General features: G+C 67.1%; 63 protein-coding genes (1 of these 63 cut by a window edge). 13 read left to right on the top strand and 50 right to left on the bottom strand.

Features of this window, described 5'->3' with window-relative positions:
• Positions 1-933: the 3' portion of a 3-phenylpropionate MFS transporter gene (locus H261_RS03590; protein ID WP_008614399.1), read on the top strand. Its footprint begins 228 nt before the window's first position; the window shows 933 of its 1,161 coding nt (coding positions 229-1,161); the start codon falls outside the window, past its left edge; its stop codon occupies positions 931-933.
• 69 nt (positions 934-1,002) lie between these two features.
• Positions 1,003-1,323 (top strand): acyltransferase, encoded by a 321-nt coding sequence (locus tag H261_RS03585; RefSeq protein WP_235062857.1) that lies wholly within the window; start codon positions 1,003-1,005, stop codon positions 1,321-1,323.
• Here H261_RS03585 and chrA read toward each other — a convergent pair.
• Both chrA and H261_RS03575 read right to left on the bottom strand, forming a co-directional pair.
• Positions 1,306-2,664 carry a chromate efflux transporter gene (gene chrA / locus H261_RS03580; protein ID WP_008614397.1) on the bottom strand — a complete coding sequence of 453 codons (1,359 nt, stop codon included), beginning with the start codon at positions 2,662-2,664 and terminating at the stop codon, positions 1,306-1,308. The genes H261_RS03585 and chrA overlap by 18 nt on opposite strands.
• Positions 2,648-5,140: an EAL domain-containing protein gene (locus H261_RS03575; RefSeq protein ID WP_008614396.1), complete on the bottom strand. Its 2,493-nt coding sequence runs from the start codon at positions 5,138-5,140 to the stop codon at positions 2,648-2,650. Before H261_RS03575 ends, chrA begins: the two co-directional genes overlap by 17 nt.
• A gap of 231 nt (positions 5,141-5,371) precedes the next feature.
• Between H261_RS03575 and H261_RS03570 the strand changes: the two genes are divergently transcribed.
• Positions 5,372-5,998, top strand: coding sequence for a DUF2478 domain-containing protein (locus H261_RS03570; protein WP_008614394.1), 627 nt, complete (start codon positions 5,372-5,374; stop codon positions 5,996-5,998).
• On the opposite strand, the gene H261_RS03565 is transcribed toward H261_RS03570, so the two are convergent.
• The 3 genes from H261_RS03565 to H261_RS03555 all read right to left on the bottom strand — a co-directional run bounded on the left by H261_RS03565 (position 5,956) and on the right by H261_RS03555 (position 8,534).
• Positions 5,956-6,858, bottom strand: a complete 903-nt coding sequence (locus H261_RS03565; protein ID WP_008614393.1) for a helix-turn-helix transcriptional regulator — start codon at positions 6,856-6,858, stop codon at positions 5,956-5,958. The two genes, H261_RS03570 and H261_RS03565, sit on opposite strands and share 43 nt — an antisense overlap.
• Before the next feature lie 151 nt (positions 6,859-7,009).
• Complete coding sequence (locus tag H261_RS03560) at positions 7,010-7,483, bottom strand: helix-turn-helix domain-containing protein (RefSeq protein WP_040475648.1); 474 nt, start codon at positions 7,481-7,483, stop codon at positions 7,010-7,012.
• 118 nt (positions 7,484-7,601) lie between these two features.
• Positions 7,602-8,534: a LysR family transcriptional regulator gene (locus H261_RS03555; protein ID WP_008614391.1), complete on the bottom strand. Its 933-nt coding sequence runs from the start codon at positions 8,532-8,534 to the stop codon at positions 7,602-7,604.
• Between the two features lie 105 nt (positions 8,535-8,639).
• On the opposite strand from H261_RS03555, the gene H261_RS03550 reads away from it, so the two are divergent.
• The 4 genes from H261_RS03550 to H261_RS03535 all read left to right on the top strand — a co-directional run bounded on the left by H261_RS03550 (position 8,640) and on the right by H261_RS03535 (position 10,285).
• On the top strand, positions 8,640-9,248 hold the full coding sequence (locus tag H261_RS03550) for a GNAT family N-acetyltransferase (protein WP_008614390.1): 609 nt from the start codon (positions 8,640-8,642) through the stop codon (positions 9,246-9,248).
• Between the two features lie 7 nt (positions 9,249-9,255).
• On the top strand, positions 9,256-9,684 hold the full coding sequence (locus tag H261_RS03545) for a ribbon-helix-helix domain-containing protein (RefSeq protein WP_008614389.1): 429 nt from the start codon (positions 9,256-9,258) through the stop codon (positions 9,682-9,684).
• A gap of 25 nt (positions 9,685-9,709) precedes the next feature.
• Complete coding sequence (locus H261_RS03540) at positions 9,710-9,898, top strand: hypothetical protein (RefSeq protein WP_008614386.1); 189 nt, start codon at positions 9,710-9,712, stop codon at positions 9,896-9,898.
• A 75-nt stretch (positions 9,899-9,973) separates the two neighbouring features.
• Positions 9,974-10,285, top strand: coding sequence for a hypothetical protein (locus H261_RS03535; RefSeq protein ID WP_008614384.1), 312 nt, complete (start codon positions 9,974-9,976; stop codon positions 10,283-10,285).
• 4 nt (positions 10,286-10,289) lie between these two features.
• On the opposite strand, the gene H261_RS03530 is transcribed toward H261_RS03535, so the two are convergent.
• Together H261_RS03530 and H261_RS03525 are read right to left on the bottom strand one after the other, a co-directional pair.
• Positions 10,290-11,693: a homospermidine synthase gene (locus tag H261_RS03530; protein WP_008614382.1), complete on the bottom strand. Its 1,404-nt coding sequence runs from the start codon at positions 11,691-11,693 to the stop codon at positions 10,290-10,292.
• A gap of 355 nt (positions 11,694-12,048) precedes the next feature.
• Positions 12,049-12,936, bottom strand: a complete 888-nt coding sequence (locus H261_RS03525; RefSeq protein ID WP_008614380.1) for a LysR family transcriptional regulator — start codon at positions 12,934-12,936, stop codon at positions 12,049-12,051.
• Positions 12,937-13,119: 183 nt separating this feature from the next.
• Here H261_RS03525 and H261_RS03520 point away from each other — a divergent pair, with 183 nt between their 5' ends.
• Positions 13,120-14,286, top strand: coding sequence for a YbfB/YjiJ family MFS transporter (locus H261_RS03520; RefSeq protein WP_008614378.1), 1,167 nt, complete (start codon positions 13,120-13,122; stop codon positions 14,284-14,286).
• On the opposite strand, the gene H261_RS03515 is transcribed toward H261_RS03520, so the two are convergent.
• The 17 genes from H261_RS03515 to H261_RS03435 all read right to left on the bottom strand — a co-directional run bounded on the left by H261_RS03515 (position 14,255) and on the right by H261_RS03435 (position 28,953).
• Positions 14,255-14,503, bottom strand: coding sequence for a GIY-YIG nuclease family protein (locus H261_RS03515; protein ID WP_008614377.1), 249 nt, complete (start codon positions 14,501-14,503; stop codon positions 14,255-14,257). The genes H261_RS03520 and H261_RS03515 overlap by 32 nt on opposite strands.
• 1 nt (position 14,504) lies before the next feature.
• Entirely contained in the window at positions 14,505-15,131 is a 627-nt protein-coding gene (locus H261_RS03510) for a LysE family translocator (protein ID WP_008614375.1), read from the bottom strand.
• Between the two features lie 15 nt (positions 15,132-15,146).
• Complete coding sequence (locus H261_RS03505) at positions 15,147-16,790, bottom strand: AMP-binding protein (RefSeq protein WP_008614373.1); 1,644 nt, start codon at positions 16,788-16,790, stop codon at positions 15,147-15,149.
• A gap of 151 nt (positions 16,791-16,941) precedes the next feature.
• Positions 16,942-17,652 carry a DNA repair protein RecO gene (gene recO / locus H261_RS03500; RefSeq protein ID WP_008614371.1) on the bottom strand — a complete coding sequence of 237 codons (711 nt, stop codon included), beginning with the start codon at positions 17,650-17,652 and terminating at the stop codon, positions 16,942-16,944.
• Entirely contained in the window at positions 17,639-17,854 is a 216-nt protein-coding gene (locus H261_RS03495) for a hypothetical protein (RefSeq protein WP_008614369.1), read from the bottom strand. The genes recO and H261_RS03495 overlap by 14 nt, the downstream gene beginning before the upstream one ends.
• 10 nt (positions 17,855-17,864) lie before the next feature.
• On the bottom strand, positions 17,865-18,776 hold the full coding sequence (era, locus tag H261_RS03490) for a GTPase Era (protein ID WP_008614367.1): 912 nt from the start codon (positions 18,774-18,776) through the stop codon (positions 17,865-17,867).
• On the bottom strand, positions 18,773-19,462 hold the full coding sequence (gene rnc / locus H261_RS03485) for a ribonuclease III (RefSeq protein ID WP_008614365.1): 690 nt from the start codon (positions 19,460-19,462) through the stop codon (positions 18,773-18,775). Before rnc ends, era begins: the two co-directional genes overlap by 4 nt.
• A 3-nt stretch (positions 19,463-19,465) precedes the next feature.
• Positions 19,466-20,209, bottom strand: coding sequence for a signal peptidase I (gene lepB, locus H261_RS03480; RefSeq protein ID WP_040475647.1), 744 nt, complete (start codon positions 20,207-20,209; stop codon positions 19,466-19,468).
• A 93-nt stretch (positions 20,210-20,302) separates the two neighbouring features.
• Entirely contained in the window at positions 20,303-20,698 is a 396-nt protein-coding gene (gene acpS, locus H261_RS03475) for a holo-ACP synthase (protein WP_008614362.1), read from the bottom strand.
• A 162-nt stretch (positions 20,699-20,860) separates the two neighbouring features.
• Positions 20,861-21,502, bottom strand: a complete 642-nt coding sequence (locus H261_RS03470) for a NapC/NirT family cytochrome c (protein WP_040475646.1) — start codon at positions 21,500-21,502, stop codon at positions 20,861-20,863.
• Positions 21,503-21,522: 20 nt separating this feature from the next.
• Positions 21,523-21,978 (bottom strand): nitrate reductase cytochrome c-type subunit, encoded by a 456-nt coding sequence (locus H261_RS03465; protein WP_008614357.1) that lies wholly within the window; start codon positions 21,976-21,978, stop codon positions 21,523-21,525.
• A 37-nt stretch (positions 21,979-22,015) separates the two neighbouring features.
• Positions 22,016-22,948, bottom strand: coding sequence for a quinol dehydrogenase ferredoxin subunit NapH (napH, locus tag H261_RS03460; protein ID WP_008614355.1), 933 nt, complete (start codon positions 22,946-22,948; stop codon positions 22,016-22,018).
• A complete protein-coding gene (gene napG, locus H261_RS03455; protein ID WP_052004133.1) occupies positions 22,945-23,772 on the bottom strand; it encodes a ferredoxin-type protein NapG in 828 nt (275 codons plus the stop codon). Before napG ends, napH begins: the two co-directional genes overlap by 4 nt.
• A gap of 68 nt (positions 23,773-23,840) precedes the next feature.
• Positions 23,841-26,324: a nitrate reductase catalytic subunit NapA gene (gene napA / locus H261_RS03450; RefSeq protein ID WP_008614350.1), complete on the bottom strand. Its 2,484-nt coding sequence runs from the start codon at positions 26,322-26,324 to the stop codon at positions 23,841-23,843.
• Positions 26,321-26,635, bottom strand: coding sequence for a chaperone NapD (locus tag H261_RS03445; protein WP_008614348.1), 315 nt, complete (start codon positions 26,633-26,635; stop codon positions 26,321-26,323). Before H261_RS03445 ends, napA begins: the two co-directional genes overlap by 4 nt.
• 11 nt (positions 26,636-26,646) lie before the next feature.
• Positions 26,647-27,162, bottom strand: a complete 516-nt coding sequence (locus H261_RS03440; protein ID WP_040475645.1) for a ferredoxin-type protein NapF — start codon at positions 27,160-27,162, stop codon at positions 26,647-26,649.
• A gap of 144 nt (positions 27,163-27,306) precedes the next feature.
• The gene (locus H261_RS03435) at positions 27,307-28,953 is read right to left on the bottom strand and encodes a sensor domain-containing protein (RefSeq protein ID WP_008614345.1); all 1,647 of its coding nucleotides are present in this window, start codon (positions 28,951-28,953) and stop codon (positions 27,307-27,309) included.
• Positions 28,954-29,171: 218 nt separating this feature from the next.
• Between H261_RS03435 and nudC the strand changes: the two genes are divergently transcribed.
• Positions 29,172-30,095, top strand: a complete 924-nt coding sequence (nudC, locus tag H261_RS03430; protein WP_008614343.1) for an NAD(+) diphosphatase — start codon at positions 29,172-29,174, stop codon at positions 30,093-30,095.
• Between the two features lie 3 nt (positions 30,096-30,098).
• Here nudC and H261_RS03425 read toward each other — a convergent pair whose 3' ends face one another.
• From H261_RS03425 to H261_RS03405, 5 genes are all read right to left on the bottom strand, one after another.
• Positions 30,099-30,989 (bottom strand): phosphoribulokinase, encoded by an 891-nt coding sequence (locus H261_RS03425; protein WP_008614341.1) that lies wholly within the window; start codon positions 30,987-30,989, stop codon positions 30,099-30,101.
• Positions 30,990-31,003: 14 nt separating this feature from the next.
• Positions 31,004-32,383 carry a ribulose-bisphosphate carboxylase gene (locus H261_RS03420; RefSeq protein WP_008614340.1) on the bottom strand — a complete coding sequence of 460 codons (1,380 nt, stop codon included), beginning with the start codon at positions 32,381-32,383 and terminating at the stop codon, positions 31,004-31,006.
• A gap of 155 nt (positions 32,384-32,538) precedes the next feature.
• Positions 32,539-32,961, bottom strand: coding sequence for a deoxycytidylate deaminase (locus tag H261_RS03415; protein WP_052004135.1), 423 nt, complete (start codon positions 32,959-32,961; stop codon positions 32,539-32,541).
• Positions 32,962-32,966: 5 nt separating this feature from the next.
• On the bottom strand, positions 32,967-34,322 hold the full coding sequence (hemN, locus tag H261_RS03410; protein ID WP_008614329.1) for an oxygen-independent coproporphyrinogen III oxidase: 1,356 nt from the start codon (positions 34,320-34,322) through the stop codon (positions 32,967-32,969).
• 106 nt (positions 34,323-34,428) lie between these two features.
• Positions 34,429-35,205, bottom strand: a complete 777-nt coding sequence (locus tag H261_RS03405) for a hypothetical protein (protein WP_008614328.1) — start codon at positions 35,203-35,205, stop codon at positions 34,429-34,431.
• Between the two features lie 130 nt (positions 35,206-35,335).
• On the opposite strand from H261_RS03405, the gene H261_RS03400 reads away from it, so the two are divergent.
• Complete coding sequence (locus H261_RS03400) at positions 35,336-35,965, top strand: ribonuclease T2 (RefSeq protein WP_008614327.1); 630 nt, start codon at positions 35,336-35,338, stop codon at positions 35,963-35,965.
• Here the strand turns inward: H261_RS03400 and H261_RS03395 are convergent.
• The 4 genes from H261_RS03395 to H261_RS03380 all read right to left on the bottom strand — a co-directional run bounded on the left by H261_RS03395 (position 35,957) and on the right by H261_RS03380 (position 39,943).
• Entirely contained in the window at positions 35,957-36,652 is a 696-nt protein-coding gene (locus H261_RS03395) for an alpha/beta fold hydrolase (RefSeq protein ID WP_008614326.1), read from the bottom strand. The genes H261_RS03400 and H261_RS03395 overlap by 9 nt on opposite strands.
• 108 nt (positions 36,653-36,760) lie before the next feature.
• Positions 36,761-37,735: a sulfur carrier protein ThiS gene (thiS, locus tag H261_RS03390; RefSeq protein ID WP_008614325.1), complete on the bottom strand. Its 975-nt coding sequence runs from the start codon at positions 37,733-37,735 to the stop codon at positions 36,761-36,763.
• Between the two features lie 118 nt (positions 37,736-37,853).
• The gene (locus H261_RS03385) at positions 37,854-39,155 is read right to left on the bottom strand and encodes a sensor histidine kinase (protein ID WP_008614324.1); all 1,302 of its coding nucleotides are present in this window, start codon (positions 39,153-39,155) and stop codon (positions 37,854-37,856) included.
• Complete coding sequence (locus H261_RS03380; protein WP_235062856.1) at positions 39,155-39,943, bottom strand: PstS family phosphate ABC transporter substrate-binding protein; 789 nt, start codon at positions 39,941-39,943, stop codon at positions 39,155-39,157. The genes H261_RS03385 and H261_RS03380 overlap by 1 nt, the downstream gene beginning before the upstream one ends.
• A gap of 178 nt (positions 39,944-40,121) precedes the next feature.
• On the opposite strand from H261_RS03380, the gene aroQ reads away from it, so the two are divergent.
• The 3 genes from aroQ to accC are packed head-to-tail and all read left to right on the top strand — an operon-like array spanning position 40,122 to position 42,389.
• On the top strand, positions 40,122-40,589 hold the full coding sequence (gene aroQ / locus H261_RS03375; RefSeq protein WP_008614322.1) for a type II 3-dehydroquinate dehydratase: 468 nt from the start codon (positions 40,122-40,124) through the stop codon (positions 40,587-40,589).
• The gene (locus tag H261_RS03370; RefSeq protein ID WP_008614314.1) at positions 40,589-41,041 is read left to right on the top strand and encodes an acetyl-CoA carboxylase biotin carboxyl carrier protein; all 453 of its coding nucleotides are present in this window, start codon (positions 40,589-40,591) and stop codon (positions 41,039-41,041) included. Before aroQ ends, H261_RS03370 begins: the two co-directional genes overlap by 1 nt.
• 4 nt (positions 41,042-41,045) lie before the next feature.
• Positions 41,046-42,389 (top strand): acetyl-CoA carboxylase biotin carboxylase subunit, encoded by a 1,344-nt coding sequence (gene accC, locus H261_RS03365; RefSeq protein WP_008614313.1) that lies wholly within the window; start codon positions 41,046-41,048, stop codon positions 42,387-42,389.
• A gap of 49 nt (positions 42,390-42,438) precedes the next feature.
• On the opposite strand, the gene H261_RS03360 is transcribed toward accC, so the two are convergent.
• From H261_RS03360 to H261_RS25325, 17 genes are all read right to left on the bottom strand, one after another.
• Positions 42,439-43,458, bottom strand: a complete 1,020-nt coding sequence (locus H261_RS03360; RefSeq protein WP_008614312.1) for a tyrosine-type recombinase/integrase — start codon at positions 43,456-43,458, stop codon at positions 42,439-42,441.
• On the bottom strand, positions 43,443-43,676 hold the full coding sequence (locus tag H261_RS23750) for a MerR family transcriptional regulator (RefSeq protein WP_008614311.1): 234 nt from the start codon (positions 43,674-43,676) through the stop codon (positions 43,443-43,445). The genes H261_RS03360 and H261_RS23750 overlap by 16 nt, the downstream gene beginning before the upstream one ends.
• Complete coding sequence (locus H261_RS03355; RefSeq protein ID WP_008614310.1) at positions 43,673-43,894, bottom strand: hypothetical protein; 222 nt, start codon at positions 43,892-43,894, stop codon at positions 43,673-43,675. Before H261_RS03355 ends, H261_RS23750 begins: the two co-directional genes overlap by 4 nt.
• 247 nt (positions 43,895-44,141) lie before the next feature.
• Entirely contained in the window at positions 44,142-45,401 is a 1,260-nt protein-coding gene (locus H261_RS03345; RefSeq protein ID WP_008614304.1) for a phosphoadenosine phosphosulfate reductase domain-containing protein, read from the bottom strand.
• Between the two features lie 3 nt (positions 45,402-45,404).
• On the bottom strand, positions 45,405-46,562 hold the full coding sequence (locus tag H261_RS03340; protein ID WP_008614302.1) for a phage Gp37/Gp68 family protein: 1,158 nt from the start codon (positions 46,560-46,562) through the stop codon (positions 45,405-45,407).
• Positions 46,555-47,058, bottom strand: a complete 504-nt coding sequence (locus H261_RS03335; protein ID WP_008614300.1) for an ASCH domain-containing protein — start codon at positions 47,056-47,058, stop codon at positions 46,555-46,557. The genes H261_RS03340 and H261_RS03335 overlap by 8 nt, the downstream gene beginning before the upstream one ends.
• Positions 47,059-47,066: 8 nt before the next feature.
• On the bottom strand, positions 47,067-47,222 hold the full coding sequence (locus tag H261_RS25330) for a hypothetical protein (protein WP_161625001.1): 156 nt from the start codon (positions 47,220-47,222) through the stop codon (positions 47,067-47,069).
• The gene (locus H261_RS03330; protein ID WP_008614298.1) at positions 47,219-48,346 is read right to left on the bottom strand and encodes an RNA-directed DNA polymerase; all 1,128 of its coding nucleotides are present in this window, start codon (positions 48,344-48,346) and stop codon (positions 47,219-47,221) included. The genes H261_RS25330 and H261_RS03330 overlap by 4 nt, the downstream gene beginning before the upstream one ends.
• Before the next feature lie 326 nt (positions 48,347-48,672).
• Entirely contained in the window at positions 48,673-49,026 is a 354-nt protein-coding gene (locus H261_RS03325) for a four helix bundle protein (protein ID WP_008614296.1), read from the bottom strand.
• Between the two features lie 59 nt (positions 49,027-49,085).
• A complete protein-coding gene (locus H261_RS03320) occupies positions 49,086-49,622 on the bottom strand; it encodes an Lcl domain-containing protein (protein ID WP_008614294.1) in 537 nt (178 codons plus the stop codon).
• The gene (locus H261_RS03315) at positions 49,615-49,821 is read right to left on the bottom strand and encodes a hypothetical protein (RefSeq protein WP_008614293.1); all 207 of its coding nucleotides are present in this window, start codon (positions 49,819-49,821) and stop codon (positions 49,615-49,617) included. Before H261_RS03315 ends, H261_RS03320 begins: the two co-directional genes overlap by 8 nt.
• A gap of 2 nt (positions 49,822-49,823) precedes the next feature.
• Entirely contained in the window at positions 49,824-50,267 is a 444-nt protein-coding gene (gene ssb, locus H261_RS03310) for a single-stranded DNA-binding protein (protein WP_008614291.1), read from the bottom strand.
• 1 nt (position 50,268) lies between these two features.
• Positions 50,269-50,925: an HD domain-containing protein gene (locus H261_RS03305; RefSeq protein ID WP_008614290.1), complete on the bottom strand. Its 657-nt coding sequence runs from the start codon at positions 50,923-50,925 to the stop codon at positions 50,269-50,271.
• 127 nt (positions 50,926-51,052) lie between these two features.
• Entirely contained in the window at positions 51,053-51,367 is a 315-nt protein-coding gene (locus H261_RS03300; protein WP_008614289.1) for a DUF2312 domain-containing protein, read from the bottom strand.
• Positions 51,368-51,435: 68 nt separating this feature from the next.
• Positions 51,436-51,882: an Lcl C-terminal domain-containing protein gene (locus tag H261_RS03295; protein WP_008614288.1), complete on the bottom strand. Its 447-nt coding sequence runs from the start codon at positions 51,880-51,882 to the stop codon at positions 51,436-51,438.
• Between the two features lie 14 nt (positions 51,883-51,896).
• A complete protein-coding gene (locus H261_RS03290; protein WP_008614287.1) occupies positions 51,897-52,196 on the bottom strand; it encodes a hypothetical protein in 300 nt (99 codons plus the stop codon).
• A gap of 3 nt (positions 52,197-52,199) precedes the next feature.
• On the bottom strand, positions 52,200-52,373 hold the full coding sequence (locus H261_RS25325; protein WP_161625000.1) for a hypothetical protein: 174 nt from the start codon (positions 52,371-52,373) through the stop codon (positions 52,200-52,202).
• Positions 52,374-53,207: the final 834 nt, after the last annotated feature.

The following is a 53,207-nucleotide window of genomic DNA, read 5'->3' as shown; positions in this document are numbered from 1 at the left end:
CTGGCCCTGGCCACCGCGCTGATCTGGCTGGCCTTCCCCCTGGCCGGCGGTTTCTGGCCTATCCTGGTGCTGAGCGTCGTCGCCACCTTTCCCTTCGCCGGAATGATTCCCCTGGGCGACACCCTGGCCATGATGGTGGTCGGCCGCCACGGCCTGGATTACGGCCGCGCCCGGCTGTGGGGATCGCTGGCCTTCATCATCGCCGCCACCCTGCTGGGCAAGGCGCTGGAATCCTGGCCGGTGGCGGCGCTGCCCTGGCTGATGGCGGCGGCACTGCTGCTGACCGCCGTCACCTGCTTCGGCCTGCCCGACCTCAAGGTGCCGCGTCACGAGGGCAAGCCGCCCTCGCTCAGGCCGGTGCTGCTCCACCCGCTGTTCCTGCTGTTCGTGGGGGCGGCGGCGCTCAACCAGATGGCCCACACCGTCTATTACGCCTTCGCCACCATCCACTGGAAGGCGGCCGGGCTGTCCGACATGGTCATCGGCCTGTTGTGGTCGGAAGGCGTGGTGGCGGAAATCGTCCTGTTCGCGGTCAGCAACCGGGTGGTGGCCCGCTTCGGCCCCGCCGCCCTGCTGCTGGCCGCCGCCTTGGGGGGAGCGGTGCGCTGGCTGGTGCTGGGCGCCACCGCCGACCTGACTCTGGTGGCGCTGTCCCAGTTGCTGCACGCCGCGACCTTCGGCTGCGCCCATCTGGGCGCCATCCACTTCATCGCCCGGGCCGTGCCGCAAGGCCTGTCGGCCCGCACCCAGGGCGTCTTCGCCGCCATCGCCATCGGCCTCGCACCGGGCCTGATCACGCCGTTCAGCGGCCGGCTCTACGAAAGCCTGGGGGGCGGCTCGTTCCTGGCCATGGCGGCGCTGTCGGCCCTGTCGGCCCTGCTGGCCTGGGCGCTGATGCGGCGCTGGACCACGGGAAGCCGCATCATCGAGTGAAACGCTTTCCTCCCATGGATACGGTAGAGTAGGATCGCTACGGGGAAATACAGTGGCGAGTCATCGGGGATGAGCGGAAAAGAGAAGACGGTCGCGCAGATGTCGCGCTCCGAATTGATGGACCTGTTGAAGCGTTTCGCCGGCCTGCCGCCGCCGGTGGGCTATGACCAGGACGATTGGGACGACTGGCTGGTGGCCTCCGTACTGCAGCGCTGCCGCCGCGACGCCGGCGACGACAGCGTCGACGGCGCCGGCACCGCCAACGCCATCAGGCTGCTGGCGCCGCTCAAGTTCTTTCCCCAGCTCCTGCCCCACCTGGAACACCAGCTGGGACGCGGCCTGACCGCCGAGGAATTGGCCCCCGCCGCCGCCCTACGGAAAAAGAAATAGCTTCCAGACGATACCGGACAGCCCGGCCGCCGCCAGGGTCGGCAGCATGCCGATGCCGAAGCGCAGCATGGCCAGTGCGGCGGCCACCGCCAGGGCCAGGCCCGCCGGGTCCAGGCTGGCCACGTCGGGAACGAACAGGCGCAGCGGCCCGGCCCGCACCTCGTCCACCCGGCCGAACAACACGTGCAGGGCGAACCACAGGCCGAGATTGAAGATCACCCCCACCACGGCGGCGGTAATGGCCGCCAGGGCGCCGGACAGCGCCTTGTAGCCGCGCAGCACCTCCACATAGGGCGCCCCGGCCAAAATCCACAGGAAGCAGGGCACGAAGGTGACCCAGACGGTCAGCGTCGCCCCCAGCACCCCGCCGGCCCAGGGGCCGAGGCCGCCGTGATCGCGGAAGCCGGCCAGGAAACCGACGAACTGGTTGACCAGGATCAGCGGCCCCGGCGTGGTCTCGGCCAGACCCAGGCCGTCCAGCATCTCGGCCGGCTCCAGCCAGCCATGGACCTCCACCGCCTGCTGCGCCACATAGGCCAGCACGGCATAGGCGCCGCCGAAAGTCACCACCGCCATCTTGGAAAAGAACAGCCCCACCGCCCCGAACGCGCCGTGGCCCCAGGCCATGGAAACCGCCACCGGAACCAGCCACAGCACCAGGCACACCGCCACGGTCAGCAGGGTGCGCCGCCGGTCGGGGCGCATGTGGCCGGCGCCCCGGTCGATGGCATGGTCGGCGGCGCCCTTGGCTTCGGTCCGTCCGGCGGCTCCATCCGGCAGGAAGGCGGCGCGCCCCGCCCGGGCGGCCATGAAGCCCCATGCCCCGGCGGCCAGCACGATCAGTGGAAACGGCAGGTCGAGCAGGAAGATGCCGAGAAAGGCGAGAACGGCGATGGCCACCTTCTCCGCCGAGCGCAAGGCCCGGCGGCCGATGCGCAGCACCGCCTCGATCACTACCGCCAGCACCGCCGGCTTGATGCCGTAGAACAGCCCCTCCACCAGGGGCACCTGATGGAACCCGGCGTAAAGCGCCGCCAGCCCCATCATCACCAGGAAGCCCGGCGCCACGAACAGGGTCCCGGCGACGATGCCGCCCCAGGTCCGGTGCAGCAGCCAGCCGATATAGGTGGCCAGCTGCTGGGCCTCGGGGCCGGGCAGCAGCATGCAGAAGTTCAGGGCGTGGAGAAAGCGGGCCTCGCCCACCCACTTCTTCTCCTCCACCAGGATGCGGTGCATGGTGGCGATCTGCCCGGCCGGCCCGCCGAAACTGAGCAGGCCGATGCGCAGCCAGACCCGCACCGCCTCGCCGAACCGGGGATGGGCGTCAGGAGACGACGGCATCGGAGGCATGCATTCCGTTGAGGAACAGGCCGGCCAGATCGGCGGGCATGGGCTTGGCGATCAGGTAGCCCTGGATCTCGTCGCATTCCTGGGCGGCGAGGATACTCATCTGGTCCAGGTCCTCGATGCCTTCGGCCACCACCTTGAGCCCCAGGGAATGGGCGATGCCGATGATGGAGGACACCAGCATCATGTCGCGCGAATCCCGCGCGATGTCGCGGACGAACGAGCGGTCGATCTTCAGCGTGTTGACCGGCAGGCGTTTCAGATAGCTGAGCGAGGAATAGCCGGTGCCGAAATCGTCGATGGCGAGCGTCACCCCCAGGGCGCGCAGGCGCTGCAGCACCTCGCGCTGATCGACGGCCAGATCGATGACGAAACTCTCGGTGATCTCCAGTTCCAGGTGGTCGGCGGGGAAACCGGTCTCGTCGAGCACCCGGCGGACCTGATCGGGCAGGTCGTCGCCGGAGAAATTAACCCCCGAGAGGTTAACGGCCATGGTGACGTCATGCCCCTGGTCCAGCCAGATCCGGCCCTGGAGGCAGGCCTGGCGCATGACGAACAGATCGATGCGGTCGACCTGATGCATTTCCTCGGCCAGCGGGATGAAGTCCAGCGGCGAGATCATGCCGAGCCGGGGATGCTGCCAGCGGACCAGGGCCTCGAACCCCGAGACCCGGTTGGCGGCAATATTCTTCTTGGGCTGATAATGGACCAGGAACTGCCCTTCCTCCAGCGCCTGACGCAGGGCCATCTCCAGTTCGAGGCGATGCTCCTCGCGCTTGGTCATCTCGGCGGAATAGAAGTTGAAGCGCCCCTTGCCCGCCGCCTTGGCCTGATACATGGCGGTATCGGCATGCTTGAGCAATTCGTCGCCGCTCCGCCCGTCGACGGGGAACAGGCTGATGCCGATGCTGGTGCCGATGAACACCTCGCGGCCGTCGATGGCGATGGGCGTCTGTAGCGCCGCCAGAATCTTCTCGGCGACCAGGGCGGCGTCGCCGGCGGCGGAAATCTCGTCCAGGATCACCGTGAACTCGTCGCCGCCCAGCCGGGCGATGGTGTCGGTCATGCGCACGCAGCCGCGCAGGCGCACCGCCACCTCCTTCAGCAGTTCGTCGCCGGCCCGATGGCCCATGGTGTCGTTGACCTTCTTGAAGCCGTCCAGGTCGAGGAACAGCAACGCCGCCTGCCGGTCATGGCGGAGCGCATGGACCACGGCGCGCTCCAGCCGGTCCTGGAACAGCACGCGGTTGGGCAGATCGGTCAGGACGTCATAATGGGCGAGGCGCAGGATGTGGCGCTGGGCCTCCACCTGCTCGGTGATGTCGCTGAAGCTGCCGATGAAGTAACGGACGGCGCCGGCCTCGTCATAGACCGCGACGATGCTTTCCCAGGCGACGAACACCTGCCCGTCCTTGCGGCGGTTCCAGATTTCCCCCTGCCAGCGGCCGTCGCGGTAGATGGCCTGCCACATCTCGGCATAGAAATCGGCGTCGTGGTGGTTCGAGCGGATGATGCGGGGATTGCCGCCGATCACCTCGGCCTCCTCATAGCCCGTCAACTCGGTGAACATGGGATTGATCCGCAGGATCCGCCCCTTGGGATCGGTGATCAGGGTGGCTTCCAGCGCGTTGCGGAAGACATGGGCGGCCAGACGGGTTTCCTCGTCGGACAGCGCCTTTTCCGTCAGCCGGCGGGCGCTGCGCCGGCCGATCAGGCCAATGCCCGCCACCCCCACCAGCCAGAAGCCGCCATGGGAGACGGTCAGGGCGCGGATGGCCTGATGTTCCACCTCGAGATAGGGGGCCATGGGGACCGACACGCCGACGGCGCCGCGCACCGAGCCGTTGGGAAAACCCAGATGGCCGTGACACTTCTGGCAGCTCTCCTCCATCAGGAACGGCTTGATCAGCCGCAGATGCGGATGGCCGTCCAGGGCGGCGATCTCCAGCTTCTCGGGAATCCGGCCGGCCGAGAACTGGCGGATGGCCTCGGCCTCCCAGGGATCGGCCTCGTTGTTGGGATTGAGGTAGACGATCCCGACGATGCGGCCCTTGATGCCATAATCGTCACCGTAATCGGCCATCATCTCGCGCAGCATGTAGGCCGGATTCATCAGGGTCAGCAGCCGCCCGTCGCTGGCGGTGAGATCGCGGTCGGGCAGATGGGACATCCAGGGGCTGGGCGGCGTCTTCTCGGTCGGCTCCACATAGACGCCGCCATGGCCCGAGGCCCAGCGGCGATAAGCCAGATCCTTGTTGAAAGCCGAACGGGCGGTGTTCAGGGCCAGTTCGAAGGTGGTGGCCTGCTGATGGCCGACGTTCCACCACAGCGATATGCCGAGCAGCACCGTCCACAGCACCACCGCCGCGGCCCCATAGCGGATCACCAGATCAATAATTCGCCGCCGCTCGGTGACCGGAAGGGTCACGATGCCGTCATCGGGCGTCTTGGCGGCCGGAGCGGACTGCATTCAGCCGTGCCCCGCCCTGTCACCCGCCCTGGTCGGTTTCGACCACCTGGACACGCGCGTCTCCTTCCCTATCCCCCGGCCATTGTTCAATGGCGCCCCGGCGACCACAAGGGGGAAAGCCTGATAATCGGCAAGTTTTCTCGTTTTGGGCCTATCCCGCAAGCCTGATGTCTTAATCCGTCCGACTGTGATACACCTGATAGGGGAATGCATCGGGAGAGTCGGGAACCCATGGCCGAAGATGATACCGCGCCCCCGCTGAAGATCGGCGTCATCGTGAGACCGCCGGACGCCAGCGTGCCCGATTCCATGGAAGGCTTCGCCCGCATCCTGCAGGGCCAGGGCTATCTGGTGCGCGGGCTGGTCCAGCGCAATTCGGCGCCGTCCGGCGACTGCGCCTGCACCATGACCCTGGTGGATATCGAAAACGGCCAGCAATTCCGTATCAGCCAGGACCTGGGGAGCGGCTCCACCTGCTGCCGGGTCGACACCCAGGCGGTGGCCGAGGCCAGTTCCGTCCTGCGCCGGGCGGTGGAGGATGGAACCGACCTGCTGGTGGTCAACAAATTCGGCAAGCTGGAATCCCAGGGCCGCGGCATGGTCGACGAGATTCTGGCCGCGGTCAGCCTGGGCATCCCCCTGCTCACCTCGGTGGAGGCGCCGCTGCTGGAGCGCTGGCGGGAATTCACCGGCGGCCTGGCCGAGGAATTGACCCCAGGCTGCGGCGTCCTGATGCGCTGGTGGGAGAATGTCCGGCCGCGCGGGGTGCCGCGCTCGTCACGGCTGTTGCGCGGACTCCAGGAATCCGCCGGGGATCAGCCGTTCCAGCGGATGGAGCCGGTTCCGGAAACGTCGTAGCCGCCCAGGGTCTCCACCCGCCGGGCGAACTCGATGGTGCGGGCGAAGGCCAGCAGCGCCTGGATGGGCGGCTCGAAATAGGCGCGGCGGTCGATGGCCAGATCGAAACGCTCGCGGTGCAGGGGCACGAAATCCAGCTTCAGGCTCTTGGCCACCGAGGCCACCGCCAGCCCGGCATCGGCGGCGCCTTCCAGGATGGCCAGCCCCACGTCGGTTTCGCTGCGCACCGGCACCTGCGCCGTGGTCAGGGCATCGGCGGCAATGCCGGCCTCGGCCAGCAGCCGGTCGAGCAGCAGGCGGCTGCCCGCCCCTTCCTGACGCAGCACCACCCGGGCCTTGGCCGCCACCAGATCGGCCAGCGACCCAATTCCCAGCGGATTGCCGGAGGCCACCACCAGCCCCTGCTGGCGCCAGGCCCACTCGATCAGCACCACGTTGCGCTCGGCCAGCATCTCCTGGACCTGCGGCAGGTTGTAGGCGCCGCTCTCGGAGTCGAGCAGATGGATGCCGGCCACCGCCGCCTCGCCCAGGGCCAACTGCCGCAATCCGTCCATGGACGATCCCGGCAGCACCGCCAGCCCGCCGCCCACTTCGCGCAGGCACCATTCCAGCAGGGGGTCGTGACTGCCCGCCACCACCATGGGCACCTGGCCCTGCCGGGGCGTGTCGGCGGGCGAGGCGCTGTTGCGCTTCAGCCAGGCGTCGATCTCGCCCTTGGGAAACAGCCACTTGCCGGTGACCCGGGTACAGGGAATGCGCCGTTCCTTCAGCAATTCGTAGACCTTGCGCTCCTTGACGCGCAGGTAACGGGCCACCTGGTGGGTGTCCATCATCTCGGGAAAGTCGTGGGAATCATCCATGATGGCGGCGGCTTGGATCCGGAGGGGCAGGGAAAATATCCCTGCGAGAATGGCGCGGGGCGTGACGAATGACAAGGACCCAGGCATGCCCCCGGAACGAAAGCGGCCGGAGCATGGCCCCGGCCGCTTCTCTCACTCGTGACGATTCAGGCTATTCGGCGCCGGCGACGGCGGCCAGGGCCTTGGCCAGTTCGTATACCCGCTTCCTGACCTGGGGATCGGTGATGTTGTAATAGGCGCGCACCAGTTCCAGCGTCTCGCGCTTGGTCATGGGATCGGCCTCGAAGGTGGCCGGCTCCTCGGACAGCCCGGCCGAGCCCTTGATGATGTTCACCGGGCTCTGGGCCTGGACCTGATCGGCCATGTCGTCGAAGAAATAGGACACCGGCACGTCGAGGACGCGCGACAGGTCGAACAGGCGCGAGGCGCCGATGCGGTTGGCGCCGCGCTCGTACTTCTGCACCTGCTGGAAGGTCAGCCCAATGGCCTCGCCCAACTTTTCCTGGCTCATGCCCAGCAGCGTCCGGCGCAGCCGCATGCGGCCACCCACATGGACATCCACCGGATTGGGGGCCCCGCTCTCCAGCCGACCACGGGTCGATACATTGCGCTTCACCAAAACCATACCCCTAATTGAGTGAGAAACCTTGTCGTATTCTAGCTAACGCTCATCTAAACGCAACCGTTTTTAGTATGCAGCTGAATACCAGAGTATGCAAATACCCGCCCGGCCGCGGCCGGTCTCACTTCTCGCGGTACCACGAGGATGCGGTGAACATCCCGGCCAGCAGATCATACAATCCGCGCACCGAGGGCTCGCGCAGGGTGTCTTCGTGGGACACCAGCCACAGGGAAACCGCCATGGACGGAGCCGCCACGTCGATGACCTCCAGGCGGGGCTCGTAGAGGGTGGAATAGTCGGGCAGGACCGACACCCCCTCGCCGCCCAGCAAGGGACGCTGGAGCTTGGGGGTGTTGGCGGCCACGCTCACCCCTTCGCCCTGCTTGCCGGCCACTAGGCCGTTCCAGGAATCGAGCCCGCGGATGGCGCGATAGATGCCGATGTCGAGCAGCGGCAGCTCCGCCAGATCGTCGAAGCTGGAGACTCCCCGCAGCTCGTGCAGGAAATCCCGGCTGGCCACCGGAACGAAATTCATGGTGCCGACCCGGCGCACATGGACCGGGCCGCTGACCCGGGGCAGGTCGCCCGGCGAGGTGGCCATGATGGAAATATCGGCCTTTCCCGGCGCCGTGGTGAAGGCCAGCTTGGGCAGCGGCGCCCTCACCAGGCTGCGGTCCAGGGGCAATTCGTGCTTGTCCTGGCCCATCAGGGCGGGGATCAGGGTGTAGGTCAGCAATCCCTCGCTGGCCGCCACCGTCACCTTGGGGGTCTGAAAGCTGGTCAGGCCCTGCATGGCGCCTTCGAAGTCGTCAGCCAGGGTCGCCATGGCCCGCGCCCGCTCCAGCAGGGCCTCGCCCGCCGGGGTCGGGGTCGCCCCCGACTTGCGCCGGGTGAACAGCGGCCGCCCGATGGCGGCCTCCATGTTGCCGATCCTGCGGCTGACCGTGGTCTGGTCGACCCCCATGGCGACAGCCGCGGCGGCGAAGCTCTTGTGCTCGGCGCAGGCGATGATCAGCCGGACGTCGTTCCAGTCATGCAGGCGAAACTGACCCATGGCCCCTTCGCGCCACCCCTCGGTATTCACATTTCACGGCATACCGTAACACCGTGCATCCCTGCAAGATAGCCCCCATCGAGTTTCTTGCATGGAGGCGCACCGATGACGACAGAGATCCGCAACGGTAGCAAGGTCCCCAGCGCGTCGGTTACCGTGAAGATCGTCCGGACCCCGGACGAGTTCGCCATGGCCATGGCCATTCGCGCGGCGGTATTCCTTGCCGAAGAGGACAACATCACCTATTTCGACGAATTCAACGGCAACGATTATGTCGCCACCCACCTGATCGCCTTCGTCGACGGCGATCCGGCCGGGGTCATCCGGGTGCGCTGGTTCGCCGACTTCGCCCTGCTGGAGCGGGTCGGCATCCGCAAGCGCTACCGTTCCTACCAGGTTCTGGCCTCCCTGGCCCGCGCCGCCCTGGAGCTGGCCCGGCAGAAGGGATTCCGCATCGCCGCCGGGCGCGCCCGGCTGGAGACGGTCAATTTCTGGAAGCGCTTCGGCGGCCGCCAGTCGGGCGAGGCCGTCAGCATGTACCGCGGCACCCTGGTGCCCATCGTCCACGACATCCCGCGCCGTCCCGACCTGGGCGCCATCCAGGCCGGCCCGTTCGGCGATCCGGATTTCGAATCCCTGATCGTCCAGCCGGAGGGCAGTTGGGATTTCAGCAAGCTGAACCGGGCTCCCCTGCATCTCTCGGCGGCGGAGTAGCCCGGAGATGAATTGGCAAGACCGCCAGGGCATGATCGCCGACCTCAACCTGCGCATCGAGTTGAAGCGTCTGGCCGACAAGGCGTTCGAACGTGACGACGGCCCGTTGATGGCGATCCTCGAGGTCGCCATCAACACCCTCGACGAGCGCCTCGCCGATCCCGAGGCCTATGCCAGGGAGGAGGCGCCGCGCAAACGGCCGGTGACGCTGCTCTGCCGCAACGTCCGCATCAAGGGCAAGCGGACCAGCGTCAAGCTCGAGAACGAGTTCTGGAGCGCCCTGGAACGGATGGCCGGTGAGGCCCATTGCACCATCGACGATCTGTGCGACGCCGCCCGGCGCCGCTACGAGGCCAGCAGCCTGACCTCGGCCATCCGGGTATTCGTCCTCAACGGCAACATGGCCGCCCAGCCCAGCCAGCCGGTTCCGGCCTGAGACGCCTTAAGGAAAGGATCACGCCATGATCACCATCGGCAAGGGCCCGTCGGGCCTGCCCGCCGCCGCCGCCGCGGCCCAGATCGCCCGGCTGCTCGACGACCTCGCCCATGAAGCCCGGCGGATGGGATTCGGCGGCCTGGCCGAATCCATCGCCTCGGTAGGCATCGAAGCCAGCGAGGAAGCCCGCCACGCCAGTCGCCTGAAGATGTAGACCCGTTTGCATCGGCGGAAACGGAAAGCTATCCTCTGGCTCCCGGCCCGGACCGGGAGCCAGAGGATGGAAAGCATGAGATTCGTCGCGGCCGCGTTGTTGCTTCTCTCCCTCGGCGCCTGCGCCGAGGTCACCACCTTCCGCCGCCCCGACGGCTCCACCTACCATCACGTCAATTGCGGTGATTCCATGAAGCTGGAATCCTGCCGCCATGCCGCCGGACGGACCTGTTCCAACGGCTTCACCCGTATGAACCTCGCCTCCATCGGCGACGACTCCGCCGCCCAGCGCTGCATCAGCGACAACCAGGAGCGCCGCCTCAACCGCGAGCCGGAACAGGCCTGCCCGCCCATGGCGCGGACAGACAACTACTTCGTCTGCAAGTAGCGGATCAAATCACCCGGACATTCTTGAACTGCCAGGGGTCCGAGGTATCCAGATCCTCGGCGAACAGGGTTCCACGCCCGTCCAGCGGCGTCCAGTCGGTGTAGACTCCGACCACCGGGCCGAGATAGGGCCGGGCGATTTCAAGAATCCGCCGGAAGTCGATCTCGTCGGGCTCGACCACCCCCATCATGGGATTTTCCAGCGCCCAGATCATGCCGGCCAGCACCGTGGCGGTGACCTGCAGGCTGGTGGCGCTGTTGTGGGGCGCCAGTTCGCGCGCCTCGGCGATGGACAGTTGCGAGCCGTACCAATAGGCGCCCTTGGCGTGGCCGGCGATCAGCACGCCCAGTTCGTCGATGCCGCTGACCAGTTCCTTGACCATCAGGCGCTGCTTCGACGGCATCACCCAGTTCTTGCCGGCCAGTTCGTGCAGCGACAGCACGGCGGCGTCGCAGGGGTGATAGGCGTAGTGCACGGTCGGGCGGTAGGCGACCCGACCTTCCTCCTTCACCGTGAAGTAATCGGCGATGGAGATGGATTCGTTATGGGTGATGAGGTAGCCGTGGAAGGCGCCTTCCACCGGCGTCCAGGTCCGCACCTTCTGGCTGGCCCCCGGCTTCATCAGGTAGATGGCGGCGTCGCCGCCGAACTCGTGGCGGCGGCCGTCGGCCGGCATCTCCTTCTCGTGGGTGCCCCAGCCCAGTTCGGCCGGCTGGCAGCCCTCGCCCACGAAGCCGTCGATGGACCAGGTGTTGACGAACTCGTCGGGGCCCTTGGGGGTGGAGCCCTGCTGGGTGTCGCGCTCGGCGACGTGGATGACCTTGACCCCCAGCCGGGACGCCAACTCGCCCCAGCCGCGCCGGTCCTTGGGAATTTCGCTTCCCAGGCCGGTGTCGGCTGCGATGTTCAGCAGCGCCTGCTTGACGAAATGAGAGACCAGGCCGGGATTGGCGCCGTGGGTGGTCAGCGCCGTGGGCGCCGGGCCGTCGACCCGCAGGCGCAGCATCTCCTCGCGCAGGGCGTAATTGGTCCGCAAGGAGGGCGACAGGCTGGAATCGGTGTAGCCGCCGGCCCAGGGCTCGATGCAGGTGTCCTGATACAGCACGCCGAGATCGCGGCACAGCTCGACCAGCGCGGTCGACGACACATCCACCGAAAGATTCAGCAGGAAGTCGCCCTTGCGCAGCATGGGAGTCAGGCGGTCGCGGAAATCGTCCTTGGTCAGCGGCTTGTTGATGAATTCGATGCCGTATTCGGCGGCAACCCCACGGCCGCGCTCGCAGGCCGTGATGATGGTGATCTGGGCCGGTTTGATCTCGATATGGCGCAGGATGAGGGGCAGGATGCCCTGGCCGATGCTGCCGCAGCCGATGATGACCAAACGGCCCTTGAAGACAATGGTGCGCATAGCGGTACTCCCCTTACCTCGGTTTGGTCCGGCGGCGAGGCCGGAACCTGATGCCATCAACAACGCTCCTGTCCACGGGCTCCGCGAGGCGCCCGCGTTCGACGACAACGGCGGCAGGCGACCGGAAACCCGGCCGCGACCGCCGTCACATACTGGTACAGATTTCCGGGATAAAGCCCATCTTGTGGGTCACGAACATGTCCACCTCCCTTTCGGGCGCCGCCAAAGAACCCGGCGGCTCTTCCAAAAAGGACGCGTCCGACGTTGCATAACCGACAAGGGCCATAGGCACGTACGTGTGCGTCACTGGCCCGCTATATACCCGTCCCTCTACTGCGATGCAATAGCTGTTGCCCTATTCCGCCGCCTGGACGCGGGCCAGGCCGTCGCGCACATGGCCGAGAAAAGCGGCCTGGGCGCTGGAAACGAAGGAATCGCGGCGGCGGATGAACACCGTATCGACCATGGCCTCGTCGGGCGGCAGGGTATGGACGGCGACACGGCGGTCGCGCCACACCCGTTCCATCATGCGGCGCGGCAGCAAGGTGATTCCCATGCCGGCGGCGACGCAGCCGAAGATGGCCTCCAGCGTGCCGAATTCCAGCAACCGCAAACCCACCACCCCTCGCCGGGCGAGGATGTCCTCCAGCCGCTGGCGGTAGGAACAGCCCGAGCGCAGCACCACGATGCGCAAGCCCGCCAACCCCGCCGACCAGTCGAGGCGCAGGATACCGGGCGCGGTCAGCACCACCAGTTCCTCGCGGAACACCGTCTCCTCCACCAGATCGGGGTGGTTGACCGGGCCGCTGACGAAGGCGCCCTCCAGCCGGCGCTCCAGCACCTGTTCGATGCCTTCCCGCGTGGTGCCGCCCCGGATGGACAGGTCGACGGCGGGCCAGCGCTCGACGAAGCCGGTCAGCAGCGGCGCCAGATGCATGGACAGCGTGGTTTCCAGCGAACCGACCACCAGATCGCCGGCGGGCTCGCCGTTGTCGGTCACCGCCCGGCGGGCGTCCTTCAGCAGGCTGATCACCTGCAACGCATAGGGCATCAGCCGCCGCCCGGCGGGCGTCAGGGCGACGCCGCGCGAATGGCGCTCGAACAGCCCGGCCCCCACCTGCTCCTCCAGCAGGCGGATGCGGGCGGTAACGTTGGACTGCACGGTGTTCAGCTCGGCCGCCGCCCGGCTCATGCCGCCCAGACGGGCCACCGCCTCGAACACCCGAAGATCGCCGGCATCCATGATACGCCTCCAACCCATCTCATCTGGTGATCGATATTATCATATCAAATCGTTTTAACTGAATATGAAGGGCGCATAGGGTGGAACGGTGATGGCGGCCGGGACGGCCGCGCTCCATGCAAGGGCTCCCTTTATGGAGCGCGGGCATCCTGCCCGCAGGACATGCGGCTTTCGGAGAGCGCGATGCACCATCCCGGCCCCTGGCGGGCGACCTTCTCGGCCTTGTGCGCCAATCTGGTGGGTATCGGCCTGGCCCGCTTCGCCTATTCCCCGCTGATTCCGGCCCTGGTGCGGGAGGGCTGGTTCCCCGCCTCGTCCGCCGCCTATCTGGGCGCCGCCAACTTGGCCGGCTATCTGGCCGGCGCCCTGGCGGCCCGCGCCCTCGGCCGTAGCCTGGGACCGGCACGGGCGCTGCGGGCCATGATGATGGTGATCGCCCTGTCGTTCCTGCTCTGCGCCCAGCCCCTGCCCTTCGCCTGGTTCTTCGTCTGGCGCTTCGCCTCGGGGGCGGCGGGCGGCATCATCATGGTGCTGGCCGCCACCCTGGCGCTGCCCCATGTGCCGGATTCGCGGCGCGGGCTGGCCGGCGGGCTGATCTTCATGGGGGTCGGGTTGGGGGCCGTCGCCTCGGCCCTCCTGCTGCCCCCGCTGCTCGCCCGGGGGATGGGCCTCACCTGGGTGGCGCTGGGCCTGCTGTGCCTGGGTTTCACCCTGGCGGCGTGGCGCGGCTGGCCCGAGGATACCGTGCCGCCGGCGGGAAATCAGGCACCCCCGTCCGGCGATCCCCGCCTGCGCGCCCTGATGGGGGTCTACGCGCTCAACGCCTTCGGGCTGGTGCCGCACATGGTGTTCCTGGTGGACATGGTGGCGCGCGGCCTGGGCCTGGGGCTGGAGCGCGGCGCCGCCATCTGGCTGCTGTTCGGCCTGGGCGCCACGGTTGGGCCGGTAGTGCTGGGCCGTCTCGGCGACCGCTTCGGCTTCGGGCTGACCCTGCGGGCGGCCCTGGCCACCCAGGCCGTGGTGGTCGCCCTGGCCTCGACCACCGATGAAGTTGGCTGGCTCGGCCTGTCGGCCCTGGTCATGGGCGGCTTCACCCCGGGAGTGGTGCCGGTGGTGCTGGGCCGGGTGCGGGAATTGCGGCCCGGCGATTCCGGGGCGCAGCGCGCCGCCTGGAGCCGCACCACCGCCGCCTTCGCCCTGGGGCAGGCGGCGGGGGCCTACGGCCTGGCCTGGGTCTTCGCCGCGACCGGGGCCTACGATCTGCTGTTCGCCCTGGGCGCCGCCGCCCTGGTACTGGCCCTGATGCTGGAACTGGCGGTCAGGCCCCGGCGGATTTCAGCGACCGCTTGAAGGCGTGGTCGCGCTTGATGGCCGCCTCGCGCCGCAGCGCATCGCCGTGGGGCAGCGGGCCTTCCAAATGGGCGAGGCGCCAGGGACCGCGCCCCCGGGTGAACTTGGCCCCCTCGCCGGCATTGTGGCGGGCCAGCCGGTCCGCCACGTCCAGCGCGATGCCGGTATAGGCGACGTTCGCCCCGTTGAGCAGGACGTAGACGAACCAGTCCTTCATCTCAGCGCTCGATGATCAGCTTGAGCCCCAGGGCGACGAACACGCCGCCGGCCAACCGGTCGAGCCACAGCCCGGCCTTGCCGTGGCGGCCCAGCCAGCCGCCCAGCGAACCGGCGAACCAGCCGATGATTCCGAACAGCACGCAGGCCTGCAGGGTGAACAGCAGGCCCAGCTGGGCGGTCTGCCAGCCGGCCCCGCCCTTGGCCGTATCCACGAACTGGGGCAGGAAGGCCAGGAAGAACAGGATGACCTTGGGATTGATGGCGTTGGCCAGCAGGCCGCGCCTAAACAGCACGGTCAGCGGCTCGTCGCCGCCCACGCCGGCGTCGATGCGCATGGCCCCCGAGGAGCGCAGGGCGCCGATGCCCAGCCAGACCAGATAGGCCCCGCCGGCCAGCTTCAGCCCGGTGAACAGCACCGGCGAGGCGGCGATGGCGGCGCTGATGCCCAGCGCCGCCAGGACGGTATGGCTGAGACAGCCCAGCGCACAGCCCAGGCCGAAGGCCATGCCGGAGCGCCGGCCGCGCGACAGGCCGAGGCCGAGGATCATCAGATTGTCGGGCCCCGGCGACAGGGTGATCAGCATGGCCGCCGCCAGGAAGCCCAGAGCCTGGACCGAATCGATCATGGCAGGAAGTCTGCCCTACAAATCCCGGAGGCGGAAGCGTTGGATCTTGCCCGTCTGGGTCTTGGGCAGAAAATCCACGAACCTGACGTCGCGCGGATACTTGTAGGGGGCGATGTTGGCCTTGACGAAGTTCTGGATCTCCTCGGCCAGCATCGTGCTGGCCTGGGAGGGATTGTCGAGCACGATGCAGGCCCGCACGATGGTACCGCGCGCCTCGTCGGGCACCCCGACCACGGCGCATTCCGACACCTTGGGATGTTCGAGGATGGCGCGCTCCACCTCCTGGGCCGAGATGTTGTAGCCCGACGAGACGATCATGTCGTCGGAGCGGTCCACGTACCAGAACCAGCCGTCCTCGTCCTGCTCCATGATGTCGCCGGTGACGTTCCAGCCCTTCTTGACGAAGACCGCCTGGCGCGCCTGATCGTCCAGGTAGCGGCAGCCGGTGGGGCCGCGCACCGCGAGGCGGCCCTTGGAGCCGGGCGGCAGCGGGTTGAAGTCGTCGTCCAGGATGCAGGCGGTATAGCCGTCCACCGGCCGCCCGGTGGCGCCGGGCCGCGCCACGTCGGGGGTCTGGCAGATGAAATGGGTCAGCATCTCGGTCATGCCGATGCCGTTGACCAGCTTGACGCCGGTGCGCTCCAGCCAGTCGTCGTACAGGCGGGGCCGCAGGTGCTCACCGGCCGACGAGCCCTTGCGCAAGGACGAGATGTCGTACTTGTCGATCATTCCCAGCATGGCGTGGAAGGCGGTGGGCACGGCGTAGAGGCTGGTGGCGCGGTGGCGCTGGATGCCCTCGAGGATCATCTCGGGCGTCGGCTTGGCCACCAGCACGGCGGTGGCGCGGTAGCGCAGCGGGTACATCATGAACGCCGCCTTGCCGTAGGTGAAGGCGATGGACGGCGAACCGATCACCACCTCGTCGGGCTCCAGCGTGTGGCTGCGGGGCCAGCAATCGCAGCACGCCAGGATGTCGCGGTGGAAGTGCATGGCGCCCTTGGGGTTGCCGGTGGTCCCCGAGGTGAAGGTGATCAGCGCCACGTCGTCGGCCGCGGTGTCCACGTTGACGAAACCGGCCGGCTTGGCCTCGGCCCGGCGGTCGAGGTCGGCGTCGGAATCCGCCCCGGTTCCCAGCGGGGTGAAATAGCCGACGTGGCGCAGTTCGGCCACCTTCTGGCGGGTCAGCTCCATCTCCTCGGACAGATCCAGTTCGCACAGCGCGATGTTGATGCGGGCCTTCTCAACGATGAAGCTCAGTTCCTTGGCGCGCAGCAAGGGCATGGTGGTGACGCAGATGCCGCCGGCCTTCAGAACCGCCAGCCAGCAGGCCACCAGCATGGGGGTGTTGGCCGAACGCAGCAGCACCCGCCCGCCCGGCACCAGGCCGAAATCCTCGGTCAGCACGCGGGCGATGCGCTCGGCGCGGTCGAGCAGGTGGGCGTAGCTCCACGTCCCCTCGCCGTAATGGAACACCGGCTTGGACCCGAAACCGGCGGCCACGGCGGTATCGATCAGCGCGGCCGCCGCGTTGATGCGGTCGGGATAATGGCTGAGATGGGGCACCGAGTAGTCGAACACCGGCCACAGATCGGGTGGCGGCAGCAACTCGCGGGCAAAGCGGTCCACATGGGCACTGGGCACGCCACCGGGCAAGCGCATTCGTTCCTCCACCGACTGAACGTTCATTCATCTGAATGATTATTCATTCAGCGCCCGAGGTCAAGGGGAATACAGGATGCATGACGATGCGGCCGGGACGGCCGCGCTCCAGAAAAGCCATCCCCCTGGAGCGCGGGCATCGTGCCCGCGCCTATCCCAACCGCCCGACCAGCCGTCCCCGCGCCGCCGGCAGGACGGTGTGGCGGGGATCGAGCACATGGCGTTGCAGGAAGAAGCCGGAAAGCTCCAGCCCGGCGCGGATGTCCGCCCCCGTCCCTTCCCCGCCCTCCACCAGGAAGGCCGGCAGGCGGAACAGCCTGTCGCGGTAGGGCTCGCCCGCCTCGCGGCTGACGGCGCGGCCGGTCTTGGGGCTGACCCAGGCGAGGTCGTCGGTCCGGCCGGTGGCGGCGCAGGCCGTGAGGTCGAGGCCGAAGCCCAGGTCACGCAGCAGCGCCAGTTCGAAATGAACGTAGACGCTGGGCCACGACTCGGCCTCCAGGGCATACAGCAGGGCGGCCAGGGCGGCATGGCAGACGGGATGGGGCTGACGCTCGGGCAAGGCCGCCTCCGCCAGGGCGCAAGCCGAGCCCAGGGCCGCCAGCCGGGCCGGGTCGTCGAGGAAGGCGGCGCCATGGGCCTGCAGCATTTCCAGGCGGTAATTGCCCAATTGCTCGGGCAGGCGGGCCGTCCATTTGGCGCGGACGGCATTGCCGGGCTGCAAGACGGCGCGGTTGGCCTTGGCCTGTCCGCCATGCACCAGACCGGCATGGCGCCCATGGGACCGGGTCAGCAGGCTGGCGACGGCGCCGGTCTCGCCATGGCGGCGCACCGCCAGCACGATCGCGTCGTCATCCCATTCCATGCCAGCTCCACACGAACAGCCCCAGCCCGGCGGCGGCGGCGGCCAGGGCAAGACCGGCCAGCAGCTTCTGGCCAGGCGAGACGGCGGGAATGTCGTCGTCCTCCAGGCTCCAGGCCCCCCGGACGAAGCGGTGCAGCATCAGCCCCAGCAGCGCCAACACCCCCACCCACAGCAGGGCGATGGCGATGGCGCGGAGGGTCATGCCGCCATCCTCACGAATCGAAATCCAGGCCGATCTCGGAGTAATGGCCGCGCTTTTCCGACCAGTCCTCGCGCACCTTGATGTGGATGAACAGGTGGACGCGGCGCTCCAGCAATTCCTCCAGCTCCTGGCGGGCGCTGGCGCCGATGGCCTTGATCTGGCGGCCGGCCTTGCCCAGCACGATGGGCTTCTGGCTTTCCCGCTCGACATAGATCACCTGGTCGATGCGCGCCGAACCGTCCTCCTTCTCCTCCCACTTCTCCGTCTCCACGTGCAGGGAGTACGGCAGTTCCTGGTAAAGGGCGATGAAGGCCTTCTCGCGGGTGATCTCGGCGGCCAGCAGGCGCTGCGGCAGGTCGGAAACCTGATCCTCGGGGAACATCCACGGCCCCGGCGCCACCAGCTTGCCCAGATGGGCCAGCAGATCGGCGATGCCGTCGCCCTTCAAGGCGCTGATCATGAAGACGTCGGTGAAGATGCCCTCGGCATCCAGCTGGGCGGTGAGGCCCAGCAGCTTGTCGCGCTTGACCAGATCCACCTTGTTGAGCACCAGGATGGCCTGGCGCTTGGTTTCCTTCAGCTTGTCGACGATGGCGCGGGATTCGTCGTCATAGCCCCGCGCGGCGTCGATCAGCAGGCAGATGTGGTCGGCGTCGTTGGTGCCGCCCCAGGCGGCGGCCACCATGGCGCGCTCGAGGCGCTTCTTGGGCTGGAAGATACCGGGGGTGTCCACCAGGATGACCTGGGCCTCGCCCACCATGGCGATGCCCATCACCCGGAAGCGGGTGGTCTGCACCTTGGGCGAGACGATGGAGACCTTGGTGCCCACCAGGGCATTGACCAGGGTGGACTTGCCGGCATTGGGGGCACCCACCACCGCCACGAAACCGCAGCGCTGGTCGGCTTGGGAAACTTCATTCATGACTTCACCTGTTCCAGCAGCGTGCCGGCTGCCGCCTGCTCCGCCACCCGTTTCGAGGCACCGCGGCCCACGGCCGAGCCTACACCTTCGACGCTGACCTCCATCAGGAAAATCGGCTCGTGCGGCGGGCCTTCCTGGCCCAGCACGCGATAGAGGGGCAGTTGCAGCCCGCGTCCCTGAGCCCATTCCTGCAGCGCGGTCTTGGCATCCTTGGGCGGGGCCAGCGCCTCTTCCATCAGCGGCTCCCAGCGCGCCCGCACGAAATCCGCCGCCACGGCGAAGCCGGCATCGGCGTAAAGGGCGCCGATCACCGCCTCGCAGGCATCGGCCAGGATGCCGGGATTGTTGCGCCCGCCGGCCTCGTCCTCGCCCTTGGCCAGCACCAGATGACGGCCGAGGCCGATCTCGCCCGCCACCCGGGCCACCGCCTCGCGGCGCACCAGGGCGGCGTGACGGCGCGCCAGGGCGCCCTCGGCCTCGTCGGGAAAGCGGGTGAACAGCATCTCGGCCACCACCAGGCCCAGGACCCGGTCGCCGAGGAATTCCAGCCGCTCGTAAGGGTCGGAGCCCCGCGGACGGCGGCCCTGCTGGATGCTGCTGGGATGGGTCAGGGCCTGGGCCAGGAGTTCGGGCCGCCCGAAGGCATGGCCCAGTACCGCAAGAAGGTCGGCGCCGACGCCTTTCATGCCCTACTCGATTCCCTGGAGCAGGCGGGAATAGCGGATGGCCCAGGGCCAGCGCCACACCTCCCACAGCGCCGCGCTGCCGTCGCCCGAGAAGAACAGGATCTCGGCCCGGCCGACGAAATTCTCGGCCGGCACGAATCCCACCTCGGACAGGAAGCGCGAATCCGCCGAATTGTCGCGGTTGTCGCCCATCATGAAGTAATGGCCGGGCGGCACCACGTATTCCATGGTGTTGTCGGCGGGGCCGTTGTCGCCCAGGAATTCGATGATCTTGTGCTTGCGCCCGTTGGGCAGGGTCTCGACGTATTGGGGAGCGCGCAGGATATTGCCGTCGCGGTCGCGCTCGACGAAATCCTCGATGCGCTTGCGGTCCACGGCGGCGCCGTTGATGTACAGCACGCCGGCCTTCACCTGGATGCGCTCGCCGGGCAGGCCGACCACCCGCTTGATGTAGTCGATCTTGTTCTCCGGCGGCTTCTTGAAGACGATCACGTCGCCGCGCTCGGGCAGGCTTTCCATGATCCGCCCGCCGCCCGGCCCGACGCCGAACGGCATGGAGTAGCGGGAATAGCCGTAGGCGTATTTCGAGACGAACAGATAGTCGCCGATCAGCAGGCTGGGGATCATCGATCCCGACGGAATGTTGAAGGGCTCGAAGGCCAGGGTGCGGACACCTCCGGCGATCAGCATGGCGTAGACGATGGTACGGATCGTCTCGCCCATTCCGCCCGACTTGCCTTTAGACATGAATAGCGCCGCTTATCCCATTGAAATCAATGACGCCGCCCCCGTGGGAGGCACACGGCGCCGCCGAGATCAAGCCAGCCCGCGCGCCCGCTGTCAAGCCGGCAGGACTTCGATGATCACCACGGCCTGGGCCAGGGGGTATTCGTCGGTGAGCGAGAGGTGCAGATGGGCGCGCATCCCGGCGGGAATCCGCCGCGCCAGCAGGGCCGCCGCCCCGCCGCTCAAGCTGAGGCAAGGACGCCCCTCGCCGTCGTTGGCGATCTCGATGTCGCGCCAGCCCACGCCGTCCTTGCCCAGCGCCTTGACCAGCGCCTCCTTGGCGGCGAAGCGCTTGGCATAGGCCCCGGAGCGCGCCTGGCCGACCCGCCGTTCGGCGGTGGCCCGCTCCCCCTCGGTGAACACCTTGGCGATGAAGCGCTCGCCGAACCGCTCCAGGCTGTCCTCGATGCGGCGGATGTCCACCAGGTCGCTGCCCAGGCCGATGATCATTGACTGCACACCATGAATGCGACCCGCGCGGCAACGGCTGACCGGCGGCGGGCCGATCGTAGAATCCGCCCCGGTGCCGCACAAGGCGCTTCTTCAACGCCAAAAAAAGGGCCTCCCGGGGAGTCTCGGGAGGCCCATGATGGTCGGGTCAAGCGGTGGTCCCTACGGCTTGACCGCCCCGCCCACGCTCTCGTTGATCTCCCGCTCCGCCTTGAAGGCGCCGGCGGGAAGCTGGTGAGCGATACCCTTGTGGCAGTCGATGCAGGTCTTGCCCTGCTGTTCCGCCTCGGTATGACGGTTGCGCGCGCGGGCCTGCTGCCGGGTCAGGTCGAACGCCCCGAAATTGTGGCAGTTGCGGCATTCGCGCGAGTCGGTTTCCTTCATGGCCGTCCACACGTGCTTGGCCAGTTCGATGCGCTTGGCCTCGAACTTCTCGCGCGTGTCGATGGAGCCCAGGAGCTTGTGCCAGACCTCGTTGGACGCCTGGACCTTGCGGATCATCTTGTAGATCCACGGACGCGGCACGTGGCAGTCCGGGCAGGTGGCCCGCACGCCGGAACGGTTCGAGTCGTGGATGGTGCCGCGATACTCGCGGTAGACGTTCTGCTCCATCTCGTGACAGCTGAGGCAGAAGGTCTCGGTGTTGGTCATTTCCATCGCCCAGTTGAAACCACCCCAACCGACGACGCCGAGGATGACGCCGACCAGCAGCAATCCCCCCAACGACCAGCTGGTGCAGGGACGGCGCAACGTCGCCCACCACCCGCTCAACACGCCTTGCTTGGCCGGATTCTCAGTGCTCATGGCCCGATCCTTCCCTTGGCCTAGCGGATGTTGGTGTTGGTCGTGGCGGCCTGGAACTTGTTGTCAACCAGCGGCTTGGCGTCCACCTGCGGCACATGGCACTGCTTGCAGAAATACCGGTTGCCGTTGACCACGTCCTGGCGCACGCCATTCCGGTCGATGTAGTGCAGGTCCGAAATCTTCGGAGCCTTCTCCTGGTCGCTGTACGGCCATTCGTGGCAGCGCAGGCACTGATTGACCTTGAGATCGATTTCGTACTTGTCGGTGGTGTGCGGCACCAGCGGCGGCTGCTGGCGATAGGCGCGCTCGTGCTTCGAGCCCTCCATCACCTTGTAGATGGCCGGCGGCGCATCAGGCGCGTCAGCGGCGGCGGGACGAAGCGACTTCACTTCACCGGCCACCACTCCCAGAGCGGTCACCCCCATGCCCAGCGCCAGGGCCAGCGCGAGGGCGATTGCCTTGATCTTAGTCTTCACTGCGGTCACTCCCCTTCCAGAACTCTCGAAAAAATCGTCAGGCGGCCTTCACACCGGCCTTCGACGGCGGAGCGTCGGAGGGAACGTTGTGAAAGCGGGTATCAAACCGGAACACGGTCTTTGAACACACGTCGATGCAACGGCCGCAATTGGTGCAGTCGTGCGACATGATGACGGGCCCCACGCCCTTGTCCGCGCCGCGCAGGGCGGGCGCGATGACGTGGCGTTCGGGGCAGACGGCGAAGCAATCCATGCAATCGTCGCAGGCGGCGCGGTTGACCGCGGCTACCCGCAGCACCGCCGCCCGGCCCAGCAGGCCGTAGAAGGCCCCCACCGGGCAGAGATGGGTGCACCAGCCGCGCTGGGCGACGCCCAGATCGAACAGGAACACCGCCAGGGTGATCAGGCTGGCCGAGCCGAAGGTCAGGATCGACCCGGTGACCAGCCCGCGATGCAGCATGGTCACCGGATTGACCAGCTCCCAGGCGATGGCGCCGGTGACGGCCGAGGCCGCCAGCACGCCGCCCAGCACCCACAGGCGGGTGCGGCGGTTGAGCGACAGCCCCTTCTCGATTCCCAGGCGGGTGCGCAGCCAGTGGGCCAGGTCGGTGACGGCGTTGACCGGACAGACCCACGAGCAGTACATGCGCCCGCCGACCACCAGATAGGCGGCCAGGACGATGGCGGCGCCGATCAGGGCGGCGGCGGTCATCACATGCCCGGCGGCCAGGGCCTGCAGCACCATCAGCGGATCGGTGAGCGGCAGCACGCCCAGCGTCAGGCTCGACGCCAGATTGCCCTTGGCGATCCACACGCCCCACAGCGGGCCGGTCAGGAAGACGGCGACCACCAGGGCCTGGGACAGGCGCCGCGCCAGCAGCCACTTGTTGGCGGCCAGCCAGCCCTTGGCGGCCACCGCCGAGGCGCCGGGATTGTCGATGCCGGGATGAGCGGCCCTGGCGGCACTCATGGCTTGAACTCCTTGAAGCCGCCGTCGGGGCGCTTCTCAAGCTTGTAGGTGCCGCCCGGCGTCATCTCGACGCCCTCCATGCCGCGCACCTGCACCTCGGGGCTGGGTTCGACCAGCGAGCCGCCGGCGCTCTTCTTCTCTTCCCAGCCCAGGCGGTAATGCTTGCCCAGCTGGCCGGTGGCCAAAGCGTGGGGCAGCACCTTGATGGCCGCCTCGTCCAGGACGCAGGCCCGCTCGCACTTGCCGCAGCCGGTACACTTGGCCGAATGGACGGTGGGGATGAAGAAGGCGTGCTTGGCGGTGCGCGCGTTGTGGCTGAGTTCGAGCGTGATGGCCTCGCCGATGCGCGGGCAGACCCGGTAGCACACGTCGCAGCGCAGGCCGAGGAAGTTCAGACAGGTCTCCTGGCCGACCAGGACCGCCACGCCCATCTTGGCGTTCTTGATGTCCTTGAGCCCCTTGTCCAGCGCGCCCGTCGGGCAGGCGGCGACACAGGGGATATGCTCGCACATCTCGCAAGGGACCTTGCGGGCGTTGAAGAACGGGGTGCCGAGCGTCGGGCCGTCGCCCAGGTCGGACAGCTTCAATGTATCGTAGGGGCAATCCTTGACGCACAGCCCGCAACGGACGCAGGCGGCGAGGAAATCCTTCTCGGCCACCGCCCCGGGCGGCCTGAGCGCCACCGCCTCGGCGCGGCGCCGGGCGGGAATGGCCAGAAGCGCACCAATCAGACCGACCGTGCAGGCGCCCTTGACCGTTCCGGCCAGCACGGCTCGCCGGTTGTGGTCCACAGCATCCCCACCTGTCTTGTGGTGCCTGGCCATGATTGGCTTCTCCGATGGTCGGGGCCGCCCGCCCCGTTGGGCGAAGCGGGCGGCCCGTCCCTTCTTCCCTAGGCCTTGGTCACCTTGACGGCGCACTTCTTGTAGTCGCTCTCCTTGGAGATCGGGCAAGTGGCGTCAAGAGTGAGCTTGTTGACCAGCTGGCTTTCGTCGAAGAACGGCATGTAGACCAGCCCTTCCGGCGGCTTGTTACGGCCACGGGTGTCGATGCGGGTGGTCACCTCGCCGCGCCGGCTCGCGATCTTGACCACGTCGCCGTTGCGCAAGGAGCGCTTGGCGGCGTCGTTGGGATGCATGTAGAGCACGGCGTTGGGAATCGACTTGTGCAGCTCCGGCACGCGACGGGTCATGGACCCCGAGTGCCAGTGCTCCAGCACGCGGCCGGTGGACAGCCACAAATCGTATTCCTTGTCCGGCGCCTCGGCGGCCGGGGCGTAGGGCAGCGCGAAGATCCAGGCCTTGCCGTCGGGCTTGCCGTAGAACTTCACCCCCTCGCCCGTCTTGACGTAGGGGTCGTAGCCCTCGCGGAAGCGCCACAGGGTCTCCTTGCCGTCCACCACCGGCCAGCGCAGGCCACGGGCCTTGTGGTAGGTCTCGAACGGCGCCAGGTCGTGGGCATGGCCGCGGCCGAAGGCGGCGTATTCCTCGAACAGGCCCTTCTGGGCGTAGTAGCCGAACGCCTTGGACTCGTCGTTCTCGAAGCCGGCCTGCAGCTCGGTCAGCGGGAACTTGTCCACCTGGCCGTTCTTGAAGAGCACCTCGTAGAGGGTCTTGCCACGGACTTCCGGCTTCTTGGCGATCAGTTCCTCCGGCCACACTTCCTCGATCTTGAAGCGCTTGGAGAATTCCATCAGCTGCCACAGGTCGGACTTGGCCTCGCCCGGGGCCTTGACCTGCTGACGCCAGAACTGGGTGCGGCGCTCGGCGTTGCCGTAGGCGCCTTCCTTCTCCATCCACATGGCGGTGGGCAGGATCAGGTCGGCCGACAGCGCGGTGACGGTGGGATAGGGATCGGACACCACCACGAAGTTGGCGGGGTTGCGGTAGCCCGGATACCCCTCCTCGTTCATGTTGGGGGCGGTCTGCATGTTGTTGGTGCACATCACCCAATAGGCGTTCAGCTTGCCATCCTTCAGCATGCGGTGCTGGAGAACGGCGTGATAGCCGATCTTGGGATTGAGCGTGCCTTCCGGCAGTTGCCACACCTTCTCGGTCAGCGCCCGGTGCTTGTCGTTCATGACCACCATGTCGGCGGGCAGACGGTGGGCGAAGGTGCCGACCTCGCGGGCGGTGCCGCAGGCCGAGGGCTGGCCGGTCAGCGAGAACGGGCTGTTGCCCGGCTCGGAGATCTTGCCCATCAGCAGGTGCACGTTGTAGATCATGTTGTTGACCCACGTGCCGCGCGTGTGCTGGTTGAAGCCCATGGTCCAGAAGGACACCACCTTGACCTTGGGATCGGCATACAGCTTGGCCAGGGCCTCCAGCTTGTCGGCGGGCACGCCGGACAGCTTGGACACCTTCTCCACCGTGTATTCGGACACGAAGGCCTTGAACTCGTCGAAGGTCATCGGGTCGGACTTGTCCGGCGTGGCCGCGTTGGCCTGGTCCTTCTCGAGCGGGTTGGTCGGACGCAGGCCGTAGCCGATGTCGGTGACGCCCTTCTTGAAGGTGCAGTGCTTCTCGATGAACTCCTTGTTATAGGCGTTCTTCGAGATGATGTAGTGACAGATGTAGTTCAGGATCGCCAGATCGGTCTGGGGCGTGAACACCATCGGCAGGTCGGCCAACTCGAACGAGCGGTGCTCGAAGGTCGACAGCACGGCGACCTTGCAGCCCTCGTGGGTCAGGCGGCGGTCGGTGACGCGCGACCACAGGATGGGGTGCATCTCCGCCATGTTCGAGCCCCACAGCACGAAGGCGTCGGTCTGCTCGATGTCGTCGTAGCAGCCCATGGGCTCGTCGATGCCGAAGGTGCGCATGAAGCCGGCCACCGCCGACGCCATGCAATGGCGCGCGTTGGGGTCGAGGTTGTTGGAGCGGAAGCCGGCCTTGTACAGCTTGACGGCGGCATAGCCCTCCCAGATGGTCCACTGGCCGGAACCGAACATGCCGACGCGGGTCACGCCGTCGGGCTTCTTCAGCTGTTCCTTCCACTTCTCGGCCATGATGTCGAAGGCCTGATCCCACGAGATCGGCGTGAATTCGCCGTCCTTGGCGAACTTGCCGTTCTTCATGCGCAGCAGGGGCTTGGTCAGCCGGTCCTCGCCGTACATGATCTTGGACAGGAAGTAGCCCTTGATGCAATTGAGGCCGCGGTTGACGGGCGAGTCGGGGTCGCCCTGGGTGGCGACCACGCGGCCGTCCTGCACGCCCACCAGCACGGCACAGCCGGTGCCGCAGAACCGGCAGACACCCTTGTCCCAGCGGATATTGGCTTTTGCCGGCTGGGCGACGGCCGGCGTGGCGATTCCCGCGGCGGCAGCAGTGGCCGCGACGGCGTTCGCCTTGATGAAGTCGCGCCTGGTGAGGCTCATGAAACGGTCTCCCCTTCCAGATCAAGATCGGAATCAAAGTGATGGTAAACCAGGGACACATTCAAAATGCCCTGGATGTCGGTCAGACTGGTTATCGTGGCGCCCGCCCAGTTGCCTTCGGCATCCTCGACGGTCACCACCATCCTGCCATCGTCGGTCATGGTGTGGACCTCGACGCCGGGAATCCGCGTGAGGGCATCATGAACCTCGTGCCGGCGCTCCGGCTTGACGTGTATCAACACGCCGCAGATGTTCTCCACCTGCTCCCTGGGCTTGGTTTGCTCGGTGGCAACGAAGGTCGCGAGTCTCATTCCCTAACCTCTCAGGCTCGAACCAAAGGTGCCATGGACAGCGCCCCGACCGGACAGGCCGAGACACAAATTCCACAACCATTACAGGACTCGTCGGCGATCTCGGGCAGCACGCGGCCGCCCGGCAAAGGCCTGAACTTGATGGCGTGGGGATCGCAGGGATCGCCGCACAGGCGGCAGGTCACGCCTTGAATGGAAATACACGCCGCCCCCAGCCGCGCCAGCACCGGCAAGCGGTCGGCGGCGTCGAAAACGGTGCGGTCCAGGGCCGCCGGCCGGCCGTTGCGCGGAACGCAGGCGGTAGCGCAATCGCCGCAGAAGGTGCAGCCGCCGCGGCTGAAATCGATCACCGGCAGGCCGTCGTCGCCCTTGGCGAGAATCTGTTCGGGGCAGGCGGGGAGGCAGGCGCCGCAACCATCACAGGCAGCGGCAAAGGTCTCGATGCTCCAGGGCGGACGCGGGCCCGACGGCGCCCGGCTGGTGGGCCGCCTCGTCAACAACGTCCGCCGGGACACTAGCCCAGACATCGGAATCCCTCCCTCGGCAGGCTGCCCCCTCTCCCCCGGGGCAGCGCCAGATGACGAAAAATGTCATCCCGCCCGTTCCACCGCTTTGACGTTGGTCAAAAGACCCCGAAAAACTACGGGATGAACCGCGACCAAAAGGTGAATTTATGCGTGAAGCAGGACCGGCTGGCGCATCATGCGCTCGAACTCCTCGGCGGGCACTGGCCGAGAGTAATAGAACCCTTGTACGGTATCGCATCCATTGTTGCGCAGGAACATGATGTGCGCGGCGATTTCAGCCCCCTCGGCCACCACCTCCAGGTTGAGGCCGCGCGACAGGCCGATGATGGCCCGGGCGATCTCGGCGGTCTTGGGGTTGGTATCCACGTCGGCGATGAAGGCGCGGTCGATCTTCAACGTGGTGATGGGAAAGCGCCCGAGATAGCTGAGCGAGGAATAGCCGGTGCCGAAATCGTCGATGGACAGGCCGATGCCGAGGTCGCGCAGCGCCTTCATCTTGCGCACCGCCGCGTCCACGTCGTTCATCAGCATGCTCTCGGTGATCTCCAGTTCCAGCCACTTGGGATCGAGGCCGGTATCGTCCAGCGCCTCGGTCACCGTCTCGATCAGGCCGCGCGAGCGGAACTGGCGGGCCGAGACATTGACCGACACCTTGAGCGGGTCGAAGCCGGCATTCTGCCATTTGCGGTTCTGCCGGCAGGATTCGCGGAGAACCCAGGTGCCGATGGCCTCGATCTGGCCGCTTTCCTCGGCGACGGGAATGAACTCGCCGGGCGAGACCATGCCGCGCTCGGGGTCCATCCAGCGGATCAGCGCCTCGGCGCCGACGATGGTGTCGCGGTCAGCCGAGACCTTGGGCTGGTAGAAGACGACGAATTCCTCGTTGGCCAGCGCCCGGCGCATGCGGCCCTCCAGTTCCAGGCGGGACTTGGCCTTGCGGTTCATGTCCTTGGAGAAGAACTGGTACTGGTTGCGGCCCGAGACCTTGGCGTAATGCAGGGCGTTCTCGGCATGCTTGACCAGCTGGGCGCCGGAATCGGCGTCCAGCGGATAGACGCTGATGCCGATGGAGAAGGTTATCACCACTTCCTGCCCGTCCAGGGCGAAGGGTTCCTTGACGGCGTTGAGCGCCTTCTCGGCGACGATGACGCTGTCGTCGGTATCGGCGATGGCCATCACCAGGGCGAACTTGTCGCCGTCGAGGCGCACCGCCGTATCGGTCTCGCGCACGCAGATCTTGAGACGCCGCGCCACTTCGATCAGCAGGCGGTCGCCGGCCCCGTGGCCCAGCGCGTCGTTGACCAGGGTGAAACGGTCCAGCCCCATCATCATCAACGCCACCGAACCGCCGGTGCGGTTGGCCTGCAGCACCGCCTGGCCGATACGGTCGGCGTAGAGGTCGCGGTTGGGCAGCCCGGTCAGGGTGTCGTAGCCGAAGGTGCCGTTATCGCCGCTGCAATCCTCGGCGGCGGCCGGACGCACCACGCAAAGATAACGGTCGGGAAAGTCGGCGGCCGAGTTGATGGCGGCGGCGGTGACCTCGAAGGGGCGTTCCCTGCCGTCGGGGCAGGCGACCATGCCCTGCCAGCGTCCGCCCGCCCCCGGCATCATGGCCCGGTGGATCATGCCGGCCGCCAGCCGGGAAACCTCGGCGCCGCCGGCCGAGGCGAAGCCCATCAGCGTCTCGAACGCCGGGTTCGAACGCAGAGGATTGCCCTCTCCGTCGGCGATGATCACCGCGTCGCGGATTGAATCGAGAAGACCGTTCAGAAGGGCTTGGATGTCATTCATGCGTCACCGTGCGGGACAATCTTCCAAATTGCCACCGGATTCGCAATCTTCTTCTCGCGAGCTTTCATACCGGCCGACCATCGATAATGGCCGGCCCCATGCCCCTCGCCGGGCGGCCGTCTCCGCGGCCTTGGCCGCCGCCTCGACGGCGGCTAAATACCGGCCAACGAGTCGAATCAGAGGTTGGCCGGCATTTCAAGCCATGCCAAGCTGCCGCCATGATCGCACCCATCCTTTATTCGGGCCTCGGCCTGGACCGGGCCCACCCCGTCCGCCGAGGCGGTGACGCCGCCGAGTTGATGCGCCGTCCGGGCACCCGCTTCACCCTTTACTGGCGCGGACGCCAGTTGGTGGGCGGCACGCCGCCCGCCATACGCTGGCTCGACCGCGCCTATGGTCTGCGTCTCGCCGAGGCCACCGGCGGCAATTGCCTGCTGCTGGGCGAAGATACCGCCGGCCCCTTGCTGGCGCTGGACGTCTCGGCCCTGGAGGGCGGCGAGCACGGCCCCGAGATGGGCGGCAACTGGGTCTGGCTGCGCTCGGTGGGCGGATTGCTGCCGGCCCAGGACGCCGCCCTGCTGGCCTATGCCCGCGGCGTGCTGGTCTGGCGCGAGAAGACCCGCTTCTGCGCCAGCTGCGGCGGCGGCCTGATGGTCCAGGATTCCGGCCATTCGGCCAAATGCGCCGATGAAGCCTGCGGCGCGCTGCATTTCCCGCGCACCGACCCGGCGATCATCATGCTGGTCACCGATTCGGCGGGCCGCGCCCTGCTGGGCCGCCAGCCGGTATGGACCCCCGGCATGTATTCCTGTCTGGCCGGTTTCGTCGAGCCCGGCGAGTCCCTGGAGGACGCCGTGGCCCGCGAGGTGTGGGAGGAAGCCGGCATCAGGGTGCGCTCAACCACGTACGTAGCGAGTCAGCCCTGGCCCTTCCCGTCGTCGATCATGATCGGCTTCAACGCCGTCGCCGAGGATGGCGAGCCGGTGCCCGACCCGCACGAGATCGAGGAGGTGCGCTGGTTCACCCGGGACGAGGTCCGCGCCTTCGGCGAGGCCGACCGCCCCGGCGAGGCGGGCCGCTTCCTGCCGCGCCGGGATTCCATCGCCCGGGCGCTGGTCGAGGGCTGGCTGCTGAACGCCTGACCGTCACCCCAGCAGGGTGCGGCGCTCTTCCATGATGCGGCGCAGGATGGGGGTGAGGATCAGCTCCATGGCCAGTCCCATCTTGCCGCCGGGCACCACGATGGTGTTGCGGCGGCTCATCCACGAATCCTTCAGCATCTGCAGCAGGAACGGGAAATCGACGCGGAAGCGGTCGGGCTTGCGGAAGCGGATCACCACCAGGCTCTCGTCGGCGGTGGGAATGTCGCGGGCGATGATGGGGTCCGAGGTGTCGACGATGGGCACCCGCTGGAAGTTGATGTCGGTCAGCTTGAACTGCGGCACCACATAGTGGACGTAATCGTGCATGCGGCGCAGGATGGTGTCCATCACCGCCTCTTCCGAATAGCCGCGTTCGCTGGTGTCGCGGTGGATCTTCTGAATCCACTCCAGATTGATCACCGGCACCACACCGATCTTCAGGTCCACATGCTGGGCGACGTTGTTGTCCCGCGTCACCACGCAGCCGTGCAGGCCCTCGTAGAACAGGCAGTCGGTATCCTCGGGCAGGTCCTCCCAGGGGGTGAACTCGCCGGACCCGATTCCCAGATGGGCGAAGCGCGCCGCCTCGTCGTCGTTGTGGACATAGAAGCGCCGCCGCCCCCGCCCGGTGTCGCCGTAGGAGGAGAACAGCTCCTCGAGCTGGGGGAAGAGGTTGGCGTCGGGGCCGAAATGGCTGAAGCGGCGGCTGCCCTTCTCCGCCTCGCCCATGGCCTTCTTCATGTCGGCGCGGTTGTAGCGGTGGAAGCTGTCGCCCTCGACCACCGCCGGCTTGATGCCCTCGCGGCGGAACATGTGCTCGAAGGCTTCCTTGACCGTGCTGGTCCCCGCCCCCGACGAACCGGTGACGGCGATGACCGGATGTTTCCTCGACACGATAGCGTCCCCCCTCAAGCCGCGATGCGCAGGCGATCGCGCCAGCCGGGATACAGCCGATCGGCGTCGGACGCAAAGGATTCGAACGCACCCTTAAGTTCAGGGTGGGCCAGGGCGTAGTCCACCAGGTCGATTCCCCGCATCCACGCCTCGTGGGCCTGGCGCAGCGACAGGGCACCGGCGACCGGCCCGTCCTTGTGGCCGAAGGCGCCGCCGCCCGAGGTCTGGATGACGTTGGAATGGCCGAGATTATCGAAGAATCCCGGCAGGCGGAGCGCGTTCATGCCGCCCGAGATGATCGGGGTGCAGGCCATCATGCCGCCCCAATCCTGGCGATAGTGCGGCCCGTCGGCCTCGGGGCGCTCCAGCATGTAGGCCACCATCTTCTCTTCCGGCACGCCTTCCATCTTGCCGTAGCCCATGGTGCCGGTATGGATGCCGCTGGCGCCGATCAGCCGGGCCATCTTCATGTGGACCAGCACGGTGTAGCCGCGCCTGGACTGGCGGGAGGTGACGGCGCCGTGCCCGGCCCGGTGGTAGTGGAGGAACTGGCCGGGAAAATTCCGCCGGCAGGTGGTCACCGCCGTCGGCCCGGCCACGAAGCCGTCCACCAGGAAGGCGACGTGGGAGGCGTTCTCGCCGAAGGTGTCGAGGATGAACCGGCCGCGCGCCACCATCTCGGCCGGATCGTCGGCGGTGATGTTGGCCGAGAACAGCTTGGCCTGGCCGGTCTCGTCCTGGGCGCGGCGCATGGCGTCGGCCACCAGAATCATGGTGTCCTTGAACGGCGCGAAGACCTGGTTGCCCTGGGGCTCGTCGTTCTTGATGAAGTCGCCGCCCAGCCAGAACTGGTGGCAGGCGTCGGCGAAGGGCTTGGGGCGCAGGCCCAGCTTGGGCTTGATGATGGTGCCGACCACCATGCCGCCGTCCACCTCGGGCCGGCCCAGCGCCCGCCACATCTGGGCGATGTTGCAGGCCGGGCCGTCGAACAGTTTCAGGAAATCCGGCGGAACGAGGAAATCCTCCATCTTGGCGTATTCCACGTCGCTCATGCCCTGGTTGTTGCCCACGGTCAGCGTCAGGAACGAGGCGATCATCGCCTTGCCGTCGATGATGTTGCGGTCGAACAGCTCCACCGGATAGGCGATCTTCATCAGCTCGGCCGCCTCGTCCACCTGATAGACCAGGGCGTCGACGCCGCGGGTGAAGTCGTCGGTGGTGCACACCTCCACATTGGTGCCGGTGGAGGATTCGGCGGCGAAATGGGCCGCTGTTTCCACATAGCCGAATCCCGGGCGCGGCTTCATGCGGTAGGCGCACAGCACATGGCGGCCGCCCGCGATCAGGTCGGCCTCGCGCAGTCCCAGGTTCACGTAGCGCTTCGACTGGTCCATGGTCCGACGTCTCCCAGAAGGTCCCGGGCCTTCGCCCTTGTATTCGCGGACGCTACTATGACCATGGCGCCCCGGCGGCGGAACACCCGGAGGGGGAGTGCGGGAAAATGACTTGGGTGGGACGCCCCCACCCGCCGAGAGTGGGCGGAGTGGCCTCAGCCCACCTGGACGCCGGATTCCTCGAACATCACCCGGGCGGTGTCGAATTCCTCGGCCGGCATGGAGGTGGTGCCGTCGCCCACGTGGATTTGCGCCACCCCGGCCTGGATCAGCGAGCGGGCGCAGCGCGAACAGGGGTAATGGGTGACGTAGACGGTGCAGCCCTTGAGGCTGACCCCCACCCGGGCGGCGTGGGCCACCAGGTTTTCCTCGGCGTGGGAGGTCCACAGGTATTTGGCCGGGCGCTCCATGCGCTCGGGCCGGTCCTCGACGCCGCGCGGCAGGCCGTTATAGCCGGTGGCCCTGATCTCGCCGTCGGGGCCGACCGCCACGGCGCCCACCTGGGTGCTGGGGTCCTTGGACTTGCTGGCGGCGTGCTTGGCGAAGCCCATGAAATAGTCGTACCAGGCCATGGTCATGATGCTCAAACCGCCTTGGAATGCCGCTGCTCGCCCGCCTTGAGGTAGCGGTCGAAGGCGGCGCAAACGGCGCGCACCAGGGTGCGGCCCTCCTCGGTGACATGGATGCGGTGGCCCTCGACCTCCACCAGCCCGTCGGCCTGCAAGGGGGCCAGCGAGGCCAACTCGGCCGCGAACTGCGAACCGTCGGAACCGTGACGGCCGGCGACCACGTCCAGGTCGACGCCCAGGTCGCACATCAGCCGCTCGATGATCTCGCGCCGCAACATGTCGTCGGGCGAAATCGCCACCCCGCGCGAGGTGGCCAGCCGGCCCTCGGCCATGGCGCGCTGATAGGCGTGCACCTCGCCGTCGTTGACCACGTAGCCCTGGGGCAGCGAGCCGATGCCCGACGCCCCGAAGCCGATCAGGGTGGTGGCGGAATCGGTGGTGTAGCCCTGGAAGTTGCGGTGCAGCCGCTTCTCCTTCAAGGCGATGGCCATGGCGTCGTCGGGGGCGGCGAAATGGTCCAGCCCGATCTGGACATAGCCCAGGGTCTCGGTCAGCAGCCGGCAGCCCTGTTCATACTGCTGCCAGCGGGTCTCGGTGTCGGGCAGGCTCTCTTCCGGGATCAGCCGCTGGTGCTTCTTCATCCACGGCACGTGGGCATAGCCGAACAGCGCCACCCGCTTCGGTCTGAAGCCCTTGACCGCGTGCTCGATGGTGGCCAGCAGCCCGTCCAGACTCTGGTGCGGCAGACCGTAGATCAGGTCGATATTGACCTCGGGCACGCCATGCTTGCCCAGCCATTCCACCACCCGCTCGGTGACCTCGTAGGGCTGGATGCGGTTGATGGCCCGCTGCACCTTGTCGTCCAGGTCCTGGACGCCGATGGAGGCCCGCGTCACCCCCGCCCCGGCCATGGCCTTGACATAGGCCTCGTCGGCGGTGCGCGGGTCCAGTTCCACCGCCACCTCGGCGTCGGCTTTAAGGATGAAGCGGCTCTTCAAGAGGTCGATGGTGCGGACGAAGTCGTCGGACGACAGGATGGTGGGCGAACCGCCACCGAAATGGACGTGGCGCGCCGTCATACGGGCGGGAAGCCGCCCGGCCACCAGATCCACCTCGCGCCACAGGGCGTCCATGTAGGCGGCGACGGGGGCGTAGCGCTTGGTGATCTTGGTGTGGCAGCCGCAGAACCAGCACATCTCGGCGCAGAAGGCGATGTGGAGGTAAAGCGACAGTTCCAGCTTGGGATCGATGCCGCCCAACCAGCCGCCGTAGGTCTCTGCCGTGACGCCGGGATGGAAATGCGGCGCGGTGGGGTAGGAGGTGTAGCGGGGAACGCGAAGGTCGTACTTGGCCGCAAGATCGGGGCGCATCGGAGGGTATCCCGGAAAATTCGGCCCAAACCTACTCCCAGCGGCCGCCAATTGGCAACACCGGGCGGCGTGGGGGTATTCGGTAGAAGCGGGCGTCCTGCCCGCATTACACCATGCAGGCGGCCAGATTGACCAGGAAGCCACCGATCAGGTGATGGGGATCGGTGCCGAATTCCTTCTGGAAGGCGGCCTCGTCCTTGCGGTCGAGGTTCTGCAGCGGATCGAACATGGCGTGGAAGAACATGCAGAATTCGCGCTCGCCGAACTGGATGGGGTCGTCGTAGGGAGAGTGCTCCTTGGTGACGAAGGCGTTGGAGGCCAGGCTGACCGTGGTGGGGCGGTACTGCATCAGCTTGATGAACCAGTCCTTGCGCAGGTCGTAGCGCTTGAACGAACCGGCGATCTTCACCAGCACGTGCCACTGGATGGCCTTGGCCTCGGGATCGTCGTAGAAGGCGTCCCAGGAGAAGCTGTCCCCCAGGTCATCCCGCAGCACCTTGACGATGGCGTTGCAGCGTTCGGCATGCTGCGCCTCGTCCTCGTCGCCCAGCACCATGCGCAGGAACGAGAAGATGTTGGGCACCAGCCCCCGGTCCAGCCGGTCCTCGGAAAACAGCCCGGACAGCGGATGCATCATCAGCCGTCCGAAGGCGTTGGTGCGCCGCTGCTCGATGCTTTCACCCTCCACCACCTCCATCATCTCGCGGTAGGAACGGTGGTAGAAATCATCGAAGGCGGTGGACTCCTTCAGCTCCGCCACCAGGGATTCGAGGGTGCGCATGTCGATGGCGTGGCCGTGCAACGCCTGCTCGGCGGCGCGGACCAGGGCGTCCAGGACCACATTGGTCGTCTTGCGCAGATGCTCCGGCCCCCGGCCCGTCATCGCTCACCTCGGTATGGAATCGATGATGGATGTTATCATCCAATTCTTAAGAATGTAATTCGCGCGCCGATTGCTTTCCAGGCCATCCAACCGTAAAGAAGCGGAAAGGATGCCAAATGGAAGGCTGCGGATGAAATTCCTCCTGATCATCGCCGGGCTGCTCCTCCCGGCCGCCGCCATGGCCGAGCAGTGCGGCCCGGCGCGGGGTACGGCGGGGCGCTACGACTACTACCTGTTCAGCCTGTCCTGGGCGCCCAGCTACTGCGACACGCCGGCGGGAAGCCGCGACCCGCGGCAATGCGGTCCCGGCGCCAGCTACGGCTTCGTGGTGCATGGGCTGTGGCCGCAATACGCCGAGGGCCGCTGGCCGCAATGCTGCCAGGCGGTGCCTGCGGTCAAGCCCTCGCCCACCGTGGACGAGGTGTCCAGGGTGATGGTCAGCCCCCGACTGCGGCAGCATGAATGGGACAAGCACGGCTCGTGCGTCACCGACCGCCAGGATGAGTATTTCGGCAAGATCAACCGGGCGGCGGCGGCCCTCGGCCTCGCCCCCGCCCTGCCCGCCGGCGGCGTCGAGCGGATCAGGGTCTCCGACCTGAAGCGGAACTGGCCGGTGCCGCCCAGATCCATCACCGTCCATTGCAAGGGCAGGCGCCTCGACGAGGTGCGTATCTGCCTGGACCGGGAACTGGCCCCCATGCCCTGCCCCGAGGCCCAGGTGAAGTCGGACAATTGTCCGGGAACGGTCGATCTACACTGACAGCCAGCGCCGTAATTCGGCGCTCACCGCCTCGGGCTGCTCCATGGGCGACAGGTGACCGCAATGGGGGACGGTCACCCGCCGCGCGCCCGGAATCAGCGCCGCCATCTCGTCGTGGCGGTCGGGCGGCGTCAGGGTATCCTCGGCGCCGCACAGCACCAGGGTCGGACACGACACCGCCCGCAGGGAATCCCGCGAATCGGGGCGCGCCATGATGGCGGCCTGCTGGCGGGCGAAGGCCTCTGCCCCCACCGCCCGGGCCATATCCTTGGCCAGCCCGGCGACGGCCGCGTCCGCCAGGTGGTCGGGATGCAGCAGCAAGGGCAGCATGGCCGGCATGATCCTGTCGAAGCCGCCCGAACGGGCCAGTTCGACGGCGTCCTTGCGCCGCTGGGTCTGCTCGGCCAGGTCGGGCCGCGCCGTGGTGTCGAGCAGGGCGAGACGCTCCACCCGCTCCGGCGCCCGGCGCATGATCTCCATGGCCACATAGCCGCCCATGGACAGGCCGGCCAGGGCGAAGCGCCCGGGCGCGGCATCCAGCACCCGGGCGGCCATGCCGCCCAGGGTATCGTCCCGGGTCAGGTCGCCGACCATCACCGTCCCCCGCCCGCCCAGGGCCTCCACCTGCCGCGACCACAGGCGGCAATCGTTGAGCAGGCCGGGCAGCAGGACGAGAACGGGGCTCATCCGGCCAGCTTGCGGATCAGCCAGGACACGCCGAAGCCCAGGCCGATCCAAAAGCCGTAGACCATCACGTTGTCGAGGAAAGCTTCCATGTTCATGGTGTCTGGCTCCTCAGATCAGGCCGGAGGTGGGCGACGACGGGTCGGCATAGCTCTTCTTCGGCATGCGCCCGGCGAGATAGGACAGGCGCCCCGCCTCGATGGCCAGCTTCATGGCGCGGGCCATGCGCACCGGATCCCTGGCATGGGCGATGGCGGTGTTCATCAGCACGCCATCGCAGCCCAGTTCCATGGCCAAAGCCGCGTCCGAGGCGGTGCCGACGCCGGCGTCCACCAGCACGGGGACCTTCACGCTCTCCTTGATGATGCGGATGGTGGTGGGGTTGAGGATGCCTAAGCCCGAGCCGATCAGCGAGCCCAGCGGCATGATGGCGACGCAGCCCATGTCTTCGAGCATCTTGGCCTGGATGGGATCGTCGGAACAGTAGACCATCACCTCGAAGCCGTCCTTGACCAGCGCTTCCGCCGCCTTCAGGGTCTCGGGCATGTTGGGGTACAGCGTGGTCTGGTCGCCCAGCACCTCCAGCTTCACCAGGTTCCAGCCGCCCGCCTCGCGCGCCAGCCGCAGGGTGCGCACCGATTCGTCGGCGGTGTAGCAGCCGGCCGTGTTGGGCAGGAAGGTGTACTTCCTGGGGCTGACGTAATCCACCAGCATGGGCTTGGAGGGATCGGACAGGTTGACGCGGCGCACCGCCACGGTGACGATCTCGGCCCCCGACGCCTCGATGGCGACGGCGGTCTCCTCGAAATCCTTGTACTTGCCGGTGCCGACCAGCAGCCGCGAGGTGAAGGTCTTGCCCGCCACGGTGAAGGTGTCGGCCTTATCGGAGCCCCCCCCTATGAAAGCGACGATTTCCAGCTTGTCGCCGTCGTTCACCGCCACCTGGGCATAGGCGGATTTGGGAACGATCTCCAGATTGCGCTCCACCGCCACCTTGCGGGAATCGACGCCCAATTCGCCCAACAGGGCCTCGACGGTCATGGAGGCGGAAAAGTTCCGCTCCTCGCCATTGATCACCAGCTTCATGAATGATGTCCCCGGATGTCCGGTTGCAGCCTAGGAGCCCGACGGCCCCCTCGAAGTTCGAGCCTGAAACATGGCACCGAGCCGCCCGCGAGGCAATCCCCCGGCGACGGCGCATGTTTCAGCCGGCCGGCCTGGGCAGGGTGAAGCACAGGACGGCCCCCTGGCCCGCCTCCCCGTCCTCGGCCCACAGGGCGCCGCCCAGCAGGAAGGCCATCAGGCGGGCCGAACCCAGGCCGGCGCTCATGGCCCCGCCCTCGGCGTGGACCAGCAGGTGGAACATACGCTCGGGATCGCGCTCGGCCAGCGGCAGACCGTTATCGGCCAGGCGGATTTCCCAGGCGTCCTTCACGGTCCGGGCCTGGACGCGGACCACCGGAGCCGCCTCGGAACGGCGATAGCGGGCCGCATGGGCCAGCAGGTCGGCCAGCAGGTCGGCGGCCATCTCGGCATCGGCGGTGACGACGGGCAGGTCGCCCCACTCCACCGCCACCCCGTTGTCGAGGCGCTGGCCGGCCACCTTGAACGCATCCTCCAGGGCCAGGGGGGCCGGGGCCAGCGGCCGCTCGCGCAGGGCGAGATAGGAGGACAGCGCCTTCAACTGGGTCTGCATGCGGATGACGCCGGTCTTGAGGAACCCCACGTAGCCGGCGGCCTCGTCCCCCTCGGCGCCGGTCTCGTGCCAGCGCACCAGAAGCTGGGAATAGGACAGGATGGTGCGCAACGGCTCGCGCAGGTGGTGGGTGGTCAGCAGCGCCACATGGGTGATGTCCTGGGTGGCCATGTTGAGATGGGCCGAATGGGCGGCCAGTTCCCGCCGGGCCTCCTCCAGTTCCTGGATGCGCCGCGCCAGACTGCCGGTGGTGTCCTCGATCACCGCCAGCGAACGGTCCAGGGCCCGGCGCCCCACCATGCGGGCGAGCAGCAGCAGCAACGCCACCGAGCCCAGCCCGATGGCGCCCGACAGCAGGGCCGGCTGCAGCGCCTCATCCAGCGGCACCTCCATCACCACCCGGCCGACCGGCAGCCTTCCATCGGTGACGGTATCCTCGAGCCGCAGGTTGAAGCGCCCCCTCTGGCCGCGCACCGGAAACTCGTTGACGCGTCCCCCCTGATCGACGAAGGCCAGCCGCGAGGGCGGATTGGTGCCGCCGCGCAGCACGCCGGCCACCACCGCCGGCAGGCGTACCTCCTCGAACTCCCAGATATCGAGATTGGCGGCGATGAACGAGGAGATGCGGTCGGCCACCAGGCCGAGGCGGATCTCGGCCTCCAGCCGGGCCTGGCTGTAGCGCTGCCACACCTCGAAGGTGGGAATGACGAACAGCCAGAGGAATCCCACCGCCACCAGCCCCAGGGTGAACATCCGCCGGACCCGGGCGACCGAATGAATGACCGCCGTGGCGGCCTCGACGCTGCGCATCACCGGCCGGCCGCCGGCAGGCAGCCGTTGGCGCGCAGCAACGAGGCGGCAGCGGGGGAGCGGGCGTAATCGGCGAAGGCCAGGGCCTCGGCCGATGGCTTGGCCGGCAGGGCGAGGACCAGCGGCACGTCATGGGAATAGCGCCCGCTCTCCAGCGCCTCCACGTCCGGCATGATGCCGTCGAGGGGCACGGCGGCCAGTTTGCGCTTCTCGGCCAACAGGGGGGCCAGGGCGCCGAAGGCCACCAGCGAACGGCTGGCCTCCACCGCATCCATGGAATCCTGGTCGGTCAGGGTCAGGATGGCGCCTCGGGTGTCGCGCGCCGCCGCCACCACCGGGGCGAGTTCGGGATAGATTTCCAGCAGACGGATGAAGCCGGCATCCGTCGCCGGCCGCAGCAGCGTCCGCACCTCGCCGTTGGGAAAGGACGGCAGGGCGTTGGCGAACAGGGCCGGCAGGTCGCGGCGGCCCAGCGCCACGTCCTTGCGTCCGGCATTGGCGAAGAACACCAGCGGCGTGCGGCAGATGGGAACCGAGACACCGCCCTCCACCTCGCCCGGCTTCAGCGGCCGGGCCAGGATGCCCACATCCACCTTGCCCGAGGCCAGCCCCTTGACCGCCCCGGTGGTGCCGACGCTTTCCGGCACCCAGACCCGCGCCCCCGGCTGCTCGCGCTGGTATTGCTCGGCCAGCAGGCGGACCACGCCGATGCCGATGCCGGTCCCGGCGGCCCGCACCGTATCCGCCACCGCCGGCTGGGCCAGCAGGCACATTGTTGCCAGCGCCAAGACACCCCACACCCGTTTCCCGGCCATAATGGTTTTTCCGTATGTATGCGCCGCCCCTATCCCTTTTGCCAAACAGTGCTGGACTTAGGCAAGGGGGCAGCGTCGCCCCTGGACGAACGATGGGGGTAGGACGCTTCTGTGCCTTGCACGGCGGCGGACCCGTGCTATAAACCCAGCCATGGTGAAAAACAGGCTCGATCCCATAATCAGCATTCTGAACGGTCCCAACCTCAACATGTTGGGCAGCCGGCAGCCGGAGCTGTACGGGAAGGAGACCCTGGCCGATATCGAGGCCGCCTGCCGGACCCATGCCGCGACACTGGGCCTGGCGGTGGAATTCTCCCAGACCAACCTGGAAGGCGAACTGGTCACCAGCATTCAGCAATGCCGCGGCCGCGCCGCCGGCATCGTCATCAATGCCGGGGCCTATACCCACACGTCGGTCGCCATCCTGGACGCCTTGCTGGCGGCCGAGGTTCCGGCCATCGAGGTTCACCTGTCCAACATTCACCAGCGGGATTCGTTCCGCCATCACTCTTACGTGGCCAAGGCGGCCAAGGGGATGATCTGCGGGCTGGGAAGCCACGGATACATTCTGGCGCTCGACGCGCTGGCCCGCCTGATCAAGGGAAATGCAGAGGCATAATGGGCAACAAGACTCCCATCGACAGCGAACTGGTGCGCACCCTGGCGGCACTGCTGGATGAAACCAACCTCACCGAGATCGAATACGGCATCGGCGAGATGCGGATCCGCGTCGCCCGCCAGGCGGCCCCGGTGGCCATGCACCACGCCCCGGCGACCCCGGGCCATGCCGGCCACGCGGTGGCCATGCCGGCCCAGGCGGCCTCCGACGCCGACCATCCCGGCGTGGTGACCTCGCCCATGGTGGGCGTCGCCTATCTGGCGCCCGAACCCGGCACGCCCAAGTTCGTCAATCCCGGCGACATGGTCGCCGAAGGCCAGACCGTCATGCTGATCGAGGCCATGAAGACCTTCAACCCGATCCGGGCGCCGCGCGGCGGCAAGCTGACCCGCATTCTGGTGACCGACGGCCAGCCGGTGGAATTCGGCGAGCCCCTGCTGATCATCGAATAGCATGATGTTCGAGAAGGTCCTCATCGCCAACCGGGGCGAGATCGCACTTCGCATCCACCGCGCCTGCCGCGAGATGGGTATCCGTACCGTGGCGGTGCACTCCACCGCCGACAACGACGCCATGCATGTGCGCCTCGCCGACGAGGCGGTCTGCATCGGACCGCCCGCCGCCCGCGATTCCTACCTGAACAAGGCGGCGATCCTGTCGGCGGCCTCCATCACCGGGGCGGACGCCATCCATCCCGGCTACGGCTTCCTGTCCGAGAACGCCGACTTCGCCCAGATGGTCGAGGAGCACGGCTTCGTCTTCATCGGCCCGACGCCGGACCACATCCGCATGATGGGCGACAAGATCACCGCCAAGCAGGCCGTCAAGGACGCCGGCATCCCGGTGGTGCCCGGCTCGGACGGCTCTGTCGATAACGAGGAGCAGGCCCTGGAAGTGGCGGCCGGCATCGGCTATCCCGTGCTGATCAAGGCCACCGCCGGCGGCGGCGGCAAGGGCATGAAGGTCGCCCGCAACCCGGACGAACTGGTCGAATCGTGGAAGCTGGCCCGCAACGAGGCCAAGGCCGCCTTCGGCAATGCCGACGTCTACATGGAAAAGTATCTCGGCCACCCCCGGCACATCGAGATGCAGATCCTGGCCGACAATTACGGCGCCGTGGTCCATCTGGGCGAGCGCGACTGCTCGCTCCAGCGCAAGCACCAGAAGGTGCTGGAAGAGGCCCCGTCCCCGGCCTTGAACGCCGACCAGCGGGCCCGCATCGGCAAGATCGCCTGCGACGCCATCGCCAAGCTGGGCTACCGCAACGCCGGCACCATCGAGTTCCTCTATGAGAACGGCGAGTTCTATTTCATCGAGATGAACACCCGCCTGCAGGTGGAGCATCCCATCACCGAGGCCATCACCGGCATCGATCTGGTCAGGGAGCAGATCCGCATCGCCGCCGGCGCGCCGCTCGGCTACACCCAGGCCGATGTCCGCTTCGCCGGCCATGCCCTGGAATGCCGGGTCAACGCCGAGGACCCGGTGACCTTCGTCCCCTGCCCCGGGCGGATCGAGGGCTACCACGCCCCCGGCGGCCTGGGCGTGCGGGTGGATTCGGGCCTCTATGCCGGCTACCGCATCCCGCCCCACTACGACTCGATGATCGCCAAGCTGATCGTTTACGGCAACACCCGCAACGAGGCGCTGATGCGGCTCAAGCGGGCGCTGGGCGAGTATGTGATCGAGGGCGTCAAGACCACCCTGCCGCTGCACAACCGGCTGGTCCAGGATGCCGACTTCGTCAACGGCGATTACGACATCCACTGGCTCGAAAAATTCGTGGCGCGGAATTCGTAAGGTTTTCTGCGGGGTTCAGCGGGGCGTTAGCACTTTTAGCAGAGGTCGGTTAGCACTTTCCCTTCTGGCTTCGTTCCAGCTTGACCACGGCGGCCTTCGCCAGCCGCTTCTGGTCCGCCCCTTTGGTGTAATGCTCGACCATCTGATCTGACTGTCCGGTGACGGCGGCAATCTGCTTGGTCGAGCATCCCACATCCGCCAAGGCGACAGCGGCAGTCTTTCGTAGACCGTGGAATACCAGGCCGTCCAGCCCGAGTCGTTTCATCTCATCGCCGAACGCCTGAGCCAGCGGATTCGCCCGGTGCCAGGGCGTCCCCCGGCTGTTGACGAGGATGGTCACCGCGCTCTTGGGCGACTTCTCCAGGGCGGCGGCCAGCGCCTTTGACACGGGGAGCCACAGCTCCTTGCCCGTCTTCTCCTGGATGACGTGAATCACGCCGGAATCGATGTCATCCCAGCGGAGGCGGATCAAGTCGCCCTGGCGCTGTCCGGTGGCAAGGCCGAGTTCCATGGCGAGCACCAGATGCGCCGGCGCCTCGGCGCGGAACTTGACCAGCGCAGCCGGTGGCCAAGGCTTGTGGGCGCCGGTCTTCAATTGTTTGACGTTGACGCTTTTCAGGTCGGCCGGGTTGCGCTTGGCCATGCCTCGGCCGATGGCCCAGCCAAACACCACGCGCATGGTGCGGACCAGGGTATTGGCCTTGCCCGGCTTGTCGGCGAAGTAATCCCTCATCTTGAGGACGTGCTTTATCTCGATATCATCGATTCGGAATTTTCCGAACCTCTTGCGGAGAATATCGAGGTCGTAGCGATAGGCCTCCCTGGTCTTCTCTTTCAGGTTCTTCCGGTACTCCCCGCTCCTCAGGTAGGCCGTGACGACAGCATCGAAAGTGCCGGGGACCACAGGCGCCTTGCTGGGCGCGTCGAAACTGGCATTGAGACGGGCGTATTCGGTTGCAAACTCGACCGATCCAGGAACACCGGGCAAGCGGCCCCAATACCGCCCGCTACGGCGGTAATAAAAGTGCCCAGGCTTGGTTTCTGTGATGTATTTCATCTCGAACCGCATTGTTCGAGGTGCTCCATGATCGGGTCGATTTCCCGGCATGGTGCGCTTTTCTCGAGACGGCCTTCAAGTGCCCAATCGATCTGGACCTTTGACCACCGCTGCGGCCTTGACTTGATCAACGGCTCCGGCATTTCACGCCGAGCAACGGCGCGGCGGAATTGCGTCGCCGTCAGGCCGAGATATTCGGCCGCCTCGGTGATGGTCAGAGTGGCCGTCATCTCTCTCCCCCGTAAGCCTTCGCCGCCGCCTCTGCGGCCTTCGCCTGGTCGCTAGGGTGCGCCCGGAGCACCGGCAGCATGTCGGGGCACCAGCCACCCGAGGCCGGGCCGAGCGCTTCCCAGGACTGCCGATACCCCGGCTGGGTGACGTGGCGGCTGCGGCGGCATTCGAGTTCCAGCGGGCAGCCGGCGGTGAAGCAGAGGGTGATGTTGGTCATCGCCGTTCCCCTCTCGGATGCCAGCGAAACCAATGCACCGTCGCGTCAGCCGGAACGCTGGTGCGCGCCATGGGCTCGACGTTGACGTGGAAGCCGCTGGCCTTGGGCCGCTGGTGGGCCGCGTGAACGAGGTAGGCGGTGCGGCCGTTGGAGGTCGCCAGGTACTCGCCGGGGAGCGGCAGTGGGCCATCCCAGGGGCTCATGGTGAGGCGGCGCATGCCGGGCGGGAGGTTGTGGCGACCCATCGCTACACCAGAAGCTGCTGGATGGTGCCGTCGGAGAAATAGGCCGGCAGCGGGGTATCGGCGGTAGGTTCATCTCCGGCCCAGCCATCCGGCCAGGTCTTGCCGGCGATCAGATCGCGGATGCGGGCCTCCTCTTCGGCGTCGAGCAGGTCGAGGCGCGGGCGGCCGAGCCGGACGGCGGCGGTGTTTACCTCGGCCTGGATGGACAGCACGCGTTCGAGGCCCATCAGCCGGGCCTCGAACGTCAGCGGCCCCATGCGCTGCTGGTTCTTGGCCAGGGTGCCGTCCTGGCGCCGTTCACCGCCCGGCTGGCGCAGACGGTTCCTGGCCAGACGCAGTTCGCGGTAGAGCGGCTTCAGGCCCTTCAGCGGCGACAGATAGGCCCATGCCGGATTGCGCAGGATGGTATCCAGCGCCATGTCCTTGGCGGCCAGGGGGCAACCGATGCAGCCGGTGCGGGCGTTGATCTCCTCCGCCTCGTCACCGCCATAGGCGTCGGCGATCATGGCGGTGGACCAGTCGCCGAACTGTGGCTGGGGCGCCCAATGCTTCAGCCACTCCCACACATGGCAGACCCGCCAGTGGAGCAGCGGCGCCAGGGTGGCGATGCGTCCCCGCACGCCCTTGGCCTCGGGCAGCGTCTTCTGGTACCAGCCTTGGCCGCACTCGGCGCCGTCCTTGCTGCAGCTCATCTCGATGCGGCGGTCGCGCATGGCGGATTCGCCCTGGCGGACGCCGGTGATCATCAGGAACGGCTTCGGGCCATCGGCGCCGTCCAAGCCGGGGCCGCCGTTGTGGTTCCGCTCGATCTCGTCGAGCTTCCGCGCCACCGCTTCTCCCATGGGGTCGATCTTGATCTGGCGGGTACACCAGCGCAGCGTGTTGTTGTTGGGCGGCGGCACGCCGCGGCCGAGGATGTAAACGAAGTACCGTTTGTCGAGCGGGGCGCGGACCACGTGGACCTCGATGCCCCTGTCCCGCATCTCGTCCATGATCTGCAGGGCGGCGATGGCCAACGGTGTCAGTTCCATCCGGGTGTCGGCGTAGAACACGGTGAACGACCTCGGCGCCGGAATGCGGCCGGTGTCGATCAGCCAGCAGATCAGCGTCACGGTGGCGCTGGAATCCTTGCCGCCCGACCACGCCATGCCCCAGTGGTCATGATCGTGGGCATAGGCCTGCATCGACTGCACCGTCAGTTCGATGCTCTCGGTCATCTGCAGGCGCTGGCTACCGGCGAAGAGGTCGGGGGCGGAAGCCATGGGTCAGCGGTCCATGGGGACGTCGAGGTGTTCCCGGCCGTCGATCCGTCGCCCGGCGGCCTTCTTGCCGATGCGGATCATCTGGGCGTTGCGATTGAAGCGTGTTCCGAAATTGGCGCGCCCCCCATCCGGGGTCATCCAGATACCGCGCTCGTCGGCGTCATATGGATCGATATCGGCCGTGGCAGGGCAGTGGTCCTCGTCATAAGGTCCCCATTCGCCCCATTGCTTGAAAAAGAATGGCACGCCAGCGGCGGAGCACTGGTCGCGCAGGGCTATCGCCCAGTCCGGGTGCATGGGCCGGGCCTTGGGGCCGCTCTCTCCGCCGACGATCACCCAGTCTATGCCGCGTCCACCTTGGGGCGGAACCACGGGATTGGGTTTCATGCTGCGCCCGTTGAAAGCGTGGCTTCCTGACCAGAATTCTTCGCGCCCACAGTCTGGGCAGATTTTGCGGTGTCTTCCCCGAAAGAACCCCTTGCACCCCTGACACTGCCAGTCGATGCGCAGCCACCGCTCCAAGTCCAGAGGCCCCAGTAACGGCTCGCACGACAGGAACCGCATGGTGGCCGGGGTCGCCAGCAGATGCGGAATGCGCTCGTTTGCCGCCGGCTGGTTTTCGACCGAGACGCCCAGCCAGACGTTGGGAAGCGGCCACCAGCCATCCGTTCCGCAAGGGTTCGACCAGCGCAGATCGCCAACGGCCATGCTGACCGAGGCCGACGCAATTCGGATCGGAGTTGCTGCGCCGTCAAGATATGCCCGCATCCGCTCAGGCCGTTTGGTCAGCAGCTGGAAGGTATGCTGGGGTGCCAGCGCCATGACCGCGAACAGGCGGTCCAACATGTCGTCCGTCACCGCCGGGTGGAATGGATCGCCGATACTGGTGACGAAGATGCGGCGTGGCTTCTTCCAGTGCAGCGGCTTGAACAGGGCCTTTTCGTCCAGCACCACTTTTCCGGTCCAGCGCCCCCGCAGGATATAGCGTTCCAGGCTTTCCGGCTCGCGGGTGGCGATGCCGTAGCCCCATTGCCCAGGGTCGGAGAAGCGCCCGGCCATACCCTCGGCATAGCAGTTGGTACAGCCGGCCGAGACCTTGGAGCAGCCGCGTAGGGCGTTCCAGGTGGCATCGGTCCATTCGATTTTGGTGCGGTCAGCCATTGGCGAGGCCCTCCCATTCCCACCAGCCCTGCTTCCCCTTGGCGGGAACCGGCTCGGGCAGCACCTGCACGTCGGTCAGCTGCCAGCACCAGCGACCGGGGCTGTAATCGCCGAAGTGGTCGGTGTGGTGGGCCATCTCGGCAGGTAGGGGCTTTCCCATGCCCACCGGGGCGAGGAGCTTGATCCCGCCATCCAGACACGGGAAAACGTGGTAGGCCCCCGCCATCACCGCCGTGCAGACGACTGCGCCGTGCGGAAGCTGCGACCACGAGACCCTATGGCCCTGGCCTCCAACCTCAAGGGCGTCGATGATGGCGCTGATCGCCTCATGCCCCAGGGTGAGCAAGAGGCGATTGGAGTGGTCGGCCTTCGCCGCATGGATGGCGATCCGTTGGCCGATCAGCTTGGCCGGTGGCGGGAAGCTGCGAGTCTCGAATGGCTTCGCACCGATGGCGATCAGCGAAGCGTAGGGCTGGTGGAGGGTGATTGCCTTCATGATCGTCCTCAGTAGGGCAGTGGTTCGTGGTACGGGCACCGTTCGGTCTGCAGATGCCCATCCAGGCAGACGTGGTCCCGGGCGGTGGAGTTGATGCAGTCGCGGCACTGCGGCGACGGCTCGGCCGGCAGGGCGGTGCCGGCGTGCTGTTCGGGCGCGGTCATGATGATGTCCTCGGTGTGTGGATGCGCCGGCCGCCCACCTTGGTCAGGTCGGCGGCTACCCAGTGGCGGCGCCGCAGAGCGATCCGGGCGAGTGCGATGATCTGGTTGCGGCTGCCGCCGTGGCGGAACAGGCCGAGATAGCTGTTGCAGGACGGCATGAAGTCCTCGGCCGGGATCTCCATCAGCCGGCGCAGGGCTGCGCGGTGGGTTCTGGGGCGGCCCTGGCGGCGGTGCGGGCGGATGACGTGGCCGACGAAATCGACGCCCTTGGCGACCGGCGCCACGAAGGTCTTGTGCTCGGCCAGCTTCAGGCCGATTCCGGCCAGGTGGTCCCGGATGGCATCGGCGGCGGCCAGCAGCGCCTTGGGCTCGGGGTGGATCATCACCATGTCGTCGACATAGCGGACGTAGTGGCGCATGCCGAGGCGGCGCTTGATCGTCTGATCCAAGCCGTCCAGGTAGACGTTGGCGAAGAATTGGCTGCTGAGGTTGCCGATGGGCAGGCCGATGCCGGGCGGGACCTGAAACAGGCTTTTGTGCGGCGGCACCAGGGCCAGGGTTCCGGCGCCGTCCTTGACGATGGCGCCCTGGCGCACGTCCTGGAACACCAGCTTGCGGCACAGATCGAGCATGGTGGGGTCGGTGATCCTCCGGGCCAGCATGGCGAACAGATCGGCGTGCCGGATCGATCCGAAGAAATTGGCGATGTCGGCTTTCAGATAGAAGGCCGGCTTGCTCCAGTTCTCGGTGGCCGAGCGTAGGTGGCGGTGCAGGCGCTCGGCGCCGTACAGCGTGCCGCGCCCCTTGATGCAGGCGCAGGAATCGGCGATGAACGCCGGCTCGAACAGCGGGTTGACGGCGCGGTAGACCAGGTGGTGGACGATGCGGTCGCGGAACTGGGCGGCCCACACCTCGCGCGGGCGGGGCCGGGTGATGGCGAAGACGGTCGCCGGTCCCGGCATCCAGGTGCCGGCCTGCAGCTCGGCCAGCAGGTCCATCAGGTTGTTTTCCAGCGCCATCTCGAATTCCAGGGCGGAGGCCGTGTTGCGCTTGTGGCGCCGGCAGTCGTAATAGGCCTCGAAAAGCTGGGACACGGTGATGTCTGACGGCTGTTGCGTGATCATGTGCGGACGGCTCGGACCCGGTTTCTGTTGTTCTTGTTGTTGTTCTGGTTGCCGTTGTTGAAGTTCTGCAGCCAGGCGTAGCCGGACCAAGTCCTGTCGGGGGTGTACAGGCCGGGCCGGCGATTGACCCGGACGCGCAGGCGTCCAATCCATCGGGCTGGCGGCCTTCGCCGCCGGGTCATCGACGCCGGCCGAGCTGCGCCGGGACGCGCGGGGGAGCACCCGCCGTATCCCATCGGCGCCTGGAGCGACCCCGTATGCATCGGGAGGGGCCGCTACCCCGACCAAATGATGCGCACGGGCGCGAAGGCCTTGACCTTCGGGCATCAGGCGCTCCTCGCGTATTTCAGCCATGCCGTCGCCTGCTTGCCGACGGCGGTCGTCAGTTCCACCGTGTCCCCGAATTGCTTGGGGGAGATCAGGTGAAGGTCCTTGGACAGGCGCAGCTGCAAGCGCAGCACCTCCAGGTGTTCGCGCATCCTCTCGATGTGCGGCGCCTTGGCGGGGCCGGTGACGCAGTTGGCGCGGAAGATCTCCACCGCCATCTGCTGGCCCTCGGTCAGGATCTCGCGGGCCAGAACCTGCCGGTAGTTGCGGGGATACTGTCCCGTCAGCTTCGCCAGAAGCTGGACCAGGGCGTATGTCTCGCGGTAGATGGGCAGTTCGGTGGCCAGCGCCATGCAAAACCTCCTCCAGGCATCACCCGGCCGCCGAAGCGGCCGGATAAAGGGTTAAAGGGCTAAAGAAGACATTTGCGGACGGCTCGGACCCGGTGTCTGTCGTACTTGGTGTAGTACTGGAGGCCGTAGCCGAAGTCCTGCAGCCAGGCGTAGCCGGGGCTGTCCTGGGTGCTGGTCCAGTGCCACGCCGCCTCGAAGGCCTCGGCGCCGCCCTCCTGGAACGCCTCGACCGCCGTCTGTGCGGGATTGCCGCCGGACAGCGGCATCAGGTTGCGCATCAGGGTCTGCATGTCGTCGAGGCTGCCCAGGTGCCAGTCGTCGTACCCGCCGATGCGCAGGGCGGCGCAGAAGGCGGCGGCCGGGTGGTCGGCGTCGGCGATGTCGCGGGTGTTGGCGAGGCCATCGACGAACGACAGCGCGCCGGGGCTGGCGGTCATGGTGGTCTTCCAGGCCAGGACGGTTTCGCCCTCGGCCTTGGGCGACACGATGATCCACGTGCCGTCGCGGGACACGCCGCCGAAGAAACCGCCGGCTATGGGGGTGCCGATGGCGGGAACGGGGATGGTGAGCCCGGGGTTGGGCGCGGTATCAGGCATGGTTGCTCTCCTCTGAGTTCGATTTCGCGGGACACCAGGGAGGTGTCGGAGTGCGGCGATCCCACCAGGCGGTGATGATCCGCCTTCCGGCTTCCCGGCAGCGGGCATAGGTGGCGAGATAGACCGGATCGGTGACCAGGGCATCGCAGCCCTGGCAGCTTTCGATCTGGATGGTGACGGTGGTGGGGCCGGTGGTCATTTTTAGAACGGGATTTCGTCGTCGAGGCCGGCGGGCGGCTCCCAGGATTGTCCGCCGTTGCTGCTGCCATTCCCCCCGCTCTGTTGGCCGCCCTCGGCCTTGCCCAGCAGGGTCAGGACGCCCTTGAAGCGACCGATCACCACCTCGGTGGTATACTTTTCCTGGCCCGCCTGGTCGGTCCACTTGCGAGTCTGGAGTGCGCCTTCAACATAGACGCTGGAGCCCTTGCGCAAGAATCGCTCGGCCACATCGGCCAGATTGGGATTGAAGATCACCACCCGGTGCCACTCGGTCTTTTCCTTGCGCTCGCCGGTGCTCCGGTCCTTCCAGGTTTCGGAGGTGGCGATGTTCAGATTGACGACCTTGTCGCCGTTCTGGGCGGTGCGAATCTCAGGATCGCGGCCCAGATTTCCGACGAGAATGACCTTGTTGACGCTACCGGCCATGTCAGTGCGCTCCGATGGTGGTGGTGGGGCGGTCGCCGGTCAGGACCTGAAAGCGCCTCCACCAGCGGTCGATGATTTCGACGAAGCGGGGCGGCCAGGGGGTCAGGCGCTCGGGCAGTGCTGCAGGAAGGTGCCCACCCCAGGGAAGGATGGGCTCGGCCATCAGGTCGCGTTTTTCGGTGGCGCAGGCGATGGCGTCGGCCTCGGCGACGATGGCGGCCAGGGTCGCCGGCAGGGGCCAGGGCAGGCCGGCGGCGGGATAAAGGGCGGCATCGATATGGGCTTGCAGCTGGCGGACCACGTCGGTGCCGGCCAGGCGGGCCAGCATGTCCTTGGTCGGCGTCGGAATATCGCGGGTGGCGAATTCGTGGGCGTCGTGGATGTGCCCGGCCAGGGCGGCGCGGCGAATCTGCTCGTCGCAGGTCAGGCGCTTTCGGGCCAGGCCCTCGGCGATGCGGCCGACAAGATCGCAATGCTGTGCCACGCTGAACACCAGATTGCGGGTTGCCCCGGCGAAGCGCGGTTCCTTGGCCAGACATTCGGCGATGTCTGGCCAGTGGACCGATTCCATCAGCGGCGAGTCCAGGCGGAACATGCCGCCCGACGCCTGTTGCAGAAACAGGGCTCCGGTGTTGGCAGGGGTGATCTGGGTGGTCATGGGTGATCCTTCGAAAAGCAGCGGCGTCGGCCGGGTTGCCCGTGATGGGCTTTGAGGGGGGGCGGTTTGCACCGTGGGTAGTCACTCCTACGGCAAGGTGCGTTGGCCCGGCCGACGCGGCATCCGGTCAGAGGTTGAGGGGCAATTGCTCGCCGATGGCGGCGGCATAGAGCGCGAGGAGTTGGGCTCCCTCTTCGCGGGCTTGCGGGTCGATGCGCCGCAAGGCGATCAGGCGCTTGATGATCTTGGTGTCGAATCCCTGGGACTTGCACTGGGCGTAGACGTCCTTCAGGTCGCCCTCCAAGGCCTTCTTTTCCTCATGCAGCCGTTCGATGCGCTCGATGAAGGACCGCAGCGCCTCGGCGGCGATGCCGCCGATCCGGGTGGTCTGTTGCTCGTCGTCGCCGCTGTTGTGCCCGGCTCCGGGCTTGTCCGTAGTCATTGCCGTCTCGTCCTCGTTTCCTCTGACATCAGCCCCAGCCGCCGAAGCGGCTGGGAAAGGGGTGAGAGTTAAAGGGGATGTTTGCGGACGGCTCGGACCCGGTCCCTGAGGCCCTTGCTGCTGGACTGGCAGCCGTAGCCGAAGTACTGCAGCCAGGCGTAGCCGGGTTCGCCGTCAACCTCGGCGGCGGTCCAGTACCACGATCGCTCAAGGGCCTGCTCTCCACCCTCGCGGAAGGCTTCCGGCGTCTGGCTGCCGGTCGGCAGCAGCTTTTCCGCCATGGCCAGGGCATCGCGGCGGCTGGGAAGCTGCCAGTCCTCGTGGCCGCCGGCGCGGCAGGCCGCGGCCAGCTTCTGGGCCTGCTTCCAGGTCTTGCCGCCCGCGTCTTCCGACTTCGGCGCCACCACCAGGGCGTAGGTCTGGCCGTTGTTGGTGACGGTATCGACGAAGTAACCGCCGCCAAACGGCGCGCCGATGGCGGGAAGACGGCGCTCGGGGCTCTCGATGTTGCTCATGGTGTCCTCGGTGGTCAGGAATTGGGGCCGGCGGCGTGCGCCGCGTGGGTGCAGCCGGGAATGGGTGTCCAGGTCTGGACGGCGCTGGGAATGCGGCGGCCCTTGGCCAGGCCGGTGGCGAAGGCATGGGCCAGCTCGGCCTCGTCCTCGGCCTCGAAGGGGTTGACCGCCAGTTCGGCGGGCATGGCGGATTCGCGCAGCGCGATGCCGGCCCAGCGGGCGCAGATGGCGGCCGACAGGGTGGCGCCGCTCTGCCACAAGGCGCGGGCGGTGGCGATGCGGTCGGCCACGGTGACGGGCTGGGTGGCGGTCATGGCTTAGGCCTTCCACTCGATGGCTTGCCAAAGCGGCTTCTTGCCGCGGCTGAGGCTGACCTTGCTGACCCGACTGTTCATCTTTCGGATCAGGCGCAGCGCACCGGCCTTGGTGGTGGCGTGGCCGGCCACGTAGCCGAGGTGGACGACGGGGTAGCGTTTGGTGATGGTCTTCATGCTGCTCTCCCTTCCTGCCTCCCAGGTGCCCGCCACCGGGGTCGGATCGGCGGCGGGCGCGGTGGGGAGGACCGCAGCACCGTGGGGTGCGTGGGAGGCACAATACGAAACATATCGTTCGAGGTCAATATTATTTGTATCGCGCATATCGTCGAGAGAAATGTGACCATCCATCGCGAAGAACTTAGATTGGTGGTGCTATGGATTTTTCGGGGCAATGGCCATTGGGGGGCTTGTGATGGCGGTGATCGTGGCAATGGTCGCGTTCAGCCGGGGGTGCGTCCCGCTTGGTTGGGCGGTTATCTTCTCCTTGACCTTGATCGGATGTGGATCAGTTTCGACGTCCAATTTGGGACGAGATGAACTGGTCATTCGCTACGAGAACGGAGCCGTGGCGACACCATCGCTCCAAGAGGCGGAACTGCGGCAGGAAGCCATGCAGTCCTGTCCGCTAGGCTTCTCTCGGGTGTCGGAATCTCCAGCCCATGACGCCAAATGGGGCGGATGGGTCTGGATCATTCGCTGTAACTGAACGTGTTGCAACCCGAGGGTGGGGAATAAGGTCAGACTGATCACCCCAGCCACCGCCAGATCCCCAGAAGATTGATGGCGGTAAAAGCAGCATTGAGGGCGCCTAGTGGGCGGTCGCCCACAATTGCTGCGGCAGCCATCCCGCTCGATGAGGAAATCAGGAAGAGGACGAATCCCCAGCCGCTGGAGGGGATGTTCAGGGCGACCAGCAGAGCCCCGGCGATTCCGGCGCCGGTGCCGAGCCATTTGACGTGGTAGAGCGTGATTAAGAATTATGTCCAGAACCAAAAATCTTCGACCACT

Source organism: Paramagnetospirillum caucaseum, assembly GCF_000342045.1.
Classification (GTDB): Bacteria; Pseudomonadota; Alphaproteobacteria; order Rhodospirillales; family Magnetospirillaceae; genus Phaeospirillum; species Phaeospirillum caucaseum.
The sequence above is the reverse complement of the archived record's forward strand: the minus strand, read 5'-3'. Positions and strand labels throughout refer to the sequence as shown.

Bases quoted from the DNA above. Each gene is read 5' to 3' on its own strand.
- H261_RS03585 (WP_235062857.1), top strand. From the start codon at position 1,003: ATGAGCGGAAAAGAGAAGACGGTCGCGCAGATGTCGCGCTCCGAATTG.
- chrA (WP_008614397.1), bottom strand. From the start codon at position 2,664: ATGCCGTCGTCTCCTGACGCCCATCCCCGGTTCGGCGAGGCGGTGCGG.
- H261_RS03575 (WP_008614396.1), bottom strand. From the start codon at position 5,140: ATGCAGTCCGCTCCGGCCGCCAAGACGCCCGATGACGGCATCGTGACC.
- H261_RS03570 (WP_008614394.1), top strand. From the start codon at position 5,372: ATGGCCGAAGATGATACCGCGCCCCCGCTGAAGATCGGCGTCATCGTG.
- H261_RS03565 (WP_008614393.1), bottom strand. From the start codon at position 6,858: ATGGATGATTCCCACGACTTTCCCGAGATGATGGACACCCACCAGGTG.
- H261_RS03560 (WP_040475648.1), bottom strand. From the start codon at position 7,483: ATGGTTTTGGTGAAGCGCAATGTATCGACCCGTGGTCGGCTGGAGAGC.
- H261_RS03555 (WP_008614391.1), bottom strand. From the start codon at position 8,534: ATGGGTCAGTTTCGCCTGCATGACTGGAACGACGTCCGGCTGATCATC.
- H261_RS03550 (WP_008614390.1), top strand. From the start codon at position 8,640: ATGACGACAGAGATCCGCAACGGTAGCAAGGTCCCCAGCGCGTCGGTT.
- H261_RS03545 (WP_008614389.1), top strand. From the start codon at position 9,256: ATGAATTGGCAAGACCGCCAGGGCATGATCGCCGACCTCAACCTGCGC.
- H261_RS03540 (WP_008614386.1), top strand. From the start codon at position 9,710: ATGATCACCATCGGCAAGGGCCCGTCGGGCCTGCCCGCCGCCGCCGCC.
- H261_RS03535 (WP_008614384.1), top strand. From the start codon at position 9,974: ATGAGATTCGTCGCGGCCGCGTTGTTGCTTCTCTCCCTCGGCGCCTGC.
- H261_RS03530 (WP_008614382.1), bottom strand. From the start codon at position 11,693: ATGCGCACCATTGTCTTCAAGGGCCGTTTGGTCATCATCGGCTGCGGC.
- H261_RS03525 (WP_008614380.1), bottom strand. From the start codon at position 12,936: ATGGATGCCGGCGATCTTCGGGTGTTCGAGGCGGTGGCCCGTCTGGGC.
- H261_RS03520 (WP_008614378.1), top strand. From the start codon at position 13,120: ATGCACCATCCCGGCCCCTGGCGGGCGACCTTCTCGGCCTTGTGCGCC.
- H261_RS03515 (WP_008614377.1), bottom strand. From the start codon at position 14,503: ATGAAGGACTGGTTCGTCTACGTCCTGCTCAACGGGGCGAACGTCGCC.
- H261_RS03510 (WP_008614375.1), bottom strand. From the start codon at position 15,131: ATGATCGATTCGGTCCAGGCTCTGGGCTTCCTGGCGGCGGCCATGCTG.
- H261_RS03505 (WP_008614373.1), bottom strand. From the start codon at position 16,790: ATGCGCTTGCCCGGTGGCGTGCCCAGTGCCCATGTGGACCGCTTTGCC.
- recO (WP_008614371.1), bottom strand. From the start codon at position 17,652: ATGGAATGGGATGACGACGCGATCGTGCTGGCGGTGCGCCGCCATGGC.
- H261_RS03495 (WP_008614369.1), bottom strand. From the start codon at position 17,854: ATGACCCTCCGCGCCATCGCCATCGCCCTGCTGTGGGTGGGGGTGTTG.
- era (WP_008614367.1), bottom strand. From the start codon at position 18,776: ATGAATGAAGTTTCCCAAGCCGACCAGCGCTGCGGTTTCGTGGCGGTG.
- rnc (WP_008614365.1), bottom strand. From the start codon at position 19,462: ATGAAAGGCGTCGGCGCCGACCTTCTTGCGGTACTGGGCCATGCCTTC.
- lepB (WP_040475647.1), bottom strand. From the start codon at position 20,209: ATGTCTAAAGGCAAGTCGGGCGGAATGGGCGAGACGATCCGTACCATC.
- acpS (WP_008614362.1), bottom strand. From the start codon at position 20,698: ATGATCATCGGCCTGGGCAGCGACCTGGTGGACATCCGCCGCATCGAG.
- H261_RS03470 (WP_040475646.1), bottom strand. From the start codon at position 21,502: ATGAGCACTGAGAATCCGGCCAAGCAAGGCGTGTTGAGCGGGTGGTGG.
- napH (WP_008614355.1), bottom strand. From the start codon at position 22,948: ATGAGTGCCGCCAGGGCCGCTCATCCCGGCATCGACAATCCCGGCGCC.
- napG (WP_052004133.1), bottom strand. From the start codon at position 23,772: ATGGCCAGGCACCACAAGACAGGTGGGGATGCTGTGGACCACAACCGG.
- napA (WP_008614350.1), bottom strand. From the start codon at position 26,324: ATGAGCCTCACCAGGCGCGACTTCATCAAGGCGAACGCCGTCGCGGCC.
- H261_RS03445 (WP_008614348.1), bottom strand. From the start codon at position 26,635: ATGAGACTCGCGACCTTCGTTGCCACCGAGCAAACCAAGCCCAGGGAG.
- H261_RS03440 (WP_040475645.1), bottom strand. From the start codon at position 27,162: ATGTCTGGGCTAGTGTCCCGGCGGACGTTGTTGACGAGGCGGCCCACC.
- H261_RS03435 (WP_008614345.1), bottom strand. From the start codon at position 28,953: ATGAATGACATCCAAGCCCTTCTGAACGGTCTTCTCGATTCAATCCGC.
- nudC (WP_008614343.1), top strand. From the start codon at position 29,172: ATGATCGCACCCATCCTTTATTCGGGCCTCGGCCTGGACCGGGCCCAC.
- H261_RS03420 (WP_008614340.1), bottom strand. From the start codon at position 32,383: ATGGACCAGTCGAAGCGCTACGTGAACCTGGGACTGCGCGAGGCCGAC.
- H261_RS03415 (WP_052004135.1), bottom strand. From the start codon at position 32,961: ATGACCATGGCCTGGTACGACTATTTCATGGGCTTCGCCAAGCACGCC.
- hemN (WP_008614329.1), bottom strand. From the start codon at position 34,322: ATGCGCCCCGATCTTGCGGCCAAGTACGACCTTCGCGTTCCCCGCTAC.
- H261_RS03405 (WP_008614328.1), bottom strand. From the start codon at position 35,205: ATGACGGGCCGGGGGCCGGAGCATCTGCGCAAGACGACCAATGTGGTC.
- H261_RS03400 (WP_008614327.1), top strand. From the start codon at position 35,336: ATGAAATTCCTCCTGATCATCGCCGGGCTGCTCCTCCCGGCCGCCGCC.
- H261_RS03395 (WP_008614326.1), bottom strand. From the start codon at position 36,652: ATGAGCCCCGTTCTCGTCCTGCTGCCCGGCCTGCTCAACGATTGCCGC.
- thiS (WP_008614325.1), bottom strand. From the start codon at position 37,735: ATGAAGCTGGTGATCAATGGCGAGGAGCGGAACTTTTCCGCCTCCATG.
- H261_RS03385 (WP_008614324.1), bottom strand. From the start codon at position 39,155: ATGCGCAGCGTCGAGGCCGCCACGGCGGTCATTCATTCGGTCGCCCGG.
- aroQ (WP_008614322.1), top strand. From the start codon at position 40,122: ATGGTGAAAAACAGGCTCGATCCCATAATCAGCATTCTGAACGGTCCC.
- H261_RS03370 (WP_008614314.1), top strand. From the start codon at position 40,589: ATGGGCAACAAGACTCCCATCGACAGCGAACTGGTGCGCACCCTGGCG.
- accC (WP_008614313.1), top strand. From the start codon at position 41,046: ATGTTCGAGAAGGTCCTCATCGCCAACCGGGGCGAGATCGCACTTCGC.
- H261_RS03360 (WP_008614312.1), bottom strand. From the start codon at position 43,458: ATGCGGTTCGAGATGAAATACATCACAGAAACCAAGCCTGGGCACTTT.
- H261_RS23750 (WP_008614311.1), bottom strand. From the start codon at position 43,676: ATGACGGCCACTCTGACCATCACCGAGGCGGCCGAATATCTCGGCCTG.
- H261_RS03355 (WP_008614310.1), bottom strand. From the start codon at position 43,894: ATGACCAACATCACCCTCTGCTTCACCGCCGGCTGCCCGCTGGAACTC.
- H261_RS03345 (WP_008614304.1), bottom strand. From the start codon at position 45,401: ATGGCTTCCGCCCCCGACCTCTTCGCCGGTAGCCAGCGCCTGCAGATG.
- H261_RS03340 (WP_008614302.1), bottom strand. From the start codon at position 46,562: ATGGCTGACCGCACCAAAATCGAATGGACCGATGCCACCTGGAACGCC.
- H261_RS03335 (WP_008614300.1), bottom strand. From the start codon at position 47,058: ATGAAGGCAATCACCCTCCACCAGCCCTACGCTTCGCTGATCGCCATC.
- H261_RS25330 (WP_161625001.1), bottom strand. From the start codon at position 47,222: ATGACCGCGCCCGAACAGCACGCCGGCACCGCCCTGCCGGCCGAGCCG.
- H261_RS03330 (WP_008614298.1), bottom strand. From the start codon at position 48,346: ATGATCACGCAACAGCCGTCAGACATCACCGTGTCCCAGCTTTTCGAG.
- H261_RS03325 (WP_008614296.1), bottom strand. From the start codon at position 49,026: ATGGCGCTGGCCACCGAACTGCCCATCTACCGCGAGACATACGCCCTG.
- H261_RS03320 (WP_008614294.1), bottom strand. From the start codon at position 49,622: ATGCCTGATACCGCGCCCAACCCCGGGCTCACCATCCCCGTTCCCGCC.
- H261_RS03315 (WP_008614293.1), bottom strand. From the start codon at position 49,821: ATGACCACCGGCCCCACCACCGTCACCATCCAGATCGAAAGCTGCCAG.
- ssb (WP_008614291.1), bottom strand. From the start codon at position 50,267: ATGGCCGGTAGCGTCAACAAGGTCATTCTCGTCGGAAATCTGGGCCGC.
- H261_RS03305 (WP_008614290.1), bottom strand. From the start codon at position 50,925: ATGACCACCCAGATCACCCCTGCCAACACCGGAGCCCTGTTTCTGCAA.
- H261_RS03300 (WP_008614289.1), bottom strand. From the start codon at position 51,367: ATGACTACGGACAAGCCCGGAGCCGGGCACAACAGCGGCGACGACGAG.
- H261_RS03295 (WP_008614288.1), bottom strand. From the start codon at position 51,882: ATGAGCAACATCGAGAGCCCCGAGCGCCGTCTTCCCGCCATCGGCGCG.
- H261_RS03290 (WP_008614287.1), bottom strand. From the start codon at position 52,196: ATGACCGCCACCCAGCCCGTCACCGTGGCCGACCGCATCGCCACCGCC.
- H261_RS25325 (WP_161625000.1), bottom strand. From the start codon at position 52,373: ATGAAGACCATCACCAAACGCTACCCCGTCGTCCACCTCGGCTACGTG.